54 protein-coding genes and 1 pseudogene (1 of these 55 only partly in view) are annotated in these 57348 nt (G+C 72.0%); 22 read left to right on the forward strand and 33 right to left on the reverse strand.

All coding sequences use genetic code 11. The annotated features are described in order from the left end of the window. Nucleotides 1-178 precede the first annotated feature (178 nt). From DV20_RS44935 to DV20_RS15245, 5 genes and pseudogenes are all read right to left on the reverse strand, one after another. Complete coding sequence (locus tag DV20_RS44935; RefSeq protein ID WP_235190846.1) at nt 179-328, reverse strand: hypothetical protein; 150 nt, start codon at nt 326-328, stop codon at nt 179-181. A gap of 40 nt (nt 329-368) precedes the next feature. Continuing rightward, nucleotides 369-1322: pseudogene (locus DV20_RS15230) on the reverse strand (alpha/beta fold hydrolase). Between the two features lie 73 nt (nt 1323-1395). Further along, nucleotides 1396-2631, reverse strand: coding sequence for a DUF1700 domain-containing protein (locus DV20_RS15235; RefSeq protein ID WP_043780628.1), 1236 nt, complete (start codon nt 2629-2631; stop codon nt 1396-1398). Further along, nucleotides 2628-2951, reverse strand: a complete 324-nt coding sequence (locus DV20_RS15240; RefSeq protein ID WP_043780630.1) for a PadR family transcriptional regulator — start codon at nt 2949-2951, stop codon at nt 2628-2630. Before DV20_RS15240 ends, DV20_RS15235 begins: the two co-directional genes overlap by 4 nt. Before the next feature lie 86 nt (nt 2952-3037). Further along, entirely contained in the window at nt 3038-3484 is a 447-nt protein-coding gene (locus tag DV20_RS15245; RefSeq protein ID WP_043780633.1) for an Lrp/AsnC family transcriptional regulator, read from the reverse strand. 61 nt (nt 3485-3545) lie between these two features. Here DV20_RS15245 and DV20_RS15250 point away from each other — a divergent pair, with 61 nt between their 5' ends. Further along, nucleotides 3546-4448: an SMP-30/gluconolactonase/LRE family protein gene (locus DV20_RS15250; protein WP_043780635.1), complete on the forward strand. Its 903-nt coding sequence runs from the start codon at nt 3546-3548 to the stop codon at nt 4446-4448. 33 nt (nt 4449-4481) lie between these two features. On the opposite strand, the gene DV20_RS15255 is transcribed toward DV20_RS15250, so the two are convergent. The 14 genes from DV20_RS15255 to rsmD all read right to left on the reverse strand — a co-directional run bounded on the left by DV20_RS15255 (nt 4482) and on the right by rsmD (nt 15319). Beyond that, on the reverse strand, nt 4482-5666 hold the full coding sequence (locus DV20_RS15255) for an MAB_1171c family putative transporter (RefSeq protein WP_043780636.1): 1185 nt from the start codon (nt 5664-5666) through the stop codon (nt 4482-4484). Next, nucleotides 5663-6148, reverse strand: coding sequence for a hypothetical protein (locus tag DV20_RS15260; protein ID WP_043780639.1), 486 nt, complete (start codon nt 6146-6148; stop codon nt 5663-5665). The genes DV20_RS15255 and DV20_RS15260 overlap by 4 nt, the downstream gene beginning before the upstream one ends. 494 nt (nt 6149-6642) lie before the next feature. Continuing rightward, nucleotides 6643-7077 (reverse strand): helix-turn-helix domain-containing protein, encoded by a 435-nt coding sequence (locus tag DV20_RS15265; RefSeq protein WP_043780641.1) that lies wholly within the window; start codon nt 7075-7077, stop codon nt 6643-6645. A 58-nt stretch (nt 7078-7135) separates the two neighbouring features. Further along, nucleotides 7136-8005, reverse strand: a complete 870-nt coding sequence (gene mutM / locus DV20_RS15270; protein WP_043780642.1) for a bifunctional DNA-formamidopyrimidine glycosylase/DNA-(apurinic or apyrimidinic site) lyase — start codon at nt 8003-8005, stop codon at nt 7136-7138. A 45-nt stretch (nt 8006-8050) separates the two neighbouring features. Then, nucleotides 8051-9406: a polysaccharide lyase 6 family protein gene (locus DV20_RS15275; protein ID WP_043780644.1), complete on the reverse strand. Its 1356-nt coding sequence runs from the start codon at nt 9404-9406 to the stop codon at nt 8051-8053. A 90-nt stretch (nt 9407-9496) separates the two neighbouring features. Then, entirely contained in the window at nt 9497-10246 is a 750-nt protein-coding gene (gene rnc / locus DV20_RS15280; RefSeq protein WP_200876428.1) for a ribonuclease III, read from the reverse strand. A gap of 13 nt (nt 10247-10259) precedes the next feature. After that, nucleotides 10260-10442 (reverse strand): 50S ribosomal protein L32, encoded by a 183-nt coding sequence (rpmF, locus tag DV20_RS15285; protein ID WP_003090635.1) that lies wholly within the window; start codon nt 10440-10442, stop codon nt 10260-10262. 80 nt (nt 10443-10522) lie between these two features. Next, on the reverse strand, nt 10523-11116 hold the full coding sequence (locus DV20_RS15290; RefSeq protein ID WP_043780648.1) for a YceD family protein: 594 nt from the start codon (nt 11114-11116) through the stop codon (nt 10523-10525). Nucleotides 11117-11276: 160 nt separating this feature from the next. Then, nucleotides 11277-12005: a DivIVA domain-containing protein gene (locus tag DV20_RS15295; protein WP_043780649.1), complete on the reverse strand. Its 729-nt coding sequence runs from the start codon at nt 12003-12005 to the stop codon at nt 11277-11279. A gap of 113 nt (nt 12006-12118) precedes the next feature. Then, nucleotides 12119-12829 carry a hypothetical protein gene (locus DV20_RS15300; RefSeq protein ID WP_043780650.1) on the reverse strand — a complete coding sequence of 237 codons (711 nt, stop codon included), beginning with the start codon at nt 12827-12829 and terminating at the stop codon, nt 12119-12121. Beyond that, nucleotides 12829-13329, reverse strand: a complete 501-nt coding sequence (locus DV20_RS15305) for a SigE family RNA polymerase sigma factor (RefSeq protein WP_043780652.1) — start codon at nt 13327-13329, stop codon at nt 12829-12831. Before DV20_RS15305 ends, DV20_RS15300 begins: the two co-directional genes overlap by 1 nt. Nucleotides 13330-13393: 64 nt before the next feature. Then, nucleotides 13394-14086 carry a ribonuclease domain-containing protein gene (locus tag DV20_RS15310; RefSeq protein WP_043780653.1) on the reverse strand — a complete coding sequence of 231 codons (693 nt, stop codon included), beginning with the start codon at nt 14084-14086 and terminating at the stop codon, nt 13394-13396. Nucleotides 14087-14229: 143 nt separating this feature from the next. Further along, on the reverse strand, nt 14230-14715 hold the full coding sequence (gene coaD, locus DV20_RS15315; protein WP_043780654.1) for a pantetheine-phosphate adenylyltransferase: 486 nt from the start codon (nt 14713-14715) through the stop codon (nt 14230-14232). 43 nt (nt 14716-14758) lie between these two features. Continuing rightward, complete coding sequence (gene rsmD / locus DV20_RS15320; protein WP_200876429.1) at nt 14759-15319, reverse strand: 16S rRNA (guanine(966)-N(2))-methyltransferase RsmD; 561 nt, start codon at nt 15317-15319, stop codon at nt 14759-14761. A 124-nt stretch (nt 15320-15443) separates the two neighbouring features. On the opposite strand from rsmD, the gene DV20_RS15325 reads away from it, so the two are divergent. Further along, on the forward strand, nt 15444-17558 hold the full coding sequence (locus tag DV20_RS15325) for a HelD family protein (RefSeq protein WP_043780657.1): 2115 nt from the start codon (nt 15444-15446) through the stop codon (nt 17556-17558). A gap of 28 nt (nt 17559-17586) precedes the next feature. Further along, a complete protein-coding gene (locus tag DV20_RS46220) occupies nt 17587-18063 on the forward strand; it encodes a hypothetical protein (RefSeq protein WP_200876430.1) in 477 nt (158 codons plus the stop codon). A gap of 178 nt (nt 18064-18241) precedes the next feature. Here the strand turns inward: DV20_RS46220 and DV20_RS15335 are convergent, their stop codons facing one another. Then, entirely contained in the window at nt 18242-22033 is a 3792-nt protein-coding gene (locus DV20_RS15335; protein ID WP_456356072.1) for an nSTAND1 domain-containing NTPase, read from the reverse strand. A gap of 193 nt (nt 22034-22226) precedes the next feature. Between DV20_RS15335 and DV20_RS15345 the strand changes: the two genes are divergently transcribed. From DV20_RS15345 to DV20_RS15400, 12 genes are all read left to right on the forward strand, one after another. Continuing rightward, complete coding sequence (locus tag DV20_RS15345) at nt 22227-23219, forward strand: LLM class flavin-dependent oxidoreductase (RefSeq protein WP_200876431.1); 993 nt, start codon at nt 22227-22229, stop codon at nt 23217-23219. Between the two features lie 475 nt (nt 23220-23694). After that, nucleotides 23695-24489, forward strand: coding sequence for an MlaE family ABC transporter permease (locus tag DV20_RS15350; protein WP_043780661.1), 795 nt, complete (start codon nt 23695-23697; stop codon nt 24487-24489). A 1-nt stretch (nt 24490) separates the two neighbouring features. Then, nucleotides 24491-25342, forward strand: a complete 852-nt coding sequence (locus tag DV20_RS15355) for an MlaE family ABC transporter permease (RefSeq protein ID WP_043780662.1) — start codon at nt 24491-24493, stop codon at nt 25340-25342. Next, nucleotides 25339-26613: an MCE family protein gene (locus DV20_RS15360; protein ID WP_043780663.1), complete on the forward strand. Its 1275-nt coding sequence runs from the start codon at nt 25339-25341 to the stop codon at nt 26611-26613. The genes DV20_RS15355 and DV20_RS15360 overlap by 4 nt, the downstream gene beginning before the upstream one ends. Beyond that, entirely contained in the window at nt 26610-27617 is a 1008-nt protein-coding gene (locus tag DV20_RS15365) for an MCE family protein (protein WP_043780665.1), read from the forward strand. Before DV20_RS15360 ends, DV20_RS15365 begins: the two co-directional genes overlap by 4 nt. Then, nucleotides 27614-28606, forward strand: coding sequence for an MCE family protein (locus DV20_RS15370; protein ID WP_043780974.1), 993 nt, complete (start codon nt 27614-27616; stop codon nt 28604-28606). Before DV20_RS15365 ends, DV20_RS15370 begins: the two co-directional genes overlap by 4 nt. Further along, the gene (locus DV20_RS15375) at nt 28603-29610 is read left to right on the forward strand and encodes an MCE family protein (RefSeq protein ID WP_043780977.1); all 1008 of its coding nucleotides are present in this window, start codon (nt 28603-28605) and stop codon (nt 29608-29610) included. Before DV20_RS15370 ends, DV20_RS15375 begins: the two co-directional genes overlap by 4 nt. Further along, nucleotides 29607-30734, forward strand: coding sequence for an MCE family protein (locus DV20_RS15380; RefSeq protein ID WP_084093491.1), 1128 nt, complete (start codon nt 29607-29609; stop codon nt 30732-30734). Before DV20_RS15375 ends, DV20_RS15380 begins: the two co-directional genes overlap by 4 nt. After that, nucleotides 30734-31939: an MCE family protein gene (locus DV20_RS15385; RefSeq protein WP_043780666.1), complete on the forward strand. Its 1206-nt coding sequence runs from the start codon at nt 30734-30736 to the stop codon at nt 31937-31939. The genes DV20_RS15380 and DV20_RS15385 overlap by 1 nt, the downstream gene beginning before the upstream one ends. Then, nucleotides 31924-32439 (forward strand): hypothetical protein, encoded by a 516-nt coding sequence (locus DV20_RS15390; RefSeq protein WP_084093492.1) that lies wholly within the window; start codon nt 31924-31926, stop codon nt 32437-32439. Before DV20_RS15385 ends, DV20_RS15390 begins: the two co-directional genes overlap by 16 nt. Continuing rightward, entirely contained in the window at nt 32436-33086 is a 651-nt protein-coding gene (locus DV20_RS15395; RefSeq protein WP_235190847.1) for a hypothetical protein, read from the forward strand. Before DV20_RS15390 ends, DV20_RS15395 begins: the two co-directional genes overlap by 4 nt. 41 nt (nt 33087-33127) lie before the next feature. Beyond that, nucleotides 33128-33793 (forward strand): hypothetical protein, encoded by a 666-nt coding sequence (locus DV20_RS15400; RefSeq protein WP_051736011.1) that lies wholly within the window; start codon nt 33128-33130, stop codon nt 33791-33793. 57 nt (nt 33794-33850) lie between these two features. Here DV20_RS15400 and DV20_RS15405 read toward each other — a convergent pair whose 3' ends face one another. Next, the gene (locus DV20_RS15405; protein WP_235190848.1) at nt 33851-34798 is read right to left on the reverse strand and encodes an RCC1 domain-containing protein; all 948 of its coding nucleotides are present in this window, start codon (nt 34796-34798) and stop codon (nt 33851-33853) included. Between the two features lie 362 nt (nt 34799-35160). Here DV20_RS15405 and DV20_RS15410 point away from each other — a divergent pair, with 362 nt between their 5' ends. Both DV20_RS15410 and DV20_RS15415 read left to right on the forward strand, forming a co-directional pair. Continuing rightward, nucleotides 35161-35784, forward strand: coding sequence for a DUF6801 domain-containing protein (locus DV20_RS15410; protein ID WP_043780667.1), 624 nt, complete (start codon nt 35161-35163; stop codon nt 35782-35784). 87 nt (nt 35785-35871) lie between these two features. Next, entirely contained in the window at nt 35872-37302 is a 1431-nt protein-coding gene (locus DV20_RS15415) for a DUF6801 domain-containing protein (RefSeq protein ID WP_051736012.1), read from the forward strand. 95 nt (nt 37303-37397) lie between these two features. Here DV20_RS15415 and DV20_RS15420 read toward each other — a convergent pair whose 3' ends face one another. Then, nucleotides 37398-38681 carry a PucR family transcriptional regulator gene (locus DV20_RS15420; protein WP_043780669.1) on the reverse strand — a complete coding sequence of 428 codons (1284 nt, stop codon included), beginning with the start codon at nt 38679-38681 and terminating at the stop codon, nt 37398-37400. A gap of 309 nt (nt 38682-38990) precedes the next feature. Here DV20_RS15420 and DV20_RS15425 point away from each other — a divergent pair, with 309 nt between their 5' ends. The 3 genes from DV20_RS15425 (at nt 38991) to DV20_RS15435 (ending at nt 41346) form a co-directional block, all read left to right on the forward strand. Then, nucleotides 38991-39686, forward strand: coding sequence for a hypothetical protein (locus DV20_RS15425; protein WP_043780670.1), 696 nt, complete (start codon nt 38991-38993; stop codon nt 39684-39686). Further along, nucleotides 39683-40045, forward strand: coding sequence for a GntR family transcriptional regulator (locus tag DV20_RS15430; RefSeq protein ID WP_043780672.1), 363 nt, complete (start codon nt 39683-39685; stop codon nt 40043-40045). The genes DV20_RS15425 and DV20_RS15430 overlap by 4 nt, the downstream gene beginning before the upstream one ends. 128 nt (nt 40046-40173) lie before the next feature. Next, nucleotides 40174-41346: an IS481 family transposase gene (locus DV20_RS15435; RefSeq protein WP_235190849.1), complete on the forward strand. Its 1173-nt coding sequence runs from the start codon at nt 40174-40176 to the stop codon at nt 41344-41346. A gap of 47 nt (nt 41347-41393) precedes the next feature. On the opposite strand, the gene DV20_RS15440 is transcribed toward DV20_RS15435, so the two are convergent. The 6 genes from DV20_RS15440 to DV20_RS15465 all read right to left on the reverse strand — a co-directional run bounded on the left by DV20_RS15440 (nt 41394) and on the right by DV20_RS15465 (nt 50908). After that, a complete protein-coding gene (locus DV20_RS15440) occupies nt 41394-42185 on the reverse strand; it encodes an arginase family protein (protein ID WP_043780676.1) in 792 nt (263 codons plus the stop codon). 69 nt (nt 42186-42254) lie between these two features. Then, nucleotides 42255-45632, reverse strand: a complete 3378-nt coding sequence (locus tag DV20_RS15445; RefSeq protein WP_043780678.1) for a pyruvate carboxylase — start codon at nt 45630-45632, stop codon at nt 42255-42257. A gap of 113 nt (nt 45633-45745) precedes the next feature. Further along, on the reverse strand, nt 45746-45958 hold the full coding sequence (locus DV20_RS15450; protein ID WP_043780679.1) for a hypothetical protein: 213 nt from the start codon (nt 45956-45958) through the stop codon (nt 45746-45748). 339 nt (nt 45959-46297) lie between these two features. Further along, nucleotides 46298-47182 (reverse strand): S8 family peptidase, encoded by an 885-nt coding sequence (locus DV20_RS15455; RefSeq protein ID WP_200876438.1) that lies wholly within the window; start codon nt 47180-47182, stop codon nt 46298-46300. A gap of 43 nt (nt 47183-47225) precedes the next feature. After that, a complete protein-coding gene (locus DV20_RS15460; protein ID WP_043780680.1) occupies nt 47226-49721 on the reverse strand; it encodes a caspase family protein in 2496 nt (831 codons plus the stop codon). A 53-nt stretch (nt 49722-49774) separates the two neighbouring features. Further along, entirely contained in the window at nt 49775-50908 is a 1134-nt protein-coding gene (locus tag DV20_RS15465; protein ID WP_200876432.1) for an erythromycin esterase family protein, read from the reverse strand. Nucleotides 50909-50939: 31 nt separating this feature from the next. Here DV20_RS15465 and DV20_RS15470 point away from each other — a divergent pair, with 31 nt between their 5' ends. Further along, nucleotides 50940-51575 carry a TetR/AcrR family transcriptional regulator gene (locus DV20_RS15470; RefSeq protein ID WP_043780682.1) on the forward strand — a complete coding sequence of 212 codons (636 nt, stop codon included), beginning with the start codon at nt 50940-50942 and terminating at the stop codon, nt 51573-51575. Here the strand turns inward: DV20_RS15470 and DV20_RS15475 are convergent. From DV20_RS15475 to DV20_RS15485, 3 genes are read right to left on the reverse strand one after another with little or no spacing between them, the layout of a single operon-like run. After that, nucleotides 51535-51948 (reverse strand): GNAT family N-acetyltransferase, encoded by a 414-nt coding sequence (locus tag DV20_RS15475; protein WP_235190850.1) that lies wholly within the window; start codon nt 51946-51948, stop codon nt 51535-51537. The genes DV20_RS15470 and DV20_RS15475 overlap by 41 nt on opposite strands. Nucleotides 51949-51995: 47 nt before the next feature. Then, nucleotides 51996-54149 (reverse strand): ATP-dependent DNA helicase RecG, encoded by a 2154-nt coding sequence (gene recG / locus DV20_RS15480; protein ID WP_043780683.1) that lies wholly within the window; start codon nt 54147-54149, stop codon nt 51996-51998. Between the two features lie 3 nt (nt 54150-54152). Then, on the reverse strand, nt 54153-55724 hold the full coding sequence (locus tag DV20_RS15485) for a DAK2 domain-containing protein (protein ID WP_043780685.1): 1572 nt from the start codon (nt 55722-55724) through the stop codon (nt 54153-54155). A 133-nt stretch (nt 55725-55857) separates the two neighbouring features. Here DV20_RS15485 and rpmB point away from each other — a divergent pair, with 133 nt between their 5' ends. After that, on the forward strand, nt 55858-56049 hold the full coding sequence (gene rpmB, locus DV20_RS15490; RefSeq protein ID WP_003091970.1) for a 50S ribosomal protein L28: 192 nt from the start codon (nt 55858-55860) through the stop codon (nt 56047-56049). Nucleotides 56050-56096: 47 nt separating this feature from the next. On the opposite strand, the gene DV20_RS15495 is transcribed toward rpmB, so the two are convergent. Continuing rightward, nucleotides 56097-56870, reverse strand: coding sequence for an alpha/beta fold hydrolase (locus tag DV20_RS15495; protein WP_043780687.1), 774 nt, complete (start codon nt 56868-56870; stop codon nt 56097-56099). 56 nt (nt 56871-56926) lie between these two features. Next, nucleotides 56927-57348 carry the 3' portion of a uracil-DNA glycosylase gene (locus tag DV20_RS15500; RefSeq protein ID WP_043780688.1) on the reverse strand. It continues 256 nt past the right edge of the window, so the window shows 422 of its 678 coding nt (coding positions 257-678); its start codon lies beyond the right edge, outside the window; its stop codon occupies nt 56927-56929.

Genomic DNA, 57348 nt, shown 5'->3' on the forward strand with positions numbered 1-57348 from the left:
GCCGTGTCCGAGCAGCCCCCGTTTCCACGCTATCGGGGAGGCCCGACAGTTTCGGGCGTTCTCGGCACGTGCGGCCCGAGTTGTCCACAATGCCGAGCCGACCCCCGGTCATCCACACAAGCCCCACCGGTGGCCCGGAACCGTCGGTGGCCGCCGGTAGCGTGGAAACCGGGGCTGCTCAGGTGCCCGACGACACCACCGGCACGTCCGGCATCCCCGCCGACTCGGCACTTTCCACCCGACGGCCCGCCCGCAGCAGCTTCCCCCACCGCGCGCGGTCGTACCGCGCCGACGGCATCTCGGCCAGGAACTCCCGCAGGATTCCCAAGAGCCTCTCCGGATCCGACCGGTGCGGGAACGGGGGCTGCTCAGGTGCCCGACGACACCGCCGGCACGTCCGGCATCCCCGCCGGCTCGGCACTTTCCGCCGGACGGCCCGCTCGCAGCAGCTTCCCCCACCGCGCGCGGTCGTACCGCGCCGGCGGCGTCTCGGCCAGGAACTCCCGCAGGATCCCCAAGAGCCTCTCCGGATCCGACCGGTGCGGGAAGTGGCCCGCGCCCTCGAAGAGGACCAGCCGGCTGCCCGGCATCGCCCGGTGCGCCCGCAGCGCGTGGCCGCTCGGCACCACCCTGTCCTCCGTGCCCCACACCAGCAGTGTCGGGATGCCCTCGGTCAGGTAGCAGCGGTCCAGCATGTTGACCACCTGCCCGCGCCAGTCGACGACCGAGCGCAGCGTCCGCAGGAACGCCGAGCGCGTGCCCGGCTCGACCAGGCGCGCGTACCGGGTCAGCACGTAGTCGAGGTCCGCGTCGTCGAAGACCCGCAGCAGCCCGGCGAACCCGCGCAGCGCCGCCACCGCGGGCGGCGTCCCCAGCAGCGGCAGCACCAGCCCCACCCCCGGCGCCGCGGCCAGGCGCAGCAGCGGGTGGACGCCCGCCCCGACCCCACCCGAACCGACCAGCACGAGACGCTCGCACCGTTCCGGGAACTGGTAGGCGAACTCCCGTCGCGACACCGCCGCCGAGCGAATGCTCGACCACCGTCACGCGGTCGACGTCGAGGGCGGTCAGCAGGTCGCGCATGCCGCACGCGTAAGCCGCGACCGAGTAGTCCGCGCGCGGCTTGGCCGAAGAGCCGTGGCCGAGTAGGTCGGGCGCGATCACCGTGAAGTCGGCCGACAGCGAAGCCAGCAGGTCGACGAGTCGTCGCCGATGCCGTGCAGGAAGAGCAGGGCGGGTCCGCTCCCGGCCATCCGGTAGGCGCGCTCGTACCCGTGGACGACCCGGGTCTGCGGGGCGAAACGGTCCGTGGGTGACGTCACCCGCCCAGCTCAGCACGCTCGCGTTCGCCCGGCGTTTCGGGCGCGTTCGGAACGGGTGAACGCGCCCGTCCCGTCACCGGGTCGGTGTCGGAGCCGGCGTCGGAGTCGGGGTCGGGGTCGGAGTCGGTGAGGCCGGCGGCGTGGTCGTCGCGGGCGGCACCGTCACCTTCGGAATGGCGGCGCTGAACGGCACGCCCGCCAGCTCGCGGCAGGCACCGCGGTAGCCGTTGTAGCCGTTGTAGTTGCCCTGATCGTCGGTGACGCCCACTTCGATCTTCGGCCGGGGGAACCGGTTGTCCTCCCCGATCTTCTGCCGGCTGCCGCTGGAGCGCTCGCAGGCGTAGCGGGTCAGCGTGAGCGGCCTGCCCTCTTCGTCGTAGAGGTAGACCTCCGTCAGCGGCTTGCCGTCGGCGTCGAAGGCGTAGACGTTCTCGACGTCGCGGCCACCGTAGGTCAGCTGGTCGTTGCCGTAGTGGTCGGACGAAGACTGGTAGTACGGCGGCGGGTTCGAGGAGCCCCCGCGGGCGAACAGGTCGATCGCCGCGCCGAGTCCGCCGAGCACGCCGCCGATGACGAACGCCGAGATCGGCACCGCCATCCACAGCAGCCGCCGGTCGTTCCGCACCCGCGGGCCGGCCCACAGGGCGCCGACGGCCGCGAGGACCAGGAACGGCAGCAGCAGCACCGCACTCCGGTGCCGCAGCATGAGCAGCAGCCCGAGCACGACCAGCACGACGGCGCACACCACCCACCACGCCGGTTTGAGCGAACCGGCGTAGCGCAGGAACTTGCCGGTGTCCTCCTGCTCGCGCCCCTTGGCCATCGTGGCCCGCAACCAGCCCACTTCCGGCAGCGCCAGCACCGGCTCGACCCCGTCGCGCAGCAGCAGCGCCAGGCTGACGAGGAACACCGGCGCGAACAGCAGCAGGCCGGTGAAGGCGCCCGGGCTGCGGGAAACGGTGGCACTGAACGCGAGCAGAGCGAGCCCCAGCGAGCAGAACACCAGCCCCCACAACGCGATCCGCGGTTTCACCAGGCTGGGCGCGGTGGTGGTGAGCACCTGCGTGGCGCCCTCCCCCGGCGCCGGGTACCCGCCGGACGCCCGCAGCTCGGCGGCGTAGCTCTCCGGCGTGCCGAGCCGTTCGATGAGGGCCTCGACGCGGGCGCCCTCCCCGAGCTCGGCCTCCAGTTCGGCCAGGTGCGGGCGGACGTCCTCGAGGATTTCTTCGATCTCGCCCGCGGGCAGGTCGGCGAGCGCGGTCCGGACCCGCGCCAGATACACCCGCACGGCGGTCGGCTTGTCGCTCATGCTGCCTCTCCCAAAAGCGCGTTCATCGTCGATGCGAAGCTCAGCCACGTCTTGCCCGACTCCGCGAGCCGGGCCCGGCCCGGCTCGTTCAGGCTGTAGTACTTGCGGTGGGGCCCCTCTTCACTGGGCACCACGTACGAGGTCAGCAGGCCGGCTTTGTAGAGCCTGCGCAACGTCCCGTACACCGACGCGTCCCCCACTTCGTCCAGGCCGGCGGCCCGGAGTCTTCGCAGTACGTCGTACCCGTAGCCGTCTTCTTCGCGGAGCACCGCGAGGACGGCGAGATCGAGTACGCCCTTGAGCAGCTGACTGATCTCCACTGCACCCTCCAGTCTTACGCTTGGGAAGGTACCACGCATTGCACAGTAGTGTGCACGGCGGAGGGCCGATCAGTGTGCCGGACGGTTCAGGCCCGGGTGTCCACCGGCCGCTCGAAGAAGGATTCGAGGACCACGATGGTCTGCGTGCCGGTGACGCCGTCGATCGCGAACAGCCGGCGCAGCGACGCCTGGAGGTCTTCGGTCGTCGCCGTGCGCACCTTGACGAGCAGCGAGGCGGGACCCGCGATGACGTGGGCCTCCACCACTTCCGGCAGCGCCTCGAGGGCTTCGCGCACCGGCCGGTCTCCCATCCAGGCGTTCGCCTCGACGAGGACGAACGCCGCAACCCCACGGCCGACCGCAGCCGGGTCGACGTCCACAGTGGTCCGCCGGATCACGTCCTGTTCGCGGAGTTTGCGCACGCGCTCGTGCGCCGCGCCCGCGGAGAGCCCAACGGCCTTGCCGAGGGCGGCGTAGGCCTGGGTCGCGTCCCGCTGCAGTTCGCCGAGCAGCCTACGATCCACGTCATCCATGACTTGACCATATCAAGTTCGGTGATACATGCTTTTCACAGAATCTCATTAGGGGTGACGGATGGACCTGATCAAGACGGACTTCCAGGTGCTGGACGAGCGGTTCCGGCGCGTCAACGGCGACGAGTGGACGCAGCGCCTGCACACCGGCTGCCGCTGGACGGAGGGGCCGGCGTACTTCCCGGCCGGCCGCTACCTGGTGTTCAGCGACATCCCGAACGACCGCACCCTGCGCTGGGACGAGACGACCGGCCAGGTCGGCGTGTTCCGTCAGCCGTCCGGGTACGCGAACGGCCACACGGTCGACCGCCAGGGCCGCCTGATCAGCTGCGAGCAGGGCCCCCGCCGCGTGACGCGCACGGAGCACGACGGCTCAATCACGGTCCTGGCGTCGGAGTACCGGGGCAAGCGGCTGAACAGCCCGAACGACGTGGTCGAGCACTCGGACGGGTCCATCTGGTTCACCGACCCGAGTTACGGGATCGACAGCGACTACGAGGGCTACCGGGCCGAGAGCGAGATCGGCGCGTGCCACGTGTACCGAGCGGCCCCGGACGGCTCGGTGACGATCGTGGCGGATGACTTCAGCCGGCCGAACGGGTTGGCGTTTTCGGCGGACGAGTCACGGCTGTACATCGCGGACACGCGCCAGACTCCCAGTCACATCAGGGTGTTCGCGGTCGCCGGCCACGGCAGGCTGACGGGCGGCGAGATCTTCGCGACGAGCGACAGCGGCGGCTTCGACGGAGTCCGGGTGGACAGCGAAGGCCAGGTCTGGGCCGCGGCGCACGACGGGCTGCACTGTTTCGCCCCGGACGGGACGAGGATCGGGAAGCTGCGCATCCCGGAGGTGTGTTCGAACTTCACCTTCGGCGGCGCGAGGGGGAACGAGCTGTTCATCACGGCTTCGAGTTCGCTGTACACGCTGAGGGTGACGGTGAACGGAGCTCGATACCCGCGCTGAGGCCATGTTGCGGCGCGGGCTGATCAGTCCCCGCTAGCCGCGCATGCCCGCCTTCACTCGCTGCACCACCGCGTCGCGGCGGCGCCAAGCTCGGCTCACCTGGACCAGCCAGGCCGCCTCCGCCGCCACGTCCGCTTCCGCCTCCGTGTCCGGGTGCACCCCGTGGCCGGGTTCGCGCTCGAAACGGCGTCCCGCGCGGCCCGCCTCGATGGCCGCGGCCAGGGTCACCGCTTCCACCGTTGCCGCCACCTCCGCCTCGCGGACTCCCGCGCGGCGCGCCGCCGCCTCGGCTCGGGGCGGGAGGTCCGGGTCGAAGTGGGCTCGCAGGGCCAGGTGGCCGTCGCGGATTTCGATCACCCTGCGGTACAGCGCGAATTCCGCTCCTCCCGCCAGTTCGCGGCCCGGGTCCAGTGCGATGCCCGGGACCGCCGAACGCAGCGCCGTCCACAGTGGCTCGATGCGGCGGTACGCCCGGTACGCGCGGACCCGGCCGATCACCGACGACACCGCCGGTGACCACGCGCTGAGCGTCGCCCCGGCCGCCACGAAACCGACCGTCACCGCCGCGAGCACCGAGGACGGCAGGTCCTCGCGGGCGCCGATCCGGGCCGCCCGCGCGAGCTGCACGACGTCGTCGACGTCCCAGAACGTCCAGGCGGTCGCCGCACCCACCCCGATCACCAGCAGCCACAGTCCCGCGCGCAACGGTCCCGGCCGCGCGTGCCACGCGCTGCGGACGAACACCGCGAACAGCAGGCCGAGGCTGATCAGGCTGTAGAACAGGAACACCACCTTGTCGGCCACGGCGAACGGCAGGGCGGCGTCCGAAAAGACCGTGTCGTCGCCCACGCGCCGTGGTTCGGAAAGCGCGAAGAACACCGCGAGGAGCACCATCGTCGCTCCGGTGAACAACGCGTGCGGAGCGAGCCGGGCGCCTTCGCCGCGCCACACCGACTGCGTGAACGCCACCGCGAAGCCGATCGCGCCCAGCTTCAGTTCGTCGCCCGCCAGGCTCAGGACCCATTCGGCCACCGGGCCCGGGCCGGCGAGGGCCGACATCGCCGGCGTCAGCACGACGATGCCGGTGGCGATGCAGATCCCGAAGCCCGCGAGGAACCACATCGTGCGCGGCGGCTGGCTGCGGCGCGCCTCGATCAGCTTGTACCCGAACCCGGCGAAGCCCGCGAGGCAGAGGTAGTAGGCGAGGGTTTCGATCACGGCGTGCGGCGGCCGAACACGGAATCGAAGCGCCGCACGCCGTCCGGGACGCCGGGCGCGGGTTCGCGCGGCTCCGCGGGCCGGACGACGCGCTGCGCGAGCAGGCTCGCGACGAGTTCGGCTTCGCGCTCCTCGACCTCCGAGTAGGTGGTGCGCCCGAGCACCCGCCGGACGAGTTCGGGCGAGAGACTCGGCATGAGCTGCCGTCCGGCGGCGGCGTCGATGGCGATGCCGTCGGCGCCGGCGTCGGAACCGACGTGCCCGCACAGCAGGTGCCCGACCTCGTGCAGCAGGATGTGCCGCCGGTGCAGCGCGGTCGTGTTGGTCGGGTACAGGATGTAGTCGGCGCGTTCGGTGCTCATCAGCAACCCGCACGGCGCGCCTTCGGGCGCGCTGACCGGCATCAGCTCGATGGGGCGGCCGCGTTCGGCGGCCAGGCCCGCGACGAAGCCCTCGGCGTCGAACGGTTCCGGCAAGCTCACGGCATCGGCGACTTCGCGGGCCCGCTTCCAGAGCGACCGGGCCGGTCGCCGCCGCCACGGTGGTCGCGCCACAGTCAGGCCTCCCTCGCCACACCCCGGCCGAACGGCTACGGCAGGTTCAACGCGGCAAAGCGCGTGGGGTTGCGCGACCGGGCGAAAATCCGACGCGCGGACGCCGCACATGGTTCCCCAGCGGCGAACCGGGATCCGGCCCGGCGGTTCACGGGACCCGGCCCGCCAGTTCGCGGCGCCCGGCCCGGCGGTTCGCGGGACCCAGCCCGACGGTTCGCGCCGCCCGGCCCGACGGTTCACGCGATCCGGCCCGACGGTTCGCGGGACCCGGCCCAGCAGTTCGCGGGACCCGGCCCAGCGGTTCACGGCGCCCGGCCCAGCAGTTCGCGGCGCCCGGCCCGGACGGCGAGACCGCGCTCAGCCCTCCCGGCCCGGACGGCAACACCACCTCAGCCTTCCCGGCCGGGAAGGCGGGACCACCGTCAGCCCTCCTTCTTCGGCCCGCCGCGGCCGGCCTCCCTGCGGGCGATCGCGTCGATCATGTCGCTGATCGTGTCCAAGCCGTCCGAAGACAACGTCACCGCGCGCAACGCCAGATCCCGCACCCCGGCGTCGCGCAGGGCGCCCAGCAAGGCCAGCTCCTCCGCGATCTTCCGGCTCTGCTCGTCGTCGAAGAAGTAGGCCGGCGGCACTCCGAAGAACTGCGCCAGTGCCTCGAGGTGCCGCTTGGTCGGGTTGTCGCGGCGGCCCGTGCGCAGCTGCCACAGGTATGTCGTCGAAAAGCTTTCGCCCGTCGCCTCGCGGCAGGCCTTGGCGACCTCTTCGTTGCTGTACGGCTCCCGATCGGGCCTGCGGACCACGTGGAACAGCCGGTCGATCTTGTCGGCCAGCGTCGACTTTCCGGGCTCCTTGACCACGATGCACTCCCTCAGCTGCCAGGCACATTCATCCTAGCTGAAAGGTGAACCCCCTTTATCAACGCAAGTTCGCCCTCGGCCGCGGCTGGCACCGCGGGCACGAAAACGACGAACGGTTCATGAACGGCTCCCGCCGGATCGCCGTGCCGCACCGGTGGCACGGCTTCCCCTCCTGGCCGTACGCGTCCAGCGACCGGTCGAAGTAGCCCGACTGGCCGTTGACGTTCACATACAGCGCGTCGAACGACGTGCCGCCCGCGCCCAGCGCCGCGTTCATCACGTCCGACGCCGCGGACAGCAGCTCCCGCCCCTTCGCCATGGTCAGCTTTTCGGTCGGCCGGGACCAGTGCAGGCGCGCGCGCCACAGAGCTTCGTCCGCGTAGATGTTGCCGATGCCCGACACCAGCGTCTGGTCGAGCAGCGCCCGCTTGACCTCCGTGCGCCGCGACCGCAGCGCCCGCACCGCCGCGTCGAGGTCGAACGCCGGGTCCATCGGGTCGCGCGCGATGTGCGCGATCGTGTCCGGGAGCAGGACGTCGCCGCCGATGTCCCCGAGGTCGTCCAGCGCCAGGCCGCCGAACGTCCGCTGGTCGACGAACCGCAGCTCCGGCCCGCCGTCGTCGAAGCGCAGGCGCACCCGCAGGTGCTTCTCGTCCGGCGCGTCCGCCGGCTGGACGAGCATCTGCCCGCTCATGCCGAGGTGGGCCAGCAGCGCTTCCTTGTCGGACAGCTCCAGCCACAGGTACTTGCCGCGCCGCCGCGCCGCCTCGACGCGGGCGCCGGCGAGCCGCAGCGTGAAGTCCTCCGCGCCCATGGCGTGCCGGCGGATGGCGCGCGGGTGCAGGACCTCCACCTCGCGGATCGTCCGCCCCGCGACGTGCGCCTGCAGGCCCAGGCGGACGACTTCGACCTCGGGTAGTTCGGGCATACGGCCATTGTGCCCGGCGGGTACGACAGTTTTCGGACGAGCCGCCTACGGCGCGGTCGGGCCGACGTCGGCCTTCGTCAGCGGAACGCGGGTCGGACCCGAGGCGAAGTACTCGTCCGCGCCGACGTCGAAGGTGCCCGAGCGGGCTTGCAGGTCGAAGTCCTTCGCCGCGTACGGGTAGGACCCCACGCCCGTGTCGACGGCCGGGCTCCCCGGCGTCAGCCGGTAGAGCCCGGCCGCGTCCTTGACCAGCTTCGGGTCCACCGGACGGGACGGGATCCCGGCCGTGCCGCCGAAGGTGATGTTGCCCTCGTACTTCACCGTCGACCCGCTTGGCAGCGTCACCAGCGTGCCCGAGGTTCCCTTGACGATGTTGTCCGCGACCACGCAGTCCTTCGGCTTGAAGTCCCCGCCGTCGCCGTCGATCACCGACGAGCTGCCCAGCACCGTGTTGTACGCGACCGTCACCCGGTCCGGCCGGTCGTGGAGCTTGCTCGCCGGCCCGCTGTCGGCTTCGTCGCCGGAGCCGAAGACGATCGCCCGGTCGCCGGAGTTCGCCACGTAGTTGCCGACGATCCGGTGGTCGTTGCCGTGGAAGCGGATGCCGGAACCGAAGAGCACATTGCCCTCGACGGTGGTGCGGTTGCCGTGGCGCAGCACGATGGAGCCCCGGCTGTCGCGAATGGTGTTGTACCGCACCACGTTGTCGGACGACTTGACCGAGATCGCCTCGCTGTCGCCGTCGGCCTTCTCGAAGAGGTTGTTCTCGATCAGCGCGTTCGCGGTGGACGACTGGCGGTCGCTCAGCCCGAGCCGGATCGACTCGCCGCCGTTCGAGCCGGCGAACTGGTGGTTGGAGAAGTAGTTGTGGTGCACGTGGACGCGCTGGGCCATGGCACCGGACGGCCCGAGGATCTGCAGGAACACGCCCTGGCTGGTGCGGTTCTGGAAGACGTTGCGGTCGACGACGGTGTCGTCGCCGCTGACGGTGACCCAGTTGCCGTCGGCCGTGAGCTGGAAGTCGTTGCGGGTCAGGCGGTTGTTCGGCGCACCGGCCGGGACGGACAGCGAGGCGCTGCCCCGGAACCTGAACCCGCGCAGCACCACGTTCGAGACGCCGCTCGCGAAGGCGAACGTCTTCGACCCGGTGATGGTGGCCTGCCCGGCGTGCTCCGCGGCGATCGTCACGGGCGCCGACCCGGTGCCGGACCGCCTGATCGACAGCGTCGAGCCCGCGGAGTAACTGCCGTCGGCGAGGACGATCGTGTCACCCGGGTTCGCCCGGTCCATCGCGGACTGCAGCGCCGAAAGGGACGTGACGCGGACCTGCGCGGCCGACGCCGGGGCGCCGGGCACGACGACCAGCGCCGCGGTGATCAAGGGTACGAAGAACAGACGCATCCGCCCTACCTCTCCAACGAGTACCAGCGCGGCGGATGATCAACACGCTACGGAGGGGAGGGCGGCGCCGTCAACGGGGGTTCCCGCTGATCAGGACTCCGGTTCGGCCGGCTTCTGCGCCTCGAGCTCGGCGGACAGCGAACGCCAGGCCGTCTCGGCGGCCTTCTGCTCGGCTTCCTTCTTCGTCGATCCGGTGCCGTGACCGAGGGGACGGCCGGCGATCAGCACCGTGGCCGTGAACTCCTTGCGGTGGTCCGGCCCGGTGTCCTCGACCCGGTACTCGGGCACGCCGAGGCCGGCCGACGCGGTCAGCTCCTGCAGGCTCGTCTTCCAGTCGAGCCCGGCCCCGCGCAACGGCGCTTCGGCGAGCAGGCCGTCGAAGAGGTGGTGCACGAGCTTGCGCGCGATTTCGATGCCGTGTTCGAGGTAGACGGCACCGATCACCGCTTCCAGGCCGTCGGCGAGGATGCTGGCCTTGTCCCGGCCGCCGGTGAGCTCTTCGCCCTTGCCGAGCAGCAGGTGCGCCCCGAGCCCGCCCTCACCGAGCCCGCGCGCCACCCGCGCCAGCGCGTGCATGTTGACGACGCTGGCACGGAGCTTCGCGAGCTGACCTTCGGGCAGGTCGGGATGCGTGGTGTACAGGTGATCGGTGACGACGACGCTGAGCACGGCGTCACCGAGGAACTCCAGCCGCTCGTTCGGCGGCAGACCCCCGTTTTCGTACGCGTACGAACGGTGGGTCAGCGAAAGCCGGAGCAGCTCGGGGTCGAGAGTGACCCCGAGCGCTTCGAGCAACGGCGCCGGATCGGCAGCGGGTCCCCCGGGCGTCTTGCCCCCCATGTCGGCTACCCGATCAGGCGGGCTCGACGACCTGGCGGCCGTTGTGCTGGCCGCACGACGGGCACGCGACGTGCTGGAGCTTCGGCTGCTTGCAGGCGCGGTTGGAGCAGGGCACCAGCTGCACCGGAGCCGCCTTCCACTGGCTGCGGCGGGAGCGCGTGTTGGATCGCGACATCTTCCGCTTCGGGACGGCCACGAGTAGATCTCCTTATGACGGTCTGCTCGCGGTGCGAGCGAACTTTCCTCCGGAACGAGCTGGACGCTCGTCAGGCTTGCTCAGCTGGGCCCTTGCGCAGGCTTTTCGCCCGCGTTCTCGTCGAATCGCTCCACGAGTGCGGCCCACCGAGGGTCTATCTTCTCATGCCCGTGTCCGGGCTCGAGATCGGCCCACTTGACGCCGCATTCCGTGCAGAGCCCGGCGCAGTCTTCGGTGCACAGCGGCGCCAGCGGGAGAGCCAGCACGATCGCGTCGCGCACGATGGGTTCGAGGTCGATCTTGTCGTCGACCAGCCGGGGGATCTCGTCCTCGTCGGTGGTCTCCTCGGTGACCGACCCCGGGTAGGCGAACAGCTCCTGGACCTCGACCTCGACCTCTTCGGTCAGCGGGTCGAGGCAGCGGGCGCAGGTGCCCTTGGCGATCGCGCGGGCGGTGCCGCTGACGAGCACGCCTTCGACGACGGACTCGAGCAGCAGGTCGAGTTCCAGCTCGGAGCCGGCTTCGATGGTGATGACGTCGGGGACGCCGAGCGGCGTCTCCACCGGCACGCTGCGCTTGAGGGCGCGGCTGAGGCCGGCGTGACGGCCGAGCTCACGGGTGTCGATCACCCACGGGCTGCGGTCGTCGAGCTGGGGGGTCTTGTTCTCGGACATCCCGTCCAGAGTACGCACTGGTCGCCACCCCTTTTGCGCTGGGACGGCCGCCCGGGCGTCGCGAAGGGGCCCGTTCGGGACGCGGGAGGTCCTGAACGAGTCGTCCGGGAGGCTGGGACCGGGTGGTTCGGGAGGGGAGCGAGCGCGGCTGAGAAGCTCGTCACACCTGGTAGTCGTAGAGCGTGGGGCGGCCGCCCGAGCTGGGCAGGTTCGCCGGGGACCGCAGGTGGTTGCGGCCCGAGTCCACCGTGCGCAGCGTCGTCGCCAGCAGCTCCGAGAACTCCGCCAGCTTGCCGTCCACGTACGCGTCGCAGTCCGCTCGCTGGCGGTCGGCCTCCGCGTGGGCTTCGTCCACGATCCGGGCCGACTCCGCGTGGGCCGCCTGGACGACCTCCGTCTGGGCCACCAGCCGGGCCTGCTCCGCGCGGCCGTCCTCGATCGCGCGGTCGTACGCGTCGCGGCCCGCCTGGATCATCCGCTCGGACTCCGCCCGGGAACGGTCCGTGAGGTTCTGGTACTCGGCCTGGCCCGCCGCCACCGTGCGGTCGGCCTGGTCGTGGGCGTCGGCGAGCATCTGCTCCGCGCGGGCCCTGGCGTCGGCGAGGATGCGCTCCGCTTCGTCGGTCGCTTCGGCGATCGTGCGCTCGGCCTCGGCGTTCGCGCCCGCCACCGTCTCGCCGGCCTCCTTGCGGGCCGCGTGGATCAGGTCGTCGCGCTTGTCGAGGACGTCCTGGGCGTCGTCGATCTCCGCCGGCAGTGCGTCGCGGACGTCGTCGAGGAGTTCGAGCACGTCACCCCGGGGCACGACGCAGCTGGCCGTCATCGGGACGCCCCGCGCCTCTTCGACGATCGTGACGAGCTCGTCGAGCGCCTCGAAAACCCGGTACACGGCAACTCCAATCCCCTGTCGCTGAGGACCAGTCTGCCCGCATCGGGCGCCGAAGCGGTGAAGGCGCACGGCGCCGGGCGTGTCCCCCTCGGCCACGCCCGGCGCCGGAGCCGCTACGGCAGCACGAACGCCGGATCGGTGATCACCTTCGTGAGCTGCTCCTCGCTGAGCTGCACCGAGTCGGCGGCGTCGTCGGCCGCGTCGGTCAGCGTCACCGCGGAGCCGTCGGCCCGGCGGAGGACGCTGTCGAAGCCACGCAGCTTCGTGAACCCCCCGGTGCTCACGTAGCCGACCTCGGACACCAGCAGCACGGCCCCGCCGGGCTGCGGGATCCGGTCGCAGCGCAGCCCGCCCGTGTCCGGCTCCGGGCAGGACCGGGCCACGGGCACGTGGTCGTCCGGCGTCCCACGGCCGTACACCGTCAGCTGGAAGTTCCCCGGCCGCCCGGCCGCGTCGGCGAAGGTGGCGGTCACGGCCATCCGGCCGGGACCGATGGCGTCGGCCGGGGACACGCCGACCGTCAGGCCCCGCACCCCGGGGAACACCCCGATCACGGCGTCGGCGAGCGCCTGCCGGATCCGCGCCTGCTCGGCCGGCGACGGCGGGGACGGCGAGGACGGCGGGGCGGCGGGCGGGACCGGGGACGTGCCGGGGGCGAACACCGCCGCGGCCGCGGCGGCCGAGAACACGGCGAGGGTGCCCGTGATCCCGGCCCGGCGCCGCCGGGTGTGCCGCGCCGCCCGGTCGGCGACCTCGTCCGGGTCGAAGCCCAGCGGCGGCTCCGGGAGGTCCACCTCGCGCAGGCGGGTTTCGAGATCGGTCATCACGCGCTCCTTTCCGTGCTGTGCTCGAGCACGCCCCGGAGGGTCTCGAGCCCACGGGCGGCCTGGCTCCGGACGGTGCCTTCCGAGCAGCGCAGCACCCGCGCGACCTCCGCGGCCGGCAGGTCGGCGCAGTAGCGGAGCACGACGGCGGCGCGCTGCTTCGGCGGGACTTCGGCGAGCGCGCGCAGCAGCGGCCCCGAAATCCCGGATCCGGGGTCGGGGGACGGCACGTCCGGCACGACGCCGTCACGGCGTTCGCGGCGCCGCCACGGCCGTCGCGACTCGTCGAGCCAGCAGCGCAGCAGGACCTGCCGCGCGTAGTTGTCGACGGGCCCCCGCCGGGTGATCTTCGGCCAGACCCGGTACAGCTTGACCAGCGCGTTCTGCACGAGGTCCTCGGCCAGGTGCCAGTCGCCGCACAGCAGGTACGCCGTCCGTCTCAGCGCCAGCGCCCTCGCCCGGGTGAACTCCCGGAAGTCCGCGTCGTCCGCCGCCCGCATCGCGCCTCCTCGTCCGTCTTCCGGTGTAGCTCACGGACGAGGGGGCGCGGCGCGTTGCACGGGATCAGGAATTCAGGTCGATCCGCTTGAAGGTGGCGTAGCGGTCGGGGGTGTAGGCCAGCTCGCCCGCCTTCCCGGAGATCACCCGGTCGTTCGTGCCGACGGCGAAGAGCTGGTAGTAGCCGGACGCGCAGGCCGGGAGCACGCCTTCGCGGTTTTCGTAGGTGGTGCCGGTGGCCGCGCCGCCGCGAACGTTGTTCACGACGGTCTTCGCGGCCGACGAGAGCTGGGAGTAGCCGATCTTCGCCAGGCCCGACAGGTCGCCGCAGGCGTGCGTGGTGCCGCCGCCGATGTCGATGACCTTGAAGGTGGCGTAGTGGTCGCCGGTGTAGAAGTACTCGCCGGCGCTGCCGGTCACGATCCGGCGCGTGCCGCGGGTGCTCGAGCCCGGCGTGGGCACCGTGTACTCGTGGTAGTAGCCCGAAGCGCAGGCCGGGAGGATGCCTTCGCGGTTGCCGAAGACGACGCCGTCGTTCTGCGGGTACGGGAACGGGCCGCCCGTCCGGATCAGGTTGTACGTCGTCGTCGCCTCGGGCGGCAGCGCCGAAAGCGTCGTGTGCGAGAAGCCCGAGAGGTTCCCGCAGGAGTTCTGCTCGGCGACGGCCGGGGAAGCCGCGGAGGCGGCGGAGACCCCGGCGAACAGCGTGGCCAGGAGCGCGAAGAGGACCGCGACCAGGCGTGATCGGTAGTTGGTCATTTTCGGACCGTAACCCGATGGAATGATCGCCAGGAGACGCCGACGTGAACTCCCGCACCCCCGGGCCGAAGTCCCGACGAACGGAGGGGGCCGAACGACGGGAACCGGACACCCCCGGCTCCCCTGTGGACGGTCGCCGGGGGTCAGCGCCCCAGCTTCGGGAACTTCTCCGAGAGCCGGTCGAAGACGACCGGCGGGACGAAGCGTTCGATGTCGCCCCCGAGCGCGGCGACCTCCTTGACGAGCGAGCTCGACACGAAGCCGTACGCCGGGTTGTTCGCCATCAGCAGCGTCTCGACGCCGGTGAGCTCGCGGTTCATCTGCGCCATCTGCAGCTCGTAGTCGAAGTCGCTGACCGAGCGCAGGCCCTTCGCGACCGCCGTGATGTCGTTCGCGCGGCAGTAGTCGACGAGCAGGCCCTCCCACGAGTCGATGCGGACGTTCGGCAACTTCGCGGTGATCTCGCGCAGAATCTCCAGGCGTTCCTCGATCTCGAAGACGCCCTTCTTGTTCTTGTTCACCCCCACCAGGACGACGACCTCGTCGAACAGCCGGCTGGCCCGTTCGATGATGTCGAGGTGGCCGTTGGTGGCCGGGTCGTAGGAACCGGGACAGACCGCACGCCGCATGGCGCGGACGCTACCGTGCCGCACCCGGTCTCCGCCGCGTGGTTCACGCCACAGCCGTGTACTCCGCCCAGAACACGGCCGTGTCGCCGTACTTCTTCGCCCGCGCCCGCTCGAAGCCCGGCGGCCAGTCCGGCTCGCCGTCGCGGGCGGCGCGCTCGATCACCACCAGGGCCGACGCCGTCAGCCAGCCGCCGGCCGCCAGCGCCGCCAGGACGGACCCGAGCGCCGCCGCGTCCACCGCGTACGGCGGGTCGGCGAGCACCAGGTCGAACGCGGCGGGCGCGGGGGCCGCGACGACCGCCTCGACCTGCCCGGCCCGGACCGTGCCGCCCAGGCCCACCGCCGCGACGTTGCCGCGAAGGACGTCCACCGCCCGCCGGTCGGACTCCACGAACAGCGCGTCCGCCGCGCCGCGGGAGAGCGCTTCGAGGCCGAGCGCGCCGGACCCGGCGTAGAGGTCGAGAACGCGGGCGCCGTCCAGCTCGCCCGCCGTCTCCAGGGCGTTGAACAGGGCTTCCCGCACGCGTTCCGACGTCGGCCGGGTGCCCTTCGGCGGCACCTTGAGCCGCCGTCCGCCCGCCGTCCCGGCCACGATCCTGGTCACCCCCCGATTGTGCGGGGACACGTCGCCGCGCGGATGACCGGGACACGGGTGTCGCCGCCCGGGCCACCGCGTAGAGTCGTTCTTCGCCCTCGGAGGCGATCCCAAAGCTGTCAAGGAGCCATGCGTGTCCGAACCTCGGGTCAGACGGGCCGAGATCGCCATCGAACAAGCCCACGTCGATCGCGTGTACACCCGTCTGGACGAACTGAAGGCCCAGGCCGAGGCGATGCGCACGAAGGGCTACGAGATCGGCCAGGGAGCGCAGCGCGAGGCGATCTTCGAGCAGGCGTCGATGCTGTTCGAGCGCGACATGATGGTCCACCACGCCAACCAGACGCTGCAGACGCTCGACGCCGAGTACGAGGGGCTCGTCTTCGGACGGCTCGACGACCGCGAGGGAGAACGCACCTACGTCGGCCGGCTCGGCATCCGCGACGCCGAGTTCGACAACCTCGTCACGGACTGGCGCGCGCCGGCCGCGGCGGCGTTCTACCAGGCCACCGCCGAGGAACCGATGGACGTCGTACGGCGGCGCGTGATCCGCTGCTCGGGCCAGAACGTCCTCGACGTCGACGACGACGTCCTGATCGCCGACGCCGTCCCCGACGACATGCAGATCGTCGGCGAAGGCGCGCTGATGGCCGCGCTGGGGCGCTCGCGCGGCGAGAAGATGCGCGACATCGTCGCGACCATCCAGAAGGAGCAGGACGAGGTCATCCGGGCGCCGTGGCGCGGGGTCACCGAGATCACCGGCGGCCCGGGGACGGGCAAGACCGCCGTCGCGCTGCACCGCGCCGCCTACCTGCTCTACCGCTACCGGCGTCAGCTCGGCGGCGCCGGCGTCCTGGTCATCGGGCCCTCGGGCGTGTTCACCAGCTACATCTCGCGCGTCCTCCCCTCCATGGGTGAGACGAACGTCGAGCTGCGCGCGCTCGGCGAAGTCCTCGACGGCCTGGAGGCGACCCGGCAGGACGCGGCGCCGCTGGCCGCCGTCAAGGGATCGCTGCGGATGCGGAAGGTGCTGCTGCGGGCGCTGCGCGACACGCCGCCGGAGGCGCCGGAGGAGATGCGGATCGTCTACCGCGGCGAGGTGCTGAAGCTGAACGCGCGCGAGCTGGAGAAGGTCCGCCGCAAGGCCCACACGCAGGGCGCGCCGCCGAACCGGCAGCGGATCCGGGCGGCCGAGATGCTGCTGGACGCCCTCGCCGCGAAGGCCGAGGAGCACGCGAAGGACGACGGCAGGCAGCTCGACCGGGCCGAGCTGATCACCGACCTCGGCGAGCGGATCGACTTCCACCGCTTCCTGGTCGTCTGGTGGCCGGTGCTGTACCCGGCGCAGATCCTCAAGTGGCTGGCCGACGAGAAGCGGCTGGCCGCGGCGGCGAAGGGCGTGCTGAACCGCCAGGAGATCTCGATGCTGGCCGCGGACTTCGCGGACCGGTCGCGCGGCTGGTCGATCGCGGACGTCGCGCTGCTGGACGAGCTGCGCGTCCTGCTCGGGCCGCCGCCGAAGCGCAAGCGGCGCCAGGTGATCGAGGTCGAGCCGGACCGCTCGGGCGGGGCACCGACGCGGCCGGAGCACTACGACGAGTACTCGCACGTGGTCGTCGACGAGTCCCAGGACCTTTCGCCGATGCAGTGGCGGATGGTCGGGCGGCGCGGCAAGTACGCGAGCTGGACGGTGGTCGGCGACCCGGTGCAGAGCTCGTGGCCGGACCCGGCGGAGGCGGCTTCGGCCCGCGACCAGGCGTTCGGCGTCAAGACGGCCCGGCGGCGGTTCACGCTCCGCACGAACTACCGCAACTCGGCGGAGATCTTCGACCTGGCGGCGAAGGTCGTCGCGGGGCACGCGGAGTCCGGCGAGCTGCCGGTGGCGGTCCGCCGCACCGGGGTGGAGCCGGAGGTCCGCCCGGTGGAGGCGGCCGGCCTCGCCGCGGCCACGCAGGCGGCGGTGAAGGAGCTGCTGGGCACGGTCGAGGGCACGGTCGGCGTCATCACGGCGATGGACCGGGTGCCGGAGGTCGCGGGCTGGCTCTCGGACGAGGCGGACGAGCGGCTCAAGGTCGTGGGCAGCCTGGATTCGAAGGGCCTGGAGTACGACGCGGTGGTGCTGGTGGAGCCGAACGACCTGATCACCGAGTCGACCACCGGGCGGCGGGTGCTGTACGTGGCCCTGACCCGGGCGACGCAGCAGCTGATCGTGCTGGCCTCGAACCCGGACTGGATCCCCGCCGCCTGACGCCGGATCGGCCCGAGCCCGGCTCGTGGTGGGCGAGCACCTGGCGGAGCAGGCGCGCCAGGCACTCCCGGTCTTCGCCGGGCAGCGGCGCGAGCAGGTCGTCCCGCACGCGGTCGAGCATCTCGTCCATGAGCCGCGACGGTGCCGAGCCGGCCGCGGTGAGCGTGATCCGGTCGCGGCGCCCGTGACCGGGGTCCGGGGTGCGGTCGGCGAAGCCCGGCTCGGCCGGCTCGCCGACGGCGGTGACGACGTCGCCGCGGTCCACGCGGCACCGGCGGCCGAGCTCGGCTTGGCCGGACGGCCCGAGCTGGTGAACCTCGACGGCGATCACGCGAAGGCCACCGCCAACCAGCTGGTCCACTTCTTCCGCGAAGGCGAGCCGCCGCACCGAAGCAGCGGCCTGCGCGTCGGCTGCGTCGCCGCGCGCACCCCCGGGGGCCGGCGGCTCGGCGGAGAGACCGTCGCGCTCGCCTGGACCCGAAAGCAGTGCATTGCGGGAGGATGAACGCTGAAGGGCCCCTTCGCGGAGCGGGTGGCGGGTTCCCGTGTCCTCGAAGGAGCCCTTCAGACCCCCGGTGAAATGAAACGTCGTGGGACGACGTGGCGTCCGAGGGCATGTCTAGTCGATCCGGGTTGTTCGGTGTCCGCGCTCACCCACCGAACAACAACGCCGAACAACCCGGTCAGGGGCAGGGCGGGGAGTACCGGAGGTCCGGGAAGCTGTCGTTCCACTCGGCCTCGCCGATCCGGGGTGACACCGCCGCGCAGATCCGCTCGGCCGCCCGCTCCGGGTCGCCCTCCCAGAACCGCACCGAGCCGTCCGCTCCGCCGCCCGCCAGCGTGTGGCCGTTCGGGGCGTACTGCGCGGCGTAGACGCGGTCGCGCTGTTCGGGCAGGACCGCGTACGGCGCCGCCGCGGCGACGTCCCACAGCCGGATCGTCCGGTCGTAGCTGCCCGAGGCCAGCGTGCGGCTGTCACCGCTGAAGGACACCGACATGACGACGTCCGCGTGGCCGTCCAGGATCACCGGGGGCGGCACGTGCGCCGGGTCCGTGACGTCCCAGAGGCGCACCATGCGGTCGGCGCTCGCCGTGGCGACGCGCTTGCCGTCGGGGCTGTAGGCGATCGAGAAGATCGTGTCGGTGTGCCCGGCCAGCTTCGCCAGCGGCCGCGGGGCCCGCGGTGCCGAGACGTCCCACAGCCGCGCGGTGTGGTCCCAGCCCGCCGTGGCGAGCGTCCGGCCGTCGGGGCTGAAGGCGAGGGTGTGGACGTCGTCGTCGTGACCTTCGAGCCGGGCGATCTCGACCGGGCGGGTGCGGTCGGCCAGGTCCCAGAGCCGGGCCGTGTGGCCGTCGCCCGCGGTGGCGAGCAGCCGTCCGTCCGGGCTGAACGCGACCGCGTCGACGTCGTCGTGGAGCCGGTTGAACACCACCGGCGGCCCGGGGCGGGCCGGGTCGGTGATGTCCCGCAGCGTCATCGTGTGGTCCCAGCTGCCGGTGGCCAGCGTGCGGCCGTCCGGGCTGACGGCCACGCCGCAGACCGCGTCGCCGAATCCGCCGATCGTGGCCAGCGCCCGCGGCGCGCGCGGGTCGGTGAGGTCGTGCAGCCGCACGGTCTGGTCGTACCCGCCGGAGGCCAGCAGCTTCCCGCCGGGCCCGAAGGTGACGTGGCACGTCTGGGCCGTGTGCGCGGCGATGCCGGGGCCGGGCAGGTCCCAGAGCCGGGCGGACTGGTCGTCGCTGGCCGTGGCGAGGGTGCGGCCGTCACGGGTGAACACCGCGGAGACGACCGCGCCGGTGTGCCCGGGCAGCGACTGCAGCTCGCGCGGCTGCCGCGGGTCGGCGACGTCCCACAGCCGGGCCGTGCGGTCGAAGCCGGTGGTGGCGAGCGTCCGCCCGTCGGCGGTGAACGCCACCGACCGGACGGTCGCCTTGTGCGTGGTGAGCGACGCCAGCGGCGCCGGGCGGGCCGGATCGGTGACGTCCCACAGCCGCGCGGTCTGGTCCTGGCTCGCCGTGGCGAGCACGGAGCCGCCGGGGCTGAACGCGACCGAGTGCACGACGTCGGTGTGCCCGGCCACGACACCGAGCTCGCGCCGCGAAGCGACGTCCCAGACGCGGGCGGTCTTGTCGGCCGACGCGGAGGCGAGCAGCCGGCCGTCGGCGCTGAAGGCGAGGTTGTTGACGTAGGACGTGTGCCCGGTCAGCTCCCCCGACGGCCGCGGGTGGGCGGGGTCGGTCGTGTCGTAGAGCCGGATCGTGCCCTTGACGTCGGCGGTCGCCAGCAGCGGCCCGGCCGGGCTGAACGCGACGGCGTAGGCCTTGCCTTCGTGCTGCTCGATCGTCGTCCCGGGCCCCGGACGTGCCGGGTCGGAGACGTCCCAGACGCGGACGGTGCCGTCGAAGCCGGCGGTGGCGGCAGTCCGGCCGTCGGCGGCGAAGGCGACGTTGTTCACGTTGCCCTTGTGGCCGGCGAGCACGCCCAGCGGTACCGGGTGGTGCGGGTCGTGAACGTCCCAGAGCCGGGCGGTGCCGTCCCAGCTCGCCGTCGCGGTGACCTGCCCGTCCGGGCGGAGGGCGACGGTGTTGACCCGGCCGGTGTGCCCGGTGAGCCGCGTCGCGTACGGCGAGCCGAACATGCCGAGCAGGCCGCTGCGCTCTTCGGCGCCGGGGTCGAGGCGGTAGGCGGCGAGCGCGAGCTGCGCGGCCAGCGCGGGGTTGGTGGCGCGCATGGCCAGTGCCTGGCCGGCGACCTTCTGGGCGAGCGCGTTGTTGCGCTGCTCGGTGGCGGTGGTCTCGGCGCGCACGGCGTAGACGGTGGCGGCCACGGCGACGACCAGCAGCACCGCGAGCAGCGCGACCAGCTGCCGCAGCCGCCGGGTCCGGCGGCGGTCGCGTTCCTGCTCGGCGTGCTCGACGGCGAGGCTCGCGTCGAGGAACCGCCGTTCGCGCCGCGACAGCGCGGAGTCCTGGCGCGCGGCCCACTCGCGGGCGATGGCCAGCCGGGTGCCGCGGTAGAGCCAGCCCGGGTCCTCGTCGACGGCCTCCCAGGCGCCGGTCGCCTCGGTGAGCTGCCGGTGGACGCGCAGGCCTTCGCGGTCTTCGGTGAGCCACTCCCGCAGCCGCGGCCAGCCGCGGATGAGGGCTTCGTGGGCGATCTCGATACCGGTGTCGTCGAGGGTGACCAGCCGGGCCGCGGCCAGCTCGGCGAGCACGACGGCGGTGTCGGCGTCGTCGGCGTCGAGCTCGGCGCGGCCGATGCGCCGCTTGGTGTCTTCGGTGCCTTCGCCGAGCGCGGTCATCCGGAGGAAGATCTGCCGCGCGAGCCGCTGCTGACGCGGAGAGAGCTTCGCGTAGGTGCCTTCGGACGTCTGCGCGATGGCCCGCTCGATGCCGCCGGTCGACTCGTACCCGGCGAGGGTCAGCGTGGTGCCGCGGCGGCGCCGCCACGTCTCCAGCAGCGCGTGCGAGAGCAGCGGCAGCACGCCGGGCTGGCCGGTGGCGTCCGCGACCAGCCGGGAGACCAGGGCGTTTTCGACGCGGTAGCCGGCGTCGATCGCGGGCCGCGAGATCGCCTGCCGCAGTTCCTCGGTCGTCATCGGGCCGACCAGTACCTGGGTGTCCTGCATGGCCTCGGCGAGCTCCGCGTGCCGCGCGCAGTGCGTGTAGAAGTCCGTGCGGATGCCGAGGACGACCCGGGTGCGGCTGTCCGGTTCGGTGGTCGCGGTGACGAGCGCGTCGAGGAAGCGGGCCCGTTCCCGCTCGTCCTGGCAGAGGGTGAAGACCTCCTCGAACTGGTCCACGACCAGCACGAGGTCCTCTCCCCCGCTGTCGGCCAGCTGGCGGGCGGACAGACCGAGGTTGCGCGGGTGCGCGGCGAAGTCGTCGAGCAGGGCGCCGGGGGCGGTACCGAGCGCGGCGGCGAACTTGACCGCGCACTCCTGCAGCGGCCGGTGCCCCGGCGTGAGCAACACGGCCGGCCCCTTCACCGAAGGCAGCAGACCGGCCCGCAGCAGCGACGACTTCCCCGAGCCGGACGCGCCGAGGACGGCGAGAAAACGTTGTCTCCCGAGCCGTTCGACGAGTTTTTCGACGAGCCGTTCCCGGCCGAAGAAACGGCCGGCGTCGGCGGGGGTGAAAGCGCCCAGCCCGACGTACGGCGGAATTTCCCCTGGTTCCGGCTCCAGCGGTGAATCGGCACCGTCAGCGCGCGACTCTTCGGCGACGGCGTGCCAGCGTTCCTCCCATTCCCCCGGCACCCCGCCGCAGGCCCGGACGTAGGCCAAGGTGACCGCCAAGCTGGGGAGTTTCCGCCCACCGGCGGCTTCGGACAGCGTCCCGGCCGAGTAGTGCGCCCGCCGTCCGAGCTCACGGTAGGTCGGATTCCCGGCGCGCTCGCGCAAACGCCGGAGATCGGCGGCGAATTCGGTCAGCAGATCGTCGCCGGGATCCAAAGGTCGCTCCGGACGCGGCACCCGGTCCTCCCCGTTGTTCCTTTTCCGATTCGCCCACCGTAGCCAATCGGCCGCGGCCGGGTGCGGGAATCGCGCGACCCGCACCACGGCACCGGCACGAAGGCCGCACCCGACCCGGCGTGAAGATCGTCACAGGCGGCGCCCGGACGGCCCGGCGGGAAGCAATCGCGGCACCGGGGCGTTGACCCCGGTTGTGAGCTCACTGCCTGACGTGCCGCTGTCCGTGCTCGACCTGTCCCCCGTCTCCGAGGGGAACACCGTCGGCGAGACGCTGCGCAACACCCTGGACCTCGCCCGCGCCGCGGAACGCCTGGGCTACCACCGCTACTGGCTGGCCGAGCACCACAACATGCCCGGCATCGCCAGCTCGGCCACCGTCGTGCTGATCGGGCACGTCGCCGACGCGACCGAGCGGATCCGCGTCGGGTCCGGCGGGATCATGCTGCCCAACCACGCGCCGCTGGTCGTCGCCGAGCAGTTCGGCACCCTGGAGGCGTTCCACCCGGGCCGGATCGACCTCGGCATCGGCCGCGCCCCCGGCACCGACCAGCGGACGGCGCTGGCGCTGCGCGGCCCCGGCGGGCTGTCGGCCGAGAACTTCCCGGAGCACCTGCAGGAGCTGATCGGCTACTTCACCCATTCGGAGGCCCGCGGGGTCAACGCGGTGGTGGCCGAGGGCAACCAGCCGCCGGTGTGGCTGCTGGGTTCGAGCGGCTTCAGCGCCCAGCTGGCCGGACGGCTCGGGCTGCCGTTCTCCTTCGCCCACCACTTCGCCGCCGAGAACACCATCCCGGCCGTGCAGCTGTACCGCGAGAACTTCCGGCCCGGCGTGCTCGACGAGCCGTACGTGATGCTCGGCGTGTCCGTGGTCGCCGCCGAGACCGACGAGCGCGCCCGCTTCCTGGCCGGCCCGTCCGGGCTGACGTTCCTCAGCCTCCGCCGCGGCCGCCCGATCGCCCTGCCGACACCGGAAGAGGCCGCGGAGTACCCGTACACCGAGATGGACCGCGCGTTCCTGGCCGAGCGCTTCGGCTCCAGCGTCGTCGGCTCGCCGGAAACCGTCCAAAAGGGACTCGAGCAGCTCCTGGCCGACACCGGCGCGGACGAGCTGATGGTCACCACGATGGTCCACGGCCACGCCGACCGCGTCCGCTCCTACGAAATCCTCGCCGGCCTCAAGTCCTGACCCGTCCTGAAGGGTCGACACGCGTGATCCAGGGGTCGACACGCGTGATTGAAGGGTCGACACGGCACCGCCCACGGCTCCGCAGCGTGTCGTCTCTCTGATCACGCGTGTCGACCCTTCAGACACGCGTGTCGACCCTTCGAGCACGTCCGCCGGGTGCGGGAATTGACAAAGTGGGGTGGGTCGCCGGGCTCCGGCGGGGTCCGGAGGCGAGTTTCTTTTCCTCCGCTGACAACAAGATCGGGGGCGTTTGTCAGCCCTGGACAAGAAATGCGGGGTTACCAGCCCGTGACCGCGTGATCCTGCTCAAGTTCTTGTCTCCCAGCAAGGCCGTCGTTAGCGTACCGACCAGTAGGAAACGGCACGGTGCCCCCGAGACCGTGAATGGCCGGCAATTATTAGCCCGTTCGGTCCATTTCCTCTTGGTCATCTCGGGTGTATTCGGCGTGCCGCCGAAACCGCTGGAGGCACACGAATGGCCGAACGGACGACGACGCCGTCGTTCCCCGGGGCCGCCGCGCTGCGGCAAACCGGACGGCTCTACGGGCTCGGCCTCGACGTCGTCCGGCTGACCTTCCGCCGCCCGTTCCAGGTGCGGGAGCTGGTCCAGCAGTTCTGGTTCATCGCGAGCGTGTCGATCCTGCCGACGGCGCTGGTCTCGATCCCGTTCGGCGCGGTGATCGCGCTGCACATCGGCTCGCTGACCACGCAGATCGGCGCCCAGTCGTTCACCGGCGCGGCGAGCGTGCTCGCCATCATCCAGCAGGCCAGCCCGATCGTGACGGCGCTGCTCATCGCCGGCGCGGGCGGGAGCGCCGTCTGCGCCGATCTCGGTTCGCGCACCATCCGCGAAGAGATCGACGCGATGGAGGTGCTCGGCGTCTCGCCGGTCCAGCGGCTCATCGTGCCGCGGGTGCTCGCCGCGATGGGCGTCGCGGTCTTCCTCAACGGCATGGTCAGCGTCGTCGGCGTGCTCGGCGGCTACTTCTTCAACGTGATCATGCAGAACGGCACCCCGGGCGCCTACCTGGCCAGTTTCTCCGCCCTCGCCCAGCTGCCCGACCTGTGGATCAGCGAGATCAAGGCCCTCATCTTCGGCTTCGTCGCCGGGGTCGTCGCCTCCTACCGCGGCCTGAACCCCAAGGGCGGCCCGAAGGGTGTCGGCGACGCGGTCAACCAGTCCGTGGTCATCACGTTCCTGCTGCTGTTCGTGCTGAACCTGATCCTCACCACCGTCTACCTGCAACTCGTTCCGCCCAAGGGGAGCTGAAGTGACGACCACGGACCTCCCGAGAGCGGCGCGGGTACGCGAGGCCGTCGACCGCCGGTTCGGCTTCCTCGACACCCTCGGCGACCAGATCCTCTTCTTCCTCCGCGCGATCGCCTGGACCCCGCGCGCGCTGCACCGCTACCTGCGCGAGGTCGTCCGCTTGCTGGCCGAGGTCAGCTTCGGCAGCGGCGCGCTGGCCGTCATCGGCGGCACGATCGGCGTGATGATCGGGATGACCGTGGCCACCGGCACGGTCGTCGGCCTCCAGGGCTACTCCGCGCTGAACCAGGTCGGGACGTCGGCGTTCGCCGGGTTCGTCTCCGCCTACTTCAACACCCGCGAGATCGCGCCGCTCGTCTCCGGCCTCGCTCTGAGCGCCACCGTCGGCTGCGGGTTCACCGCGCAGCTCGGCGCGATGCGGATCTCCGAGGAGATCGACGCGCTCGAGGTGATGGGCATCCCCAGTGTCCCGTACCTGGTGACGACCCGGGTGATCGCCGGCTTCCTCGCCGTCATCCCGCTGTACGCGATCGGGCTGCTGTCGAGCTACCTCGCCTCGCGGCAGGTCACCGTCTGGTTCTTCGGCCAGTCCGCGGGCACCTATGACCACTACTTCCTGCTGTTCCTGCCCCCCGGTGACGTGCTCTGGTCGTTCGGGAAGGTCCTGGTCTTCAGCGTCGTGGTGGTACTGGCGCACTGCTACTACGGCTTCCGCGCGAGCGGCGGCCCGGCCGGCGTCGGCGTCGCGGTGGGCCGCGCGGTGCGCACCGCGATCGTCGCGATCAGCGTCCTCGACTTCTTCCTGTCCCTGGCGATCTGGGGCGCGACGACGACCGTGCAGGTGGCCGGATGAGACGCGAAACCCGCCGCAAGGCCGGGATCCGCACCGCGGGAGTGCTGTTCCTGGTGGTGATGGGCGTGCTGGTGACGCTCTCGATCAAGGTGTACGACAAGGACTTCGTCACCACGGTCCCGGTGACGCTCAAGGCGAGCCGCATCGGCAACCAGCTCGCGCCGGGCGGCCAGGTCAAGGCCCGTGGTGTGCTCGTCGGGGAGATCCGCGACATCCGGGCCACGCCGCAGGGCGCCGAGATAGCGCTTGCGCTCGAGCCGGACAAGGTGGACATGTTGCCCCGCACCGTCTCCGCGCTGCTGGTCCCGAAGACGCTCTTCGGCGAGCGGTACGTCCAGCTGTCCATCCCGGACGGCGAGCGCGGGCCGCACCTGGTCGCCGGCGACGTCATCGAGCAGGACCGGTCGGCGAACGCGGTCGAGCTGGAACGGGTCTTCGACAACCTCCTGCCGGTGCTGCAGGCGGTCCAGCCGCAGAAGCTGGCGACGACGCTGACCGCGGTCTCGACGGCGCTGCAGGGCCGCGGCGAGCAGATCGGCCGGACCCTCGCCACCGCCGCGGACTACCTGACCGGCTTCACCCCGCAGCTGCCCCAGTTCACCAAGGACGTCCAGGACCTCGCGTCGGTCTCCCGGCTGTACGGCGACATCGCCCCCGACCTGCTGGACGCGCTCACCGACTCGGCCGTCACGCTGAACACGGTGCACGACGAGGCACCCGACCTCGCCACGGTCTACCAGCAGGTGCGCGGCTCCGCGGGCGAGGTGCGGCAGTTCCTGGACCGCAACAAGAACAACATCATCGCGCTGTCCGCCGACAGCCGCTCCGCGCTGGAGGTCGCGGCGGAGTACTCCCCCAGCTTCCCCTGCACCCTCAAGGCGATGGACGCGCTGCGCGCGCCGGTCGACGAGGCCCTCGGCAAGGGCACGGACCAGCCCGGCATGCACGCCGCCGTCACCGTCACCCAGTCCCGCGGCAAGTACGTGCCCGGCAAGGACGACCCGAAGTACACGGCGACCGGCGGCCCGCGCTGCTACCCCAGCGGCGTCGCCCCGACGACCGGCACCGCCGCGGTCCCGCCCGGCACGTCCCGGCACCCGCTGCTGACCGGCACGCGGGACGACCTCGGCGTCGCGAACTCCCCGCAGGAACGGGAACTCCTGGCCACGGTGCTCGCGCCGCAGCTGGGCGTGCCGACCGGGCAGGTCGCGGACTGGAGCAGCGTGCTGGTCGGCCCGCTCTACCGCGGCACGGAGGTGACGCTGAAGTGAGGAACCTCGCCGGCCCGCTGCTCAAGAGCCTGGTCTTCGTCCTGGTCACCACGGCCGCGACCGTGCTGCTGGCGGTCTCCATCGCCAACACCGGCGTCGGCCGCACCGACCTCTACGGCGCCACCTTCACCGACGCGACGTCGCTCAACGTCGGCGACGACGTGCGGATCTCCGGGGTCCGCGTCGGGCAGGTCGAGGAACTCGAGATCGCCGGCCACAGCCTGGCGCACGTCCGGTTCTCCCTCGACGCCGGACGGCAGCTGCCCGCCGACGTCGGCGCGGTCATCAAGTACCGCAACATGGTCGGCCAGCGCTACATCGCCCTGGAACGCGGCGCCGGCGGCGGCGGCACGCTGCCGGTGGGCGGCGAAATCCCGCTGGAACGCACCACGCCGGCCCTGGACCTGACCGAGCTGTTCAACGGCTTCAAGCCGCTGTTCCAGGCGCTCTCGCCCACCGACGTCAACCAGCTCTCCGGCGAGATCGTGCAGGTGCTGCAGGGCGAGGGCGGCACCGTCGAGGAGCTGCTCGCGCACACCGGCTCGCTGACCTCGACGCTCGCGAGCCGCGACCGGCTGATCGGCGAGGTGATCACCAACCTCAACCACGTGCTCGGCACGGTGAACAGCAAGGGAACGGCACTGACGACGTTGATCTCGACGCTGCGGGAGCTCGTTTCCGGCCTGGCCGCCGACCGCGTCGTGATCGGCGACGCGATCAGCGGCATCGGTGACCTGTCCACGGCGACCGCGGGCCTGCTCGGCTCGGCACGGACGCCGCTGAAGGACACCATCACCGGGCTCGACAGCGTCACGAAGAACCTCGCGGACGAGAACACCCTCTCCGGTCTGGAGCAGACGCTGAACACGTTGCCGGAGAAGCTGAACGGCCTCGGCCGGATCAGTTCCTACGGCTCGTGGATGAACTTCTACGTCTGCAGCTCCGTCCTCCAGACCCTGCCGCCGCGCGGGACACCCGCGACCGCCGAGAGGTGCGGCTCGTGAAGTCCTTCAAGGAACGCAATCCGCTCGCGCTCGGCGCCGCCGGGAGCGTCGTGCTCGCCGCGCTGCTGACCCTGACGTTCAACTACGACGACCTGCCGATCGTCGGCGGCGGCACCACCTACCGCGCGGAGTTCTCCGAGGCGGCCGGGCTGCAGCCCGACGACGAGGTCCGCGTCGCCGGCATCAAGGTCGGCGAGGTCCGCGACGTCGAACTGGCCGACGACCACGTGCTCGTCACCTTCCGCGTGAAGAACGCCTGGGTCGGCGACCGGACGTCGGCGGAGATCCGGCTCAAGACGCTGCTGGGCCGCAAGTTCCTCGCGCTCAAGCCGACCGGCGACGGCGTGCAGGACCCCGGCCAGGCGATCCCGCGCACCCGGACGGTCACCCCGTACGACGTCACCGAGGCGTTCAACGGCCTCGCGAACACCGCGGGTTCGATCGACACCCGGCAGCTCGCCGACAGCTTCACCGCGATCAGCGACACCTTCCGCAACGCCCCGGCGCACGTGCGCACCACCCTCGACGGGCTGTCCGCGTTGTCGAAGACCGTGTCCTCCCGCGACGACCAGCTCGCCGGCCTGCTGGCCAACGCCAAGAAGCTCACCACGACGCTGGCGGACTCGAACCAGGACTTCGAGCAGCTGCTCGCGGACGGCAACCTGCTGCTGGGCGAGCTCGACCGGCGCCGCCAGGCCATCCACGACCTGCTGACCGGCGCACAGGCGCTGGCCACCCAGCTCTCCGGGCTGGTGGCGGACAACGCCGGCACGCTCAAGCCGGCGTTGAGCCAGCTGAACACCGTGACCGACCTGCTGACCCGGCAGAACGACAACCTGGCGAAGAGCCTGGCCGCCGCCGGGCCGTACTTCCGGCTGGCCAACAACGCGCTGGGCAACGGCCGGTGGCTCGACTCCTACCTCTGCGGCCTGCTGCCCGAGAACCGTGACCCGTGTGTGCCGCCGAAGCGGACGGGAGCCCCGAAGTGAACGCCACCCGCACCTACCGGTTCCTCGCCGCGGCGCTCGTCACGGCGCTCGTCGTCGTGGCCGCGCTGTGGTGGCTCTTCTCCGGCACCGGCCTCAGCCGCGCCACCGTGCTCTTCTCCCGCGCGGTCGGCGTCTACAGCGGCTCCGACGTCCGGTTGCTCGGCGTCCGGATCGGCCAGGTCGAATCGGTGACCCCGCGCGGCGAGCAGGTCGAGGTGACGCTCACCTACGACGGCTCCGCGCCGGTCGCGGCCGACACCGACGTGGTCGTCATCGCCCCCAGCGTCGTCGCCGACCGGTACGTCCAGTTCTCCAAGCCGGCCCGCGGCGGACCGCGGCTGGTGAACCACGCGACCATCGGCCTGGACCGCAGCGCGACCCCGGTCGAGCTCGACGAGCTGTACGCCAGCCTCGATTCGATCACCAAGGCACTGGGCCCGGACGGGGCGAACAAGAACGGCGCCCTGTCGGACCTGCTCACCACCGGCGCGAAGAACCTCCAGGGCAACGGAACCGCGTTCAACGACTCCGTCAGGCAGCTCGCGGAGCTGGCCAGGACGCTGTCCGGCAACTCCGGCGACCTGTTCGCCACCGTCCGGGAGCTGCAGCGGTTCACCAGCATGCTGGCCGCCAACGACGGCCAGGTGCGGCAGGTCAACCAGCAGCTCGCGGCGGTGTCCGGCACGCTGGCGGCCAACCGCGACGAGCTGGCCTCGGCCCTGCGCTCGCTGGGCAGCGCGCTCGGCGACATCCAGGCGTTCATCAAGGACAACCGGGCGCTGATCAAGTCCAATGTGGACAAGCTGGCGGTGACCACGCAGACGCTGGCCGACCAGCGCGCGTCGCTGGCCGAGCTCATCGAAACCGCGCCGCTGGCCGCGACCAACCTCCTGCAGACGGTCGACCCCGGCACCGGCGCGCTGCAGACCCGCACCGACCTGATCGACTACCTGCCGCTGCCGGTGACCGGGGACGTCTACACGAACGAGGTGGGCGGACGATGAGAAGAGCACGACGCGTCACGGCCCTGGCGGCCGGCTGCTGCCTGCTGCTGACCGCCTGCTCGGGCGAGTTCAAGGGCGTCTACGACTTCCCGCTGCCCGGCGGCGCCGACGTCGGCGACCACCCTTACCACGTCACCGTCCAGTTCGCCGACGTCCTCGACCTGGTGCCGCAGGCCGCGGTGAAGGTCGGCGACGTGCCCGTCGGCCGGGTCCAGACCATCCGGCTCGGCGCGGACGGCTGGACCGCCGAGGCCGTCGTCGAGGTCAACGGCGCCGTCGTGCTGCCCGCCGACGCCGTCGCGCGGCTGCGCCAGTCCAGCCTGCTCGGCGAGAAGTTCGTCGAGCTCGCCGCGCCCGAAGGACAGGCCCGGCAGACCGCGCGGCTGGCCGACAACGCCGTGATCCCGGTGTCCCGCACCAACCGCAACCCGGAGGTCGAAGAGGTCTTCGGCGCGCTTTCGCTGCTGCTCAACGGCGGCGGTATCGGGCAGCTGCAGACGATCAACCGCGAGCTCGGCAAGGTGATGACCGGCAACGAGACGCAGATCCGCTCGTTCCTGTCCGGGGTGCGGACGCTGGCCACCGACCTCGACACCCACCGCCAGGACATCGTCACGGCCCTCGACGGGGTCAACCGGCTGGCGACCACGCTCGCCGACCGCGACAAGCAGGTGTCCGGGGCGCTCACCGACCTGACGCCGGGCCTGCGCACGCTGACCGACCAGCGCACCCAGCTCGTCACGATGCTCCAGTCGCTCGACGACCTCTCCGGCGTCGCCACCGACGTCATCCGGAAGAGCAAGGACGACCTGGTCGCCGACCTGCGAGCGCTCGCGCCGATCCTGCAGCGGCTGGCCGACGCCGGGGCGTCGCTGCCGAAGGCGCTGGAAATCCTGCCCTCGTTCCCGTACACCGACGCGGTGCTCCCGGCGATCAAGGGCGACTACCTCAACGTCTACCTGTCGGTCATCCCCGCGCCGGACGTGCAGCTGCCGAACTACGGCGAAGGCATCCCGCCCGTCTGCGAGCCGGGCGCCAAGGGCAACAACCCGCCCTGCCTGCCGACGCTGCCGCCGCTTCCGCTCCCGGCCGCCGGCCAGGTCACGACGCCGGGAGGGCGCTGATGCTGACCACCAGGATCCGGGTCCAGGTCATCGCGTTCGTCGTGATCTCGCTGGTCACCGTCGCGTTCGTCGGCGCCAGCTACGCGGGGATCGGCCGGCTCTTCGGCGACGGCGGGTACACCGTGAAGCTGGAACTGGCCGAGGGCGGCGGCATCTTCACCAACGGCGAGGTCACCTACCGCGGGGTCGCCGTCGGGCGGATCGGGCAGCTGCGGCTGACGCCGTCCGGGATGGAAGCGGACCTGGTCATCGACCGCTCGGCCCCGCCCATCCCGGCGAACGCGCAGGCCGTGGTGGCCAACCGGTCCGCGGTCGGCGAGCAGTACGTCGACCTCCAGCCCCGCACGTCGGACGGCCCGTTCCTGGCCGGCGGCTCGGTCATCCCGCGGGAGAAGACGACGCTGCCGATGCCGGTGCAGCACCTGCTCGGCGACCTCGACGCGCTGACCGCGTCCGTGCCCACCGGCGACCTGCGCACCGTCGTCGACGAGCTCGACGACGCCCTGCGCGGCACCGGGCCGGACCTGCAGGTGCTGCTGGACACCGCGACTTCGTTCACGAAGGACGCGTCGGCCAACCTGCCGCAGACGGCGAAGCTGATCGACGACGGCTCGACCGTGCTGCGCACCCAGCTCGACTCCTCCGCCGAGTGGCGCTCGTTCGCCGGCAACGCCAAGCTGTTCGCCGCGCAGCTGTCCGACGCGGACGGTGACCTGCGGCGGCTGATCGCCACCGCGCCGCCGGCCGCGAGCGAGCTGGGCACCCTGCTGCGGGAGACCGACCCGGGGCTGCCGATCCTGCTGGCCAACCTGCTCACCACGGCGCAGGTGGTCCAGGCCCGCACCGGCGACCTGGAGCAGCTGCTGGTGGCGACGCCGAAGATGGTCGCGGCGACGTCGACGGCCTTCGCCGGCGGCGACGGCAACCTCGCCATGGCGCTGACGTTCTACGACCCCGTCCCCTGCCGCGCCGGGTACGAGAGCACGCAGTACCGGCCCAGCACGGACACCTCGCCGCTGCCGTTCAACACCAGCGCGTCGTGCACGCTCGAAAAGGGCGACTCGACGTCGGTGCGGGGCTCGCAGAACGCGCCGCACCGGCCGGTGCCGCCGGCCGCGGTGCCGGGCTCCGGAGCCCCGCTCGCGGCGTCGCCCGGCCTGGCGGTGTCCCCGACCATCGAGGAGATGCTGTGGCTGGGAAAGTGAAGTGGCCGCTGCGGGTCGCCGTGTTCGCGGTGGTCGTCACCGCCGCCTTCGCGGGCTGGTCGGGGTTCTCCTGGTACCGGACCGCGCACAGCGAAGAGCTGACCTACGGCACCGCGCGCGACGAGGCGCTGGCCGGCGGCCGGGAGCTGGTCGCGCGGCTGTGCACCCTGGACTACCACCGGCTGGACCAGGGGCTCGCGCAGTGGCTCGACGCGTCGACCGGCCCGCTGCACGACCGGCTGGCCCGCACCGACGACGCCACGAAGAAGACCCTCGTCCAGGACGCGACGGTGTCCACCGGCAGGGTGCTGGACGCGGCACTGAGCGAGCTCGACGAGCACGCCGGCACCGCGAAGCTGCTGGCCTCGGTGGAGATCACGGCCCAGAAGGACGGCGTCGCCCCGGCGACCAAGCGCAACCGGTTCGCGGCGGGCCTGGTGCGGACCGGCGGCGGCTGGAAGCTCAGCGCGCTCGACGAGCTCCCGGTGGGGGCGCGATGAGCACCGCCGACGCACCGGCCGCCACCGAAGAAGAGCCCGAAGTGACCGTCCCCGCTGCCGATCCCGGCGAGACCACCGGTACCGGGACCACTCCAGAGTCTTCGGAGACTTCGGAGACTTCGGAGGACGACGCGCCGTCGCGACGCCGCCCGGTGCTGCTGCCGCTGCTGATCGCGGTGTCGGTGCTGCTGGCCGCGGCGGGCGTGGTGTTCACCATCGCGGCACGGTCGGCGGCCGACGACCCGGCCACCGCCAACCGCGCCCTCACCGACGTCGGGGCCACCGCCGACGTCACCTCGGCGGTGACGCTGGCCCTGAACCGGATCTTCTCCTACTCCTACGACAAGACCGACGTCACCGGGCAGGCCGCGCGGGACGTGCTGCGCGGTGACGCCCGCGCCACCTACGACCGGCTCTTCGCCCAGGTGAAGGAGAAGGCACCGGCCCAGAAACTGGTGCTGACGACGCGGGTGACGTCTTCCGCGGTTCAGGAAATCCGCGACGGCCACGCCAGGCTGCTCGTGTTCCTCGATCAGTTCGCCACCCGTGCCGACAACAATTCGAGCAGTTCCGCGGCCGCCCAGCTTTCGGTGACGGCGGAACGCAAGGGCAATACCTGGAAGATTACCGGCCTCACCCCCCGCTGACCCAGTTTTTCCACCGCTGCACAATTCGAAGGAGAGTTGGCATGCCCACTTTGTTGCGCACTCGGAAGAACGGCCGGAAATGGGCGCGCGCGGCCGCGGTCGTGGCGACCGCGGGCATCGCGCTGAGCGTCGCCGCCGTACCCGCGTCGGCCGACGTGGTCGAAATCCCGGTCGGCTACACCGTCACCGGCAGCACCGTGGTCAAGAAGACCGGCAGTGCGATGACCCTCGGCCCGGGCAACCTCGACGGCGCACTGGTCATCGACGACCAGACCGGCTCGGTGGGCCTGCGGGCGAACCTGTCGCTGCCGCCGTCGCAGGCGAACATCTCGCTGGTGTCGGGCCTGTTCAAGATCAAGGCGAAGGTCAAGATCACCCCGACCGGCCCGGCCACCGGCACCCTCGCCGACGGCACGCTGACCACGCACGCCCAGGCCAACATGGAGATCTACGACATCTGGGCCGGCCTGCTGGTCCCGGTGATCCCGCTGCCGACGGTGCCGGGCAGCTGCAAGGCGAGCAAGCCGCTCGACCTGGACCTGAGCGCGAAGGACGTCGACATCTTCGGCCCGAAGATCACGGTGACCGGCACCTACACCATCCCGGAGTTCAAGAACTGCTTCATCGCCGACCTGGCGCTGGGTGCCCTGGTCTCCGGGCCGGGCAACACGATCTCGCTGGACCTGGCGGCCAAGACCGAAGGCTGATCCGCCGGGCGGAAAGAGGGGCTTCCCGGCCGGGAAGCCCCTCTTTCCGTGTTCCGGTCAGCAGGGCGCGGACGGATCCGCCTTCAGCACGACGCTGAACCGGTCGCCGGCCGAGGCGGCCAGCAGCGGGCCGCAGATGCCGTTGCTCAGCGGGTCGCTCTCCAGCTGGTCGTTGGATCCCCAGCCGACGACGTCGCCGTTGCTCTTGAGCGCGAGGTTGAACGTCCAGCCCGCGTCGATCGCGACGACGTCGGACTGGGCCGCCTCCGGGACCTCGGCCTGGTGGTTGTCGTTGCGGCCCCAGGCGATCACCCGGCCGTCCTTGAGCGCGAGGCTGTGCTGGTGACCGGCGGAAACGGCGGTGACGCCCGATCGCGCGTCGGCCGGGACGTCCGACTGGCCGAAGTTGTCGCTGCCCCACGCGATGACCCCGCCGTTCTTCAGGGCGAGACTGTGGTCGCCCCCGGCGGAGACGGCGGTGACGCCGGAGGTCGCCTCGGCCGGGACGTCCGACCGCAGGCCCCAGCCGACGACGCGGCCGCCCGCCTTGAGCGCGAGGCTGTGCATGGCGCTGGTGGAGATGGCGACGACGTCCGACTGCGCCTCGGCGGGCACGTCCGTCTGGCCGTACCAGTCGTTTCCCCAGGCCAGCACGCCGCCGTTCTTGAGCGCGAGTTCGTGGGCCCAGCCGGCGGCGATCGCGCTGACACCGGACGCCGCCGCCGCCGGCACCTCCGTCTGGCCGAAGTTGTTGTCGCCCCACACCAGGACCTGGCCGTCCTTGAGCGCCATCGCGTCCATGCTGCCCATGGACACCGAGGTCACGCCCTCGAGCGCGTCCGGCGACGGCCCCGAGATGTAGTTCGAGTAGCCCCACTCCAGGACGCCGCCGGTGTCCTCGGCCGCGGCGGACGCGGACGACACGAACGGGACGGCGACCAGTGCCGCGGCCGCCAGCACGGCGGACCGCCGGGAAGCGTTCCGGAAACGGTAGACTTCGGCCACGGGTATCTTCTTTCGCTGAATCGATTCGCGCGGTTACGGTGCACGCGCGCACCCAGATACTAACCCGGACAATCGCCCGACGACACCCGTCGAGTTCTTTGTCAAGCGCCAACCAAGAGTCCGCTGCGCATACTCCGCTGTTGACAAAAATCGTGGCCGTGAGGACCACCGCCGGTTCCGGTCCGGCACATGCTTGTTGCGCAACCGACTGGCGAGTAACCTTATTTCTCACAGCCACCTCGCGAGGGTCAGGGCTGAGCCAGGGAAATCCCCGGGGGAATTCGCGGTACCGATCGGTCCGCGGGGCGCGTGGGCAGCGCCGGACAAGACGTCAACTGGATGATCAAAGGAGATTGACAGTCATGACCCGACTCAAGAACTTGTCCCTCAAGGCCGTCACCACCGCGGCCGTCGTCAGCACGCTCGGCATGCTGACCGCCGGCGTCGCGGCGGCCGACACGACCTACAACGCCGCGGCCATCCACCGCTGCACGTTCCCCGGCATCCCGCAGCAGGACGTGGCGATCACGGCGTTCCTGACCGGGCCGGACTCGATCCCGGTCAACGGCACCGCCGTGCCGACCAACGTCGGCGGCACCGCGACGATCTCCGCCGCGGTCCACTCGCTGCTGACCGCCGTCGGCTACGACGGCATCCGCGGCAAGGCGACCGTCCCGGTCACCGCGGCTCGCGGCTCCGTGTCCGGCCCGGCGACCAACCTGGACATCCCGGAGACGATCTACCCCGCCGGCGGGCCGATCACGGTGAACATCAACCAGGACGCGAGCTCGACGGTGCCGACCTACACCGCTCCGGCGACCGCCGGCACGGACACCCTCTCGCTCGGCTCACCGATCACCGCCGCGCTGCAGTTCCACAAGGCGTCCAACAACACCTGGGCGAACTGGAACATGAGCTGCACCCTGAAGACCACCAGCCCGGCGCAGAACAAGGCGTTCTCGCCCGACTTCGTCATCACCCCCTGATCACCGGGTGAAGCACTACCGTAGGGATGGCCGGGGCCCCGGCCATCCCTACGGTTCGTTCCCCAGCAGCACGGACAGGAGCACGGCATGGCCCCACGGCTGACCCGGCGGACGGCGACCCGCGGCGCGATCGCGCTGGCGTGCGCGGTGTCGGTCACCACCGGCGCGTTCACCGGCACCGGTTCGGCCGCGCCGGGCGAGCCGGACGGCGAAGCGGCGTCCGGACGGCACGAGCTGACCAAGACGCTGGCCACGACGTGCCCGTTCGCCGATCCGGTCGGGCCGCTCGCGCTCGCCGTGAAGACGGCCGCGTCGCTGCCCGCCTCGATGACCGTCGGGCAGCCCGTGACCATCGACGGCCTGGCCGTGTCGTTCTCCCTCCCGCGCGCCGCCGCCCAGCAGCTGCTCGGCACCGGCAGCACCCTCGAAGGCGGGCTGACCTTCCAGCTGCAGCTGGAGCAGGGGAAGGTCAAGGACACCCTCACCGTCCCGATGACCATCGCGGCCACCGGGTTGCCCGCCGAAGGCGATCTCCCGCTGGTGGCCACCGGAAAGCTCCCGGCGTTCTCCCCGTCCACCGCCGGCGTGCTGCGGATCCGGGTGACGGCACCGAAACTCGCGCTCGGCCGCACCGGCGCGCCCCCGGACCAGCCCGCCGAGCAGGTGGCCTGCACCGCCGACGGCGGCCAGGACCCCTCGTTCGGCTCGGTGGCGGTGCTGGCGGCCACCCCGCCCGCGGCGGGCAAGCCGGCACCGGAGAAGAAGGCCGCCCCCGGTCCGCGGCCGGCCGGCCCGCGGAAGCACTCCCTGCTCGACGAAGAACCGCCGCCGGACGACACCACCACGATGGTGCTGCCGCTGCAGCCGAACCAGGTCGACAACACGAGCACGATCGCCAGGACCGGCGCCACGATCCGCAGCAAGCCGGCCGCGCTGGCGAACGGCGTCTGGCTGAACATCACGGACGCGCAGGGCTTCCCCGTCCGGAGCGAGGTCACCGGCGAGCTGGCGTTCGCCCCGGTGACGGTGTCCTACCTGGGCTACGGCTTCCTGCCGATCAGCGCGACCGTCGAATTCCTGCCGGTGGACCACCAGCGCAGCACGATGATCCACTCCTTCGGCACCCTGCTGGACGGGTTGCTGCGCAACCACCTCGAAGTGGTCTCGCGGCTCAGCGACGTCAAGGTGAACGGCGTCCCGCTGGACGCCGGCCCGGACTGCGTGTCGGAGACGCCGATGCCGATCGACATGATGGGCGAGTACGACCCGTTCGGCGGCGGCTTCATCCGCACCGATCCGGACAACCCCGACCCGAAGTACCGGGGCTTCACCCTGCCGGCGTTCAAGAACTGCGGGGCGGCCGAGCGGCTGAGCTCGTTGTTCACCGGTCAGAACTCGGGCCCCGGCAACCAGGCCTCGGCGCGGCTCACGATCATCCCGCTGTGCGCGGAGGCGGACCACCGCAACTGCCCGCCGGTCACGCCGATCCCGCCGGAGACCTTCCGCCGGAGCCGCTGAGTCCCCGGCGGCTCGCGATCCGGTCGGCTCGCCGGATCAGTCCGAAAAGGACCGCGTCGAGCCCCGGGGTGGCCGGGGATCCGTCCGGGCCCCGGTTACCGCGGCGTCCATTGTGGATGACTGCCGCCGGACCGCGGTGACGGCAGCAGGTCGGTCACCGGGTACCGCAGGGGCAACGGCGCCGCACCCGCGCGCAGGGCCAGCTCCATTTCGAAGCGGGCCGCCGGGTCGCGCAGGCTGTCGCCGAACGTCGCCTGCAGCTGGCGCATGCGGTAGCGGACCGTCTGCGGGTGGACGCCGAGGCGCTCGGCGATCTCCACCACGTTGCCCTGGCTGTCCAGCCACGCCCGCAGCGTCTCCAGGAGCCGCTCCTGCTGCTTGCCCGTCATGTCCGCCAGCGGGGCGAACAGGCGGTGCCGCAGCGTGCCGACCAGGCCGGTGTCGGAGTTGACCAGCAGCGTCGCCAAGTGCTCTTCGGCGCGCAGCACCGGGCGCGGCGCCAGCACGCCCCGCTCGGCCAGCTGGAGCGCATTGCGGGCCCAGCGCAGGGAATCGGCCACCGACGCCAGCGGGACGCACGGGCCGATCGACAGGCGGCAGTCGGGCAGCGCCACCTGCAGGGCCGCCAGCCGGGGGCCGCTCAGCTCGCCCGGGACGACCAGTTTCGGGTCGGCGGTGTCCAGCTCGGCGAGGACGTCCGCGTCGAGCCCGGCGGGCCGGCGGGCCGGGGCGACGCCGCTCGCCGGGCAGATCGCCACCGGCGTCGCGTCGGACGGCACCGGCCAGCCGATCAGCTGGGCCAGCTCGGCAATCGCCTTGGGGGACGCGGGCGGCGTCTCGAGGATCAGGTGGAGGAGCTTGCGGCGCCAGGAGTCCAGCGCTCCCGCCGTGCGCGCCTTCGCCTCCAGGTAGCCGTCGAGCGCCACCGACGCGAGTTCGTCCATGAACGCCAGCATCGCGTCGGCCAGCTGCGACATCACCGCCGAGGACAGGCCGCTGCGCCGCCCGACGCGCATGATCCGCCGCCACGACACCCGCGCGCCGACGCGGTAGGCCGACTGCAGCGTGTCGAGGCTGCGGCCTTCGCGCATTTCGTTCTGCCCCAGCCGGTGGTGCACCTCGTGGGACTGTTCCTTCGACACCGTGGGGTCGGCGATCTGCGCGACGAACAGCGTGATCGCGTATTCGACACCGGCGCGGATCGACTTGCCGTAGGGGCCGTCGAGCGGGCGCGCGTAGGCCGGGATGGTCGCCCGGATTTCTTCGACGATTTCCGCGGCGAGGCTGGCCAGTTCGGGTCGCAGGATGTCGGCCAGCTTGCGCGGTAGCGTGGCGGGAGGAGGCGGCGCAGCGTGATCGAATCCGCGCTCCACCGACATCGCAGCTCCTTTGCTCCGCCCCGGGTTCCCGGTCGCGGGCGCCCCGCGGCCGGGCACCCCGCACCTGTCGCGGGGTGACAACGGGCACATCGAAAAACTAACGCCAAACGTGTCACTCCCGTGAAGGAAAACCGGGATATTGTCAACTCGGTGACAATTTTTCGCAGCCCGGCTGCGATCGGCTGACAAGTGTCCCGCCGACTGCACGGTCACGTGCGTACGAACGGGCGAACTCCCAACGACCGGCCCGCGCTGCGGTTACGCTGGAGTCTTGTATCGTGTGGTTGATACAAGACGAGGAGGGTCCGCATGCCGTGGGACAACGTGCTCTGGGTCGCCGTGCTCATGGGGCTGGTCGGCCTGGCCATCCTGATCGTGCTCTGGCCGGGGAAGAAGCACGGTAAGCGCTTGCTGGAACGGTGGGGGGTGGCCGAGCCCGAGCCGGCGGAGGTCGAACTGGCCGTCCGCTACCTCAAGCGGCGCCGGCTCTGGTACCCGTGGCTGTTCCTCGCGATTCCCCCGCTGCTCGACGACACGACGACGGGCTCGATCCTGGCCACGCTGCTGCTCGGCGGCCTGATCGCCGAACTGCTGGCCCAGCGCCCGTCCCGCGGCCCGCGCCGGGAGGCCGAGCTGGCGCCGCGGGCGCTGCTCGGGATCGTCCCGGCCTGGATCCTGGTGCTGGGCGGGCTGGCGGCCGCGGGCGCGCTGGCGCACCTGGCGCTGACGGCGCAGTGGAAGCTGCTGGCGGTGGCGGTGGGCACGGCGCTGATCAGCGCGGCCATCACGCTGCTGGCCGTGCGCCGGCCGGCGGTCGGTGCGGCCCGGGCCGACCTGGCGCTGCGCTGCCGCAGCGCGCGGGTGGCGGTCGGCCTGGGCATCGGCGCCTGCACGGCGATCGGCTGGCCGGCGGGCGACTTCGTGTCCTTCCTGGCCGTGGTGGCCGGCCTGGCGGCGTTCCTGGCGGTGACGGCCCCGGCGAAACCCCGGCCGGCGGCGGCGTGAAGATCGTCGTCGACACCGACAACGGCGTGCCGCCCTGGCGGCAGGTGCACGACCAGGTGGTCCGCGCGGTGACGGCGGGGGCGCTGCCGGAAGGGGCCAGGCTGCCGCCGATCCGCCAGCTGGCACGGGATCTGGGCCTGGCGTCGGGAACGGTGGCCCGGGCGTACCGCGAGCTGGAGGCGGCGGGCTGGGTGACGACGGCCCGCGCCCGCGGCACGGTGGTGACCGTGCCCGCGGACAGCCCGGACCGCGAGACCCTGCTGGCCACCGCGGCGGCGGAGTTCGCGGCGCACGCCCGTGATCTCGGCGCGGACCTCGACACGACCTTGGAGGCGGTCCGCGCGGCCTACGGGTCGTGAGTGGTAAGGCGGGTGAGAAACCTATGTTGAGTCTCAGGACTTCGCCGACAGTTGATGTCTCAGGACCTCACGGACACTGACCGGCCTGTCAGGATGGTGGCCAGGGCTTTTGTGGTGATCATGCGTCGATGGGCAGAGCAGGGTTTTCGATGGATCCTGAGTTCGTCGCCGCGGTCGCCCGGGTCGCTCACGGCGAGAAGATCAACGTGGCGCGGTTCTGCCACGAGCACGGCCTGTCCCGGGACACCTTCTACAAGTACCTGGCCCGGTTCCGCGCCGAGGGAGCGGACGGGTTCACCCGCCGCAGCACCGCCCCGCACCACCACCCGACCGCGGTCGGGGCATCGGTGGCGGAGGCGGTGCTGCGAGCCCGCAAAGAACTCGCCGAGGCGGGCCTGGACAACGGCCCGATCTCGATCCGCTGGCGACTACAGGACACCGGAACCAGGCCGGTGCCCTCGCGTGCCTCGATCCACCGGATCCTGCGCACCCACGGCCAGATCGTCCCGCAACCTCGCAAACGACCGAAAACGCGGCGCCGGTTCACCTACGCCGACCCCAACGGCTGCTGGCAGATCGACGGCATGGAGCACTACCTGGCCGACGGCACCAAGGTCTGCATCATCCAGATCCTCGACGACCACTCCCGCCTCGACGTCGGCACCCACGCCGCGACCGGTGAGACCACCGCCGACACCTGGGCCGCGCTGCAACAAGCCTTCGCCGGCTACGGCCTGCCCGTCAAAATCCTGTCCGACAACGGGCTGGCCTTCACCGGCAAACACCGCGGCCGGATGGTCGAACTCGAACGCCACCTCGCCGGACTCGGGATCACCAGCATCGCCGCCACCCCGCATCACCCGCAGACCTGCGGCAAGAACGAACGCGGCCACCAGACTCTGCAGAAATGGCTCGCCGCCCGGCCACCCGCCGACACCCTCACCGACCTGCAGGAACTGCTCGAGCAATACCGGCAAATCTACAACAACCGCCGCCATCAAAGCCTCGGCGGAGACACGCCCCAGCAGCGTTACGACACCCGGGCGAAGGCCGCCCCCGCCACCGGACCACGACGACTCAGCGGCATGAGCACCCGGCCCGTCTCGGCCACCGGCGTGATTGCCTTCTCCGGCTGCTCCATCGTCCTCGGCCGCGGCTGGGCCAGGCGCACCGCCACCGTTTACTGGCAAGGCGACCGCGTCACCGTCATGATCGACGACACGGTCGCCCGCCAGCTCACGCTAGACAGATCGGTACGCTACCAACGCCTCACCAACCAGAAACTGTCCGAGAAGTCCTGAGACAAATCTGTCTGTGAGGTCCTGAGACAGCACAGCGGGTGAGAAACCTACTCTCCACTCACGAGGAGCCGGCCCACCGCGGCCAGCACCGGCTCCAGCACCTCGACCTCGCGCGGCGTGCCCACGCACTCGGTGATCCCCGCGCCCACGACCTCGAACCGGGCCAGTGCGTCCAGCTCCGCCACCAGCCGCGCGATGGTCCAGCCGTCCGGCTCCGGGTGGTTCTGCCCCGCGAACTCGGCCGGGTCCAGCACGTCCAGGTCCACGTGCACGTACAGCCGCTCCACGCCCGCCAAGGCGTCCGGGGAAGTCACCGCCAGGCCCCGCGCGATCGCCGCCTGTTCCTCCGGGTCGAACGCGCGCGTTCCGGCGAGCAGCACGTTCCCGGGGGTCAACGCCGGGTCCGCCGCGAACTCCGGGTCGCCCTCGCCGAACAGCGACCGCAGCACCATCCCGTGGAACGCCCCCGACGGCGACGTCTCGGCCGTGTTCAGGTCCGGGTGGGCGTCGAACCACGCGACGCCCAGGCCCGGCCCGTACCGGTACCGCGCGACCCCGATCGGGACCAGCTCGACACCGCAGTCGCCGCCGATCGTCAGGACCGGGCCGCCCGGGGCCTCCAGAGCCGCCAGCTGGGCCGCCCGGTTCGCGCCGGTCAGCACCGCGCGGGACGCGATCCCACGGTCCACTTCGGACACCGTCCGGGCCTGCCGGACGTGGTGGACGGGCCGGCCGAGCACGTGCCCGGCCAGCTCGGACAGGGCCACACAGCCGTCCGGCAGTTCCGCCGCGCGCGGCCCGGCCGCGCCCTGCCGTTGCGGCACCGCGTTGATCAGCATCCGCCGAGCGTAGCGCGGGTCGTGAGGGGTGAGGCGGGTTCCAACCCGCCTTACCCCCTCACGACGGGGTTACTCGAGGACCAGCAGGAGGTCGCCGCCCTCGACCTGCTGGACCGAGGTGATCGCCAGCCTGGCCACCTTGCCGCCGGTCGACGCCGTGATCGAGGCCTCCATCTTCATCGCCTCGATCGTCGCGACCGTCGCCCCGGCTTCGACCGTGGCGCCCTCGGCGACCTGCAGCGTCACCACGCCCGCGAACGGCGCCGCGACCTGCTTCGGGTTGCCCTTGTCCGCCTTCTCGGTCGCCGGGATGTCCGAGGCGATCGAGCGGTCGCGGATCTGGATCGGCCGCAGCTGGCCGTTCAGCGTCGACATCACTGTGCGCACGCCGCGCTCGTCGGCCTCGCCGATCGCCTCCAGCTCGATGAGCAGCCGCACACCCGGCTCCAGGTCGACCGGGTACTCCTCGCCCGGCCGCAGCCCGTAGAAGAAGTCCTTGCTGGGCAGCACCGACGTGTCGCCGTAGGCCTCGCGGTGCGCCTCGAACTCCCGCGTCGGCCCGGGGAACAGCAGCCGGTTGAGCGTCCGGCGCGGTTCCGCCGCCAGCGCGGCACGGTCCTCTTCGGACAGCTCGACGACGGGCTTCGCGGCGGCCCGGCCTTCGAGGGCCTTGGTGCGGAACGGCTCCGGCCAGCCGCCCGGCGGGTCGCCGAGCTCGCCGCGCAGGAAGCCGATCACCGAGTCGGGGATGTCGAACTTGTTCGGCTCCGCCTCGAAGTCGGCCGGCGAGACGCCCGCGCCGACCAGGTGCAGCGCGAGGTCGCCGACGACCTTGGACGACGGCGTCACCTTCACCAGGTGGCCGAGGATCTTGTCCGCGGCGGCGTACATGGCCTCGATGTCCTCGAACCGGTCGCCCAGGCCCAGCGCGATGGCCTGCGTGCGCAGGTTGGACAGCTGGCCGCCGGGGATCTCGTGGTCGTAGACGCGCCCGGTGGGCGACGCGAGCCCGGCCTCGAACGGCGCGTAAATCTTGCGCACGCTCTCCCAGTACGGCTCCAGGTCGCCGATCGCCCGCAGGTCCAGCCCGGTGGTGCGGGCCGAGTGGTCGGTGGCCGCCACGATCGAGGACAGCGACGGCTGCGACGTCGTGCCCGCCATCGACGACACCGCGCCGTCGACCGCGTCCGCGCCCGCGTTGATCGCCGCGAGGTAGGTGGCCAGCTGGCCGCCCGCGGTGTCGTGGGTGTGGATGTGCACCGGCAGGTCGAACTCCTTGCGCAGCGCGGTGACCAGCTTGGTCGCCGCGGGCGCGCGCAGCAGCCCGGCCATGTCCTTGATCGCCAGGACGTGCGCCCCGGCGCCGACGATCTGCTCGGCCAGCTTGAGGTAGTAGTCGAGCGTGTAGAGCTTCTCGCCCGGGTCCGAGAGGTCCGAGGTGTAGCAGAGCGCCACCTCGGCGACCGCGGTCCCGGTCTCGCGCACGGCCTCGATGGCCGGGCGCATCTGCTCGACGTCGTTGAGCGCGTCGAAGATCCGGAAGATGTCGATGCCGGTCTTGGTCGCCTCTTCGACGAAGGCGCTGGTCACCTCGGTCGGGTACGGCGTGTACCCGACGGTGTTGCGCCCGCGCAGCAGCATCTGCAGGCAGATGTTCGGCACGGCTTCGCGCAGCGCGGCGAGCCGCTCCCACGGGTCCTCGGCGAGGAACCGCAGCGCGACGTCGTAGGTCGCGCCGCCCCAGCACTCCAGCGACAGCAGTTCGGGGAGCGTGTTCGCGACGACCGGCGCCACCGCGAGGAGGTCCTTGGTGCGGACGCGGGTGGCGAGCAGCGACTGGTGCGCGTCGCGGAAGGTCGTGTCGGTGACGCCGATGTGCGGCGACTTGCGCAGCCACTCGGCGAACCCGGCCGGGCCGAGCTCGACGAGCTTCTGCTTCGAGCCCGGCGCCGGCTGGGCGTCCTTCGGCAGCTTCGGCAGCTTGAGCGTGGCGTCCGGGGTCTTCGGGCGCTCGCCGTGCGGCTTGTTGACCGTCTGGTCGGCGAGGTAGGTCAGCAGCTTGGTGCCGCGGTCGGCCGAGGTCCGCGCGGTGAGCAGGTGCGGACGCTCTTCGATGAACGACGTCGTGACGCGCCCGGCGCGGAAGTCCGGGTCGTCGAGGACGGCCTGCAGGAACGGGATGTTCGTGGCGACGCCGCGGATCCGGAACTCGGCGACGGCACGGCGGGCGCGCCCGACCGCGGTCTTGAAGTCGCGGCCGCGGCAGGTGAGCTTGACCAGCAGCGAGTCGAAGTGGGCGCTGATCTCCGTGCCGGAGAAGGCGGTGCCGCCGTCGAGCCGGATGCCGGAGCCGCCCGGCGAGCGGTAGGCGGAGATCATGCCGGTGTCCGGGCGGAAGCCGTTGGCCGGGTCTTCGGTGGTGATGCGGCACTGCAGCGCGGCGCCGCGCAGGTAGATCTTGTCCTGGGACAGCCCGAGGTCGGCGAGGGTTTCGCCGGCGGCGATCCGCAGCTGCGACTGCACGAGGTCGACGTCGGTGACCTCTTCGGTGACCGTGTGTTCGACCTGGATGCGCGGGTTCATCTCGATGAAGACGTGCTTGCCCTGCTTGTCGAGCAGGAACTCGACGGTGCCGGCGTTGCGATAGCCGATCTGGCGGGCGAACTTGACCGCGTCCGCGCAGATGCGGTCGCGCAGCTCGGGGTCGAGGTTGGGCGCCGGGGCGAGCTCGATCACCTTCTGGTGGCGCCGCTGCACCGAGCAGTCGCGCTCGTAGAGGTGGATGACGTTGCCTTCGCCGTCGGCGAGGATCTGCACCTCGATGTGCCGCGGCTCGACGACGGCCTTCTCGAGGAAGACGGTCGGATCGCCGAAGGCGGACTCGGCCTCCCGCGCGGCGGCCTCGATGGACTCGCGCAGCAGGGCGGGGTCCTCGACCCGGCGCATGCCGCGCCCGCCACCACCGGCGACGGCCTTGACGAAGACGGGGAAGCCGAGGTCGCCGGCCGCCGCCACCAGCGCGTCGACGTCGCTGGACGGTTCGGACGAGCCGAGCACGGGCACGCCGGCCTCGCGCGCGGCCTTGACCGCGCGCGCCTTGTTGCCGGTGAGTTCGAGGATCTCGGCGCTCGGCCCGACGAAGGTGATGCCCGCTTCTTCGCAGGCGCGCGCGAGATCGGGGTTCTCCGAGAGGAAGCCGTAGCCGGGGTAGACGGCGTCGGCCTTGGCCTTCTTCGCGGCGGCGACGATCTCGTCGACCGAGAGGTAGGCGCGCACGGGGTGACCGGGTTCGCCGATCTCGTACGCCTCGTCGGCCTTCAGCCGGTGCAGCGAGTTGCGGTCTTCGTGCGGAAACACGGCAACCGTGCCGGCACCGAGTTCGTAGCCGGCGCGGAACGCCCGGATCGCGATCTCCCCGCGGTTGGCCACCAGAACCTTGCGGAACATGCCCGGTCCTTCCCTCTTGGATCGGTAAGTCAACGCACGTTACCCGGTTTTTCCCGCTCTGCGGGAGTTGAGTCCCGGGTGATGGACGTCATGCGGACCAGGAGGTTCGGTGGTCACCCCTGGTGGCAGTCCTCGACGACACCTCGGCGCGCGGCGAGCCTGATCCGGTCCGGCCGCCACTCCAGGGTGACCGCCGGGTGCCGGTCGAGGTCGACGACCTGCACGTGGAAGCCGTCGCGCTCGCAGCGCTCCCGGGCGTCCCCGATCTTCCGGCCCACCAGCTCGGCCAGGTCGAACGAAGGCTGCCGCCGCTCGAACCCTGGCATGGCGCACCTCCTCCGGCTCCAGCTTTCCGGACTCCGGCATCGACCGCCAGAGGGCGCGGAGAGCAACCGGTGGGCCTGCCTCTCCGGCAGTCGAGCTTCGCGGGTGTTTTGCATTCAGGACCTCGGACGTCCTGGACGAGTCAGCCAAGACGTTCGAGTCCGCTGCCGCACCCCGGCCGGCACCCGGCAGCACAGCCGCCCGGAGGACTTCGCCGGAACCCTCCGGCCGCGGGGGCGCCCCCCGGGTCCAGTCTATCGGGCCACACCGACGCCCAGGCCGGGAAAACCGCAGGTCGGGCCCGGTTGTCCACACCCCGGCTGCCTTGTGGACAACGCGCGTCAGCCCCCCGGCGCCGCGTAGAGCAGCCGGTTGGCCGTGCCGTCCGGCACCTCCTTCAGCACGTCCGGCGTGGCCGCGCGGACCAGGGCGTCGGCCACCTGGGCCGGGGTGTCGCCGGGGTGCTGTGCCCGGTACAGCGCCGCCACGCCGGCCGCGAACGCCGCCGCCATCGAGGTGCCCGATTCCGGGCCCGCCGTCGTGCCGCCCGCGATCGGGGCCGGGATGTCGGCGCCCGGGGCGTACAGGTCGACGTCCTGGCCGGAGTTCGACGTCTTGTCCGGACGGTCCTGGGGGTCGGAGGCCGCGACCGTCAGCGCCTCGGGCACCCGGCCCGGCGAGTAGCCGCCCGCGTCGGCTGTCCCGCCGCCGGCCGGCACGGCGATCGGTACCACCCTCGCCAGGCGCTTCACCGCCGCGTCGAGCTGGTCGTTCGGGGCCCCGCCGATGCCGAGGACCGCCACCGCCGGCTGCTGGGCGTTCTGCGCGACCCAGTCGATCCCGGCGATGATCTGGTCGATGTCGCCCCCGCCGTCCTTGTCGAGCACCCGCACCGGCACGATCTGCGCGCCCTTCGCGACGCCGTAGTCCTTGCCCGCGGCGATGCCGGCGAGCCGGGTGCCGTGGCCGTTGGTGTCCGAGGTGTCGGCGCCGCCGTCGAGGAAGTCCCGCCCCGGCGCGACGCGGCCCTGGAAGTCGGGGTGCTTCGCGTCGACGCCGCTGTCGATCACGTAGATCGTGACGGCCGATGCGTCGCCGGCGTAGTGGTAGGCGTGGTCGAGGCCGGTCCGCTGGTCGATCCGGTCGAGCCCCCAGCTGGGTGGATCGGGCTGCACCCCGCCGCTCGTGACCTGCCCGGCGAGCACGGCCACGGCCGCGAGAAGCATCCTCATGATCGTCGTGGTACCCCGGCGGTGCCCGGGTGACAACTCAGGGCTGTCGCCCGTTCGGCTGATTCCGGGCGAGGACCGCGGCGTCGATCGCCAGCAGAATGAGGGCCGACACGGCGATCGCCTGCCCCACGTAGGTCAGGGACGAATAGTCCGCCAGTACGGCGAACGTCGGACCCAGGACCCCGGCCAGGCCGGCGATGCCCGCCGCCAGCACCGCGCTGCCGACCGGACGCGGGCTCAGCACCACGGCGACAACGGGAACGAGGACGGCGAGCAGGGCGCCGAGGACGAAGTAGGCGGCGTTGCGGCCGGCGCTGTCGGAGTCGTAGGCGGACAGCTCCCCGAGCTGGACGAGCCACCCGGCGCCGAGCAGCACGCCCAGCCCGATCGCCACCCAGGCCGCCCACCCGCGCACCGGCCCGGCCCGCAGGGCGACGGCGGGGTTCCGGCGCAACGCCACCAGCGCGCACGCACCGGCGAGCACCCACGCGAGGTGCGCGAGGAGCGCGAAGGTGAAGCCGGCGTTCAGCCCGGTCCCCGACTCGGAAGCCGCCTCGCCGACGTAGCCCACCAAGGTGACACCGGTGGCCGAGCCGGCGGCCGAAGCCGTGGACAGGGTGATGCTCTCGCCGACGAACCGGGCGAGCCCGAACAAGGCGGCCAGCCCCACACCGGCGAGCAGCGCGGGCCCGATCCACGCGCGCGTCCGGGGCGCGAGGGCCAGCACCCCGGCGAGCAGCGCACCGGCGGCCACGAGTGCGACGTAGTACTCCATGCCGGGGCGGTATTCGGCGAGGGTGTAGCTGTCCCAGCGGTATTTGAGCGGAAGTCCCACCACGGCGAACACGGAGCCGGCGATCGCGACCACCCCGGCGAACCCCCCGACGGGATCAACGGCACCCGGCGGCGAGTTCCGGCCGGCGGTCACGGTGGTGGCGGGCGGTTCGGAGCCTTGCGGGGGCTCAGTCTTCCCGGCGGCTGCAGGGCGCGCCTCCGCCACGGCTGCATCCCCGACAGGCGATCCCGAAGCTCGCGAAGGATCGGCCTTCCCGCCCACAGGTGCAGGCGCGACCGCAGGGTGCGCCTCCGCCACGGCCGCCTCCCCGGCAGACGAACCGGAAGCCTGCGGCGGATCGGCCTTCCCGCCCACAGGTGCAGGCGCGGCCGCAGGGTGCGCCTCCGCGGCGGCAGCCTCCCCGGATACTTGCGCGGACTCCGCCTTCCCAACCACCACGGGCGCGGCCAGTTCGGCCTCCGGGGCCGCGATACTCCCCGCCCCCGGCTGTGGCCGCTCCGGCGTGGGCGTGACCACCGCCTCGACCTCCACGCCCACCACGACATCCCCGGTCGGCCCGCTCACCACGACCTTCCCGCGCCGCACCCCCGTGTCCCCCGCCGTGACCGAAAGCTCTGCTCCGCCGGGCACCTCCGTCACCGCGATCCACGGGTGCGACGCCTCGAACCGCACCTCGCGCGCCACCGGCGGGCCCAGCACCCGCAGCGAAGCCACCGCGGACGACCGCGCCGCCGCCGACAGCCGCAGCGATGGCACGTCGACCCGGACCACCGCGGACGCCAGTGCGTCCGAGGCCGCCGCGGCCACGTGCTCGATGTCCGTCGACGCCATCGTCTTCAGCGCCTCGAACGCCCCCATCGCCACCGGCAGGTTCGCGCTCGGCAACCGGCGCCGCAGCTCGGCCACCGCGCCCAGCCTGGTGAACGGGTTCTCCGCCGTGATCGCCGCCGCCAGGTCCGCCGGGACCGGGGATGGCTTGATGCGGCGCCTCCTGCTCTTGGCCAGGTACAGCTCGCCCTGCATCTCGATGTCGCGGCTCGGGGTCTGCTTCGGGTTCCGCTCGCGGACCCGGTCGAACAGGTACTCGTACAGCTCCCCCAGCGCGATCCAGCCGTCTTCGTCGCGGTCCGCCTCGCCCGTGCGAAGGCCCTCCACCAGCGCCGAAGTGAACACCGACGGCTGGGCCGGCTGGTCCGAGGCCAGGGTGGCGCCCTCGAACGCGTACTCGATCGAGTTCGACGCCGTGATGACCGCCCTTCCGCGGCCGCCGCGGAAGCTGTCGAGGACGTTCGCGTCGCCCGAGGCGCGGACCGCCACGCCCTGGCCGAACGCCCCGCCGTAGCAGCAGTCCAGCAGCAGGACGATGCTGCGCGAGCGGCTCTGCCGGATGCACTGCTGCACGAACTGCGCGGACACCGCCGTCGAGCGCAGGCGGTCGGGCCGGGTGTTGCGGGCGGCGAAGTACAGGCCGCCCGAGTCGTCCTTCAGGCCGTGGCACGAGAAGTGCATCAGGAGGACGTCGTCCGGCTTGCCCTCGAGGCAGAGGTCCTCGATCTCCGCCTGGACGACGTGCGCGGTTTCGTTGCGCACGACCTGCACGTCGAAGTCGCTGATCGCGCGGTCGGCGAGCACCCCGGCCAGGGCGTCGGCGTCCGCCGCGGGCGAGCCCAGCCGCTGCAGCCCCGCGTTGTCGTACTCGCCGTTGGCGACGATCAGCGCCCGCCTCCGCCCGGCCATACCGGTAGGGAACGCCCATCAGGCCATTGCGGCAAGCAGCCGAACGGGCACACCTATTCAGCGGCGGACCGGAAAATCGTTTCCTGCTTCTCCAGGCAGACGACGGCGTCCCACGCGGCCGCGACGTCGACCGGCGGTGTCATGTGCGCGTGCCGGACGGCCGAGGCCGCGGGGTGCGCGACCACGCACGGCGCCCGATCCGTGAGCACCGCCTCGACGCTGCCTTCCGCCGGTTCGTCCAGGGCCTGCTCGAACATCCGGAACCCCAGCGGGTACGCCGGATCGGGCGCCAGGCCGGTCGTCGTCCCCGAGACGGCGGTGAGCGCGAGCGCGAAGTACCTGTCCCCCAGCTCCGCGGCCAGGTGCGTCCCCGCCGACGGCGCCGTCATGCCCGGCATCGGCGAGAACGGGACGCGCTGCAGGTGTCCGTTGTGGATCATCAGCACGATCTTCTCGCCGGGGAACCGCCGCCGCAGCAACCGCACGGTGGCCGCCATGTACGTGTCCCGCGACGAACTCTGCGGCTCGGGCGCCCGGCCCGCCATCAGCGCGTCGAGCTCCCGCAGGTACAGGTCGACGCGCAGCGCGCCCTCCGCGTGGTGCGCGGCGACGTCGCCGTGACCGAGGGACTCGACGTGTCCTTTGAGGACGGCCAACGCCGTCGTCGCGGCATCCCGGGCTTCGGGGCTCATCGCCGCGTAGCGCCCGGGCGCGACCGCGCTGCTCACCGACGCATACGGCTCACACGCCGCCAACGCATTGTCCACAAGAGACACATTGGCCGGGTCGGCGCGCAGGATCTCCGCACGCAGCGCCCGCAGCGACGGCACCGGCGAGCCCGCCGAGCCCGGCACGTCGAGCCCGGAGAACCGGACACCGCGGCCGCGCAGCCAGGTCAGCATTTCGTGCACCTCGGCCGAGTTGCCGAGGCCGAACGTGAAGCCGTCGCGGGCGATGTCGGCGACCTCACCCGGACCGCCCCGCAGCCACGCGTCGACCAGGTGCCCCTCCGCGAAGCCGCTCTCGAACCCGAGCACGGTGAAGCCGCACTCGGTGACCAGGTGGCGCAAGAGGCGGTCGCGCAGCGCGCCGAACTCGCGGATGTGATGGTTGTTCTCGCCGATGGCGACGACCTCGGCGTCGCCGATCAACTCGGCGATTTCGGCCACGTCGACGGTTCCTGTCATACTGGGCACACTAACGCAACAGGAGTAGCAGTTGGCAACCGAGATTTCCGGGACGAAGCGTCCGGGCGGCCGCACCGAGCGGACCCGCCTCGCCGCGCTCAACGCCACGCTGGAGCTGCTCGGCGAACGCGGGTACGCCGAGCTGACCGTCGAGGCGGTCGCCGAACGCTCCGGCGTGCACAAGACGACGTTGTACCGCCGCTGGGAGTCCGCCGAAGGCCTGGTCGCGGCGGCCTTGCTGCTGGGCGCCGAGCAGGAGTGGGCGGTGCCGGACACCGGTTCCCTCGAAGGCGACCTGCGCGCGATCACCCTGGAGCTCGTGCGCTACTTCACCACCCCGGGCGAGCGCGAGCTGCCCACGGCGTCGATCTCGGCGGCGTTCCTCTCCCCGCGCGCGGCCGACGCCCTGCGCGAGTTCTACGTCGACCGCCACGCCCGTTCGGCGGCCGCCGTGGCCCGGGCGATCGAGCGCGGCGAAGTCCCGCCCGGCACCGATCCCGTGGAGCCGGTGCGCGTGGCCTGCGGCCCGGTGTTCTACCGCCTGTTCGTGTCCCGGGAAGGCGTGACGCCGCAGGACGCGGGAGTCGCGGCGGCGGCGGCCGCCGCCGCGGCGAAAGCCGGCGTGTTCACGGCAACGGACGGCGGAACCGCACCACTTCCAGGGTGACGTCGCCGAGCGTCTCGGTTCCGGTGCCGCCGTCGTCCACCCAGCCCTGCCGGACGTAGAACGCCTTCGCCCGCTCGTTGGTCGCGAGCACCCAGAGAACGGCGCTGTCGCCGGACATCGCCGCGACGACCCGGTCGTGCAGCGCCCGGCCAAGGCCGCGGCCCCAGCACTCCGGCAGCAGGTACAGCGCATACAGCTGCGAAGGCCCGAAGGCCACGAAGCCGACCACGACGTCGTCCTCCGAGACGACCAGCACCTGCCCGGCGCCTTCGCGGAGGCGTCGCTCCCAGGAAGCCGCCCGCTCTTCGGCCGAGAGACGCGCGAGGAAGTCCTCCGGCAGCAGGCCCGCGTACGCCGCCCGCCACGAGGCCACGTGAACCTGCCCGATCGCCGGGGCGTCGGCGACCGTGGCCGCGCGGATCAGCTCTTCTCCAGGTACTCCGCGCGCTCGACGTCGACGACGTCGGCGACCATCTGCGCCAGGCCGCGGTACTTCGTCAGGTCCGGGTCCTGCGTGACGAGCTCCTGCGCCAGCGCCCGGGACGCGGCGATCACGTCTTCGTCCCGCAGCAGCGACAGCAGCTTGAGCGTGGACCGCTTCCCGGACTGCGCGGCGCCGAGGATGTCGCCTTCGCGGCGCAGTTCGAGGTCCAGGCGCGACAGCTCGAAACCGTCCGTGGTGGACTCGACCGCCGCCAGCCGCTCGCGGGTCGCCGTGCCGTCGAGGGCCTCGGTGACCAGCAGGCACAGCCCGGGCACGCTGCCCCGGCCGACGCGGCCGCGCAGCTGGTGCAGCTGGCTGACGCCGAACCGGTCGGCGTCCATGATCACCATCGCGGTCGCGTTCGGCACGTTCACGCCGACCTCGATCACCGTGGTGGCCACGAGGACGTCCAGGTTGCCCGCGGAGAAGGCCCGCATCACGGCGTCCTTGTCGTCGGGCGGCATCCGGCCGTGCAGCACGCCGATCTTCAGGCCCCGCAACGGGCCGTTCTCCAGCTCGGGGGCGACATCGAGGACGGCGAGCGGCGGCCGCTTGTCGCTCTTGTCCGACGGCGGCTCGTCGCCGATCCGCGGGCAGACGACGTACGCCTGGTGGCCCTTGCCGACCTCTTCGCGGACGCGCTGCCAGATCCGGTCGAACCAGGCGGGCTTCTCGGCCACCGGCACGACCGTGGTCGAGATCGGCGACCGCCCGACCGGCATCTCGCGCAGCGCGGAGACCTCCAGGTCGCCGTACACGGTCATCGCGACCGTGCGCGGGATCGGCGTGGCGGTCATGACGAGCACGTGCGGGCTGGTGTCGCCGGAGCCGCGGGTGCGCAGCGCGTCCCGCTGCTCGACGCCGAAGCGGTGCTGCTCGTCGACGACGGCCAGGCCCAGGTCGGCGAACTCGACGTGGTCCTGGATCAGCGCGTGCGTGCCGACGACGATGCCCGCCTCTCCGCTGACGATCTCCAGCAGCGACTTCTTGCGTTCCTTCGCCCCCATCGACCCGGTCAGCAGGGTCACGCGGGTGGCGTTCTCCGCCGCGCCCAGCTCGCCCGCCTGGCCGAGGTCGCCGAGCATCTCGCGCAGCGACCGCGCGTGCTGCGCGGCGAGGACCTCGGTCGGGGCCAGCATCGCGGCCTGCCGCCCGTTGTCGACCACCTGCAGCATCGCCCGCAGCGCGACGACCGTCTTGCCCGAGCCGACTTCGCCCTGCAGCAGCCGGTTCATCGGGTGCTCGGAGGCGAGGTCCGCGGCGATCTCGTCGCCGATTCCCCGCTGGCCGGCGGTGAGGTCGAAGGGCAGCCGCTTGTCGAAGGCGTCCAGCAGGCCACCGCCGACGTGCGGGTTGGCCTTCGCCGGCCGCGAGATGGCCGAGTGGCGCCGCTGCGCGAAGATCAGCTGGACGGCCATGGCCTCGTCCCACTTCAGCCGCTTCTTCGACGCCTCCAGGTGCGCCCAGTTCTCCGGGCGGTGGATGCCGCGCAGCGCGTTGTCGAGGTCCGACAACCGGTGCAGCCGCCGCAGCTCGGCGGGCATCGGGTCGTCGTCGACCTCGAGGACGTCGAGGACCTGGCGCACGCACTTGGCGATCGACCAGGTCGGCATGCCCTGCGCCGCCGGGTAGACCGGGATGATCGCGGCGAGGAAGTCGTCCATCGCCTCTTCGGCGCGGTCGGCCTCGAACAGCTCGTACTCGGGGTTGGTCAGCTGCAGGGTGTCGCGGAAGGCGGACACCTTGCCGGCGAACAGGCCGGTCTTGCCGGGGACGAGGTCCTTCTCGCGCCAGGCCTGGTTGAAGAACGCGCAGGTGAGGCGGCGTTTCCCGTCGGTGATGACCATGTCGAGGATGGTCCCGTTGCGGGCCTTCATCCGCCGCTTGCTCACCTTCTCGATGCGCGCCAGCACGGTGGCGTGCTCGCCCAGCTCGAGGCCGTGGATGTCGGTGAGCTCGCCGCGCTCGGCGTAGCGGCGCGGGTAGTGGCGCAGCAGGTCGCTGACCGTCTCGATGTTCAGCGACGTGGCGAGCGCCTTCGCCGTCTTGGCGCCCAGCAGCAACGGCAGCTTGTCGCGCAGTCCGGCCATCCGCTATTCGACTCCCATCAGCAGCACGGCGTCCGCCTGGCCGCTGGCGTAGCTGGTCAGCTCCACCTCCGGGTGCTCCACCCGCAGCTGCTCCGCGAGCTCCTCGGCGACCCCCGGCGGGGCCGCCGCCCCGCTGAGCACCGTCACCAGTTCCCCGCCGAGCGCCAGCATCCGGTTCAGCACCTTCATCGCGGCCGCGACCAGGTTCGTCTCGGACGCGGGCGCGGGCTCGATCAGCACCACCTCGTCGTCGACCAGGCCGACCACGTCACCGGACTGGGCCCGGCCCACCCAGGTTAGCGACTCCTCCTGCGCGATCCGCAGTTCGCCACGCCTGGTCGCGGCGGCCGCTTCGGCCATCGCGACGACGTCGTCGTTGGTGCGGCGCCCGGCGTCGTGCACGGCGAGGGCGGCGAGCACCTGCACCGGTGACGCGCACGGGATGACCACGACGTCCCGGTCGGCGGCCATGGCGTGCCCGGCCGCGGTGTCGGCGGCGGCGGTGAGCGCGACGCTGCCCGGCAGCACGGTCACCTGCTGCCCGGCGGCCTCGTTGAGCAGGCCGATCATGTCCTCGACGCTCGGCGTCCCGCCTTCGGGCACGGCCAGCACCGGGATGCTTTCGGCCCGCAGCAGCTCGGCCAGCGCCCCGCCGTGGACGACGGCGACGACCGTGCGGTCGATCCCGCCGCCGGGCTCGATCGGCGTCGGCGTGAGCAGTGGTTCGACGCGGATCTTGCGCGGCCGGCCGAGCGCGAGCCCGGCCTCGATGGCGGCGCCGATGTCGGCGCAGTGGACGTGCACGGCGTGGCTGCCCGAGCCGTCGCCGGCCACGGTGACGCTGTCGCCGAGGCCGCTGAGCTCCTTGCGCAGGGTCGGCAGGTTCGCCTCGTCGACACCGTCCAGGAGGTACATGACCTCCCAGGCGTAGGCCTCGTCGTGCGCGGGGGCCTCGAGGGCGTGGTCCTGTTCGACGGGGGCCCCGGTGAGCACCCCGACCAGCGCGTCGAGCACGGCGACCAGGCCGCGCGCCCCGGCGTCGACGACCCCGGCCCTGGCCAGCGCGGGCAGCTGCTCGGGCGTCTTCTCGAGGGCGTGCGCGGCCTCCTGCGCAGCCTTCTTCGCGACTTCGCCGAGCGGGCTCGTCTCACCGCGAACGGCGAGGGCGACGGCGTGCAGGACGGTCAGGATGGTCCCGGCGACCGGGCGGCTGACGGCGCCGGTGGCGACTTCGTCGGCGTGGCCGAGGGCCTCGGCCAGCCACGGGCCGTCCAGGTCGCCTTCGGCGCGGTCGGCGAGCCCGCGCACGACCTGGGAGAGGATCACCCCGGAGTTGCCCTTCGCGGAGGCGACCGCGCCCCGCGCCAGGATCTTCAGCGCTTCGGCGGCGTCACCCGGGGTCGCTTCGGAGAGTTCGCGGGCCGCGCCGGTCATCGTGAAGAGCATGTTGGAGCCGGTGTCGGAATCGGCGACGGGGTAGACGTTGATCTCGTCGATGGCCGGCCGCAGGCTCGCCAGGCTGCGCACACAACCCGCAGCCCAGGCCGACACCGCCGCCGTGTCCAGCACCCGCACCCCGCAACCTCCTGACCGGTCCGAGGCAGCGTATCGACCCGGTGCGGGGCCTCGCGAAGCCAGTAGTTACTATGGTCGAGTTGCCCAGTGCATCTGGGCTCATTTCTATGACCCAGATCCAAAGGAGTTCGACGTGGCTGCCGTGTGCGACGTCTGTGGCAAGGGACCCGGCTTCGGCAAGTCGGTCTCGCACTCCCACCGCCGTACCAACCGCCGGTGGAACCCGAACATCCAGACCGTCCACGCCAAGGTGGGTGTGTCCCAGCGCAAGCGCCTGAACGTGTGCACCTCGTGCATCAAGGCGGGCAAGGTCGTTCGCGGCTGAGGCGAGAAGTTTGGGGTGGCGGGTGCTCGCGAGAGCACCCGCCATTTTCATGCCCGCTTCAGGAAATCCGTCAGCGGGTCCTTGAGGGTTTCCGGGAACTGCAGCACCCCGTGGTCCTGGCCGGCCAGCGTCTCGTGACGGGCGCCCGGTACCGCCGCGGCCGCCGCGCGGGCGCCTGACCGGAGAGCCTCGTCACTCGCGCCGCCGCCGATCACCAAGGCCGGGATCGAGATGCGGGCCAGCGAGGCCCGCGGGCGAGCATCCGGGCCGACGATCGTCAGGTCGTACGGCAGCGTGTGCGCCAGCGCCGTGAACCAGCCCCACACCGGCGCGGACTTCATCCCCTCGATCATCTCCGCCGGGGTGCCCGCGACCTGCAGGAACGTCGCCACCGCGCCATTCCGGTCGCCCACCGCCAGCTGCGCCCGCACCTCGTCGACGACGTCGGCCCGTGGGTGCTCGTCGGTCGCGTACGGCGGCTCGTACGCCACCACGCGGTCGATGCCGATGCCCGCCGCGGCCGCCTCCAGGGCCAGGACCGCGCCCGACGAGTGGCCGAACACCGACGCGGTCCCGCCCACGTGGGCGATCAGCGCCGCGAGGTCCTCGATCTCCCGCTCCATCGCGTACTCGGCCGAGTCGCCGGAGTCCCCGCGCCCGCGGCGGTCGTAGGCGATCGTCGTGAAGTCGCCGGCCAGGACCTCCGCCAGGCCCGCCACGGTCGTCCGGTCGTTGAACGCGCCGCCGACCAGGATCACCGGCGCGCCCGAACCGCGCTGCTCGAAGTGGATGGCCGTGCCGTCGGCCGAAGTGACGTTCATGCTTCCTCCAAAGGGTTCACCCCTGGTCGGAGCCGTCACACCGATCCGGACACCGGTCAGGGGAGTTTCCAGTCGACCGGCGCCGCGCCTTGGGACTCCAGCAACTGGTTGGCCCGGCTGAACGGCCGCGACCCGAAGAAGCCGTTGTGCGCCGAAAGCGGGCTCGGGTGCGCGGACTCGATGCACGGGACCTCGCCCAGCATCGGCCGCAGGTTGCGGGCGTTGCGGCCCCACAGGATCGCCACCATCGGCTCCGGCCGGGCCGCGAGGGCCTTGATCGCCTGCTCGGTGACCTCTTCCCAGCCCTTGCCCTGGTGCGAGTTCGACTTCCCGGGCTGCACGGTCAGCGCCCTGTTGAGCAGCAGCACGCCCTGGTCGGCCCACGGCGTCAGGTCGCCGTTGGACGGCAGCGGGTGGCCGAGGTCGTCGCAGTACTCCTTGTAGATGTTGACCAGGCTCTTCGGGATCGGCCGGACGT

Source organism: Amycolatopsis rifamycinica, assembly GCF_000695625.1.
Classification (GTDB): Bacteria; Actinomycetota; Actinomycetes; order Mycobacteriales; family Pseudonocardiaceae; genus Amycolatopsis; species Amycolatopsis rifamycinica.

Bases quoted from the DNA above. Each gene is read 5' to 3' on its own strand.
- DV20_RS15235 (WP_043780628.1), bottom strand. From the start codon at position 2,631: ATGAGCGACAAGCCGACCGCCGTGCGGGTGTATCTGGCGCGGGTCCGG.
- DV20_RS15245 (WP_043780633.1), bottom strand. From the start codon at position 3,484: ATGGATGACGTGGATCGTAGGCTGCTCGGCGAACTGCAGCGGGACGCG.
- DV20_RS15250 (WP_043780635.1), top strand. From the start codon at position 3,546: ATGGACCTGATCAAGACGGACTTCCAGGTGCTGGACGAGCGGTTCCGG.
- mutM (WP_043780642.1), bottom strand. From the start codon at position 8,005: ATGCCCGAACTACCCGAGGTCGAAGTCGTCCGCCTGGGCCTGCAGGCG.
- DV20_RS15275 (WP_043780644.1), bottom strand. From the start codon at position 9,406: ATGCGTCTGTTCTTCGTACCCTTGATCACCGCGGCGCTGGTCGTCGTG.
- rnc (WP_200876428.1), bottom strand. From the start codon at position 10,246: ATGGGGGGCAAGACGCCCGGGGGACCCGCTGCCGATCCGGCGCCGTTG.
- DV20_RS15290 (WP_043780648.1), bottom strand. From the start codon at position 11,116: ATGTCCGAGAACAAGACCCCCCAGCTCGACGACCGCAGCCCGTGGGTG.
- DV20_RS15300 (WP_043780650.1), bottom strand. From the start codon at position 12,829: ATGACCGATCTCGAAACCCGCCTGCGCGAGGTGGACCTCCCGGAGCCG.
- DV20_RS15305 (WP_043780652.1), bottom strand. From the start codon at position 13,329: ATGCGGGCGGCGGACGACGCGGACTTCCGGGAGTTCACCCGGGCGAGG.
- DV20_RS15310 (WP_043780653.1), bottom strand. From the start codon at position 14,086: ATGACCAACTACCGATCACGCCTGGTCGCGGTCCTCTTCGCGCTCCTG.
- coaD (WP_043780654.1), bottom strand. From the start codon at position 14,715: ATGCGGCGTGCGGTCTGTCCCGGTTCCTACGACCCGGCCACCAACGGC.
- DV20_RS15350 (WP_043780661.1), top strand. From the start codon at position 23,695: ATGGCCGAACGGACGACGACGCCGTCGTTCCCCGGGGCCGCCGCGCTG.
- DV20_RS15360 (WP_043780663.1), top strand. From the start codon at position 25,339: ATGAGACGCGAAACCCGCCGCAAGGCCGGGATCCGCACCGCGGGAGTG.
- DV20_RS15380 (WP_084093491.1), top strand. From the start codon at position 29,607: ATGAGAAGAGCACGACGCGTCACGGCCCTGGCGGCCGGCTGCTGCCTG.
- DV20_RS15385 (WP_043780666.1), top strand. From the start codon at position 30,734: ATGCTGACCACCAGGATCCGGGTCCAGGTCATCGCGTTCGTCGTGATC.
- DV20_RS15395 (WP_235190847.1), top strand. From the start codon at position 32,436: ATGAGCACCGCCGACGCACCGGCCGCCACCGAAGAAGAGCCCGAAGTG.
- DV20_RS15400 (WP_051736011.1), top strand. From the start codon at position 33,128: ATGCCCACTTTGTTGCGCACTCGGAAGAACGGCCGGAAATGGGCGCGC.
- DV20_RS15410 (WP_043780667.1), top strand. From the start codon at position 35,161: ATGACCCGACTCAAGAACTTGTCCCTCAAGGCCGTCACCACCGCGGCC.
- DV20_RS15415 (WP_051736012.1), top strand. From the start codon at position 35,872: ATGGCCCCACGGCTGACCCGGCGGACGGCGACCCGCGGCGCGATCGCG.
- DV20_RS15420 (WP_043780669.1), bottom strand. From the start codon at position 38,681: ATGTCGGTGGAGCGCGGATTCGATCACGCTGCGCCGCCTCCTCCCGCC.
- DV20_RS15425 (WP_043780670.1), top strand. From the start codon at position 38,991: ATGCCGTGGGACAACGTGCTCTGGGTCGCCGTGCTCATGGGGCTGGTC.
- DV20_RS15435 (WP_235190849.1), top strand. From the start codon at position 40,174: ATGGGCAGAGCAGGGTTTTCGATGGATCCTGAGTTCGTCGCCGCGGTC.
- DV20_RS15440 (WP_043780676.1), bottom strand. From the start codon at position 42,185: ATGCTGATCAACGCGGTGCCGCAACGGCAGGGCGCGGCCGGGCCGCGC.
- DV20_RS15445 (WP_043780678.1), bottom strand. From the start codon at position 45,632: ATGTTCCGCAAGGTTCTGGTGGCCAACCGCGGGGAGATCGCGATCCGG.
- DV20_RS15450 (WP_043780679.1), bottom strand. From the start codon at position 45,958: ATGCCAGGGTTCGAGCGGCGGCAGCCTTCGTTCGACCTGGCCGAGCTG.
- DV20_RS15455 (WP_200876438.1), bottom strand. From the start codon at position 47,182: ATGCTTCTCGCGGCCGTGGCCGTGCTCGCCGGGCAGGTCACGAGCGGC.
- DV20_RS15460 (WP_043780680.1), bottom strand. From the start codon at position 49,721: ATGGCCGGGCGGAGGCGGGCGCTGATCGTCGCCAACGGCGAGTACGAC.
- DV20_RS15465 (WP_200876432.1), bottom strand. From the start codon at position 50,908: ATGACAGGAACCGTCGACGTGGCCGAAATCGCCGAGTTGATCGGCGAC.
- recG (WP_043780683.1), bottom strand. From the start codon at position 54,149: ATGGCCGGACTGCGCGACAAGCTGCCGTTGCTGCTGGGCGCCAAGACG.
- DV20_RS15495 (WP_043780687.1), bottom strand. From the start codon at position 56,870: ATGAACGTCACTTCGGCCGACGGCACGGCCATCCACTTCGAGCAGCGC.